The sequence below is a fragment of the Spirillospora sp. NPDC127506 genome (assembly GCF_040302145.1).
GTDB lineage: Bacteria > Actinomycetota > Actinomycetes > Streptosporangiales > Streptosporangiaceae > Spirillospora.
This window is the reverse complement of record NZ_JBEORG010000035.1, coordinates 1-54,423: the sequence shown is the minus strand read 5'-3', so window position 1 is coordinate 54,423 and position 54,423 is coordinate 1. Positions and strand designations below refer to the sequence as shown.

The following is a 54,423-nucleotide window of genomic DNA, read 5'->3' as shown; positions in this document are numbered from 1 at the left end:
GGCCGCCGGGCCCGCCGCGGCCGCTGGCGGACCTGCTGGCGGGCTGGCGGGGGCCGCTGGCCCACATCGAGTGGCATCTGGACCGCCTGTCCGACGAGCCTCCCGAGCCGCCGGGCGGCGACGAGGAGGAGATCTGGGTCGTCGACCGCTGCCCCCTGCAAGCCTGACCGCCCGACGGGGCGGGAGGCGGTGTGCGGCGCGCCCGTGCCGCCGGGTGCGGATCCCCCGCCGCGAGCCCGGCCCCCTGCCGGTTCGCCCCTGCCGGTTCGCCCGGCGGGGGGGGAGGACGTCGCTGGGGGGGCGTCGCTGGGTCAGGGGGCGGGGTCGGGGCGCCGGGGCGTTGGGGTGCGGGTGAGGCGGCGGGTGAACCAGACGGTCTTGCCGGGCGGGTGCGGGCGGGTGCCGGAGTCGGTGGCGAGGGCGGCGACGAGGAGGAGGCCGCGGCCGGCCTCGGCCCAGTCCAGGACGCGGGGCGGGCCGGCGGGTGCGGTGGGCGCGGCGGGGTGGGCGTCGGTCACCTCGGCGGTGAGGAGGGCGCCGTCCAGGCGCAGCGCGAGGCGGACGGGGCCGGTGCCGTGGACGACGGCGTTGGTGACGAGCTCGTCGACCATGAGGACGATGTCGCCGGTGTCGGCGGGGTCGGTGACGTGCCAGCGCCGCAGGGTGCGGGCGGTGAGGTCGCGGGCGCGGGACGCGGCGCGGGCGTGGGCGGGCAGGTCCCACGCGGCGGCGGCGCCGGGCGGGCCGTCGCCTCCGGTCGCGGTGGTGGCGGGTCGTGCGGTTCCGGTGCCGGTGGTCGTCATGGTGTCCCCCGTTTCGTGCCGGCTCGCCCGGCGTGCGTCATAGTCAGGGACGCGTGCGGCGACGGGGCGGTGCACGGGTGCAGGCAACCCTCACTCCGGGGTGAGGCGAATCCCACATGCGGGGCGGCGGTGGACCGGGCACGGGGCGGGAGCCGTTACAGTGGGTGGGTCGGTGTGGCATGTGTCCCCCGGGCTCTACCTGATGCCTTCGGGGAATACCGCCGGTCCCATGCGGTCCGGGCTGGAGCTTCGTTGTGCCTTTCGCCGTGAGGCGACCACCACACCGGCTTGAACGCCGAGGCCCCGGCGAGATCGGATCTCGCCGGGGCCTCGGCGTTCGCGTGTCCGCGGGCGGGGTGGGCGGCGGGGCGGGTTACAGGACGGCCGCCGCGATGGCGGCGCCGATCGCGGCGAGGACGATGATGACGGCGGCGGCGAGGACGACGGTGCGGGTCCGGCGCCCCCGGCGGGTGCCGTGGCGGGCGAGGCGCCGGGCCAGCCGCGGGTCGTCCTCACTCAGGCGGACCTCGATCTGGGTGAGGATCCGCTGCTCCTCCATCGACAGCGCCATGCTTCAAACCTCCGGGGGGTGGTCAGCTGATGGGTTCCTCCCCGCAGATCATGATCATTATCCCTTCGGGGCGGTGACCGTCGCGCCGCGTCCGGGCGGGCTCTCGTTGTGGAGGCGGTCCAGGGCGGTGACGTAGTAGGTGTAGGCGCGGCCGGGTCTGGCGGCGGGGTCGACGATGCCGCCGCCGCGGACGTCGGCGATGAGGCGCTCTGGGGCGACGGGCGCGCAGCCGGGGGCGGTGCCGTCGACGCGGTAGACGGCGTAGGAGGCGGCGCCCCGGGAGGGCCGCCAGGTCACCTTCACGCCCTTGCCGTCGGGGACGGCGGCGGTGCCGTGGACGGGCGGCGGCGCCCCGCCCTTGTCTGCGGCCTTCCCGTCGGCCTTGCCGTCGCCCTTGCCGTCGCCCGTGTCCGCGTCCTTGCGGTGGGCGCGGGCCGGCGGGGGGATGGCGGGGCGGGAGTAGTGGTCGTCGCGCAGGCGGGCGGCGAACCCGCGGCGGTCGGCGGCGATGTCGGAGGCGCTGAAGAACACGTCGCCGCGGACCTGCGGGTACTTGGCGTTGACGGTGAGGTGCCGCGACATCTCGGCGGGGTCCTTCCAGGCGGCGTCGGCGCCGACGCGGTAGGCGCCCTGCCCGATGGTCAGCTGCACGCCGGTGCCCTTGACCTGGCCGGCCCACCAGGCGACGAGCTTGGCGTAGTCGGCGCGGGGGTCGCCGATCGGCCAGTACAGCTGGGGGGTGACGTAGTCGAGCCACCCCTTCTTGATCCATTTGCGGGTGTCGGCGTAGATGTCGTCGTAGCTCTGCAGGGCGCGGGTGGGCGACCCGGCGGGGTCGCTGGTGTCGTTGCGCCAGACGCCGAAGGGGCTGATGCCGAACCGCACCCAGGGCTTGGCGTCGTGGATCTTCCGCGACAGCGACTCGACGAGGGTGTCGACGTTCTTGCGGCGCCAGTCGGCGCGGTTCATGCCCTTGCCGTAGGTCTTGTAGGCGGCCCCGTCGGGGAAGTCGCCGTCCTCGGGGTAGGGGTAGAAGTAGTCGTCGAAGTGGACGGCGTCGATGTCGTACTTGGTGACGACGTCCATGACGGCCTTGGTGGCCAGGTCGCGGACCTGGGGCAGGCCCGGGTCGTACCACAGGCCCTCGCCGTACTTGCGGACCCAGTCGGGGTGCTTGCGGGCGGGGCTCTTGGGCGACAGCTTCTTGATGTCGTCCTGGCGGGAGACGCGGTAGGGGTTGAACCAGGCGTGGAACTCCAGGTTGCGGGCGTGGGCCTCCTTGAGCATGAACGCCAGGACGTCGTAGCCGGGGTCCTTGCCCTGGGTGCCGGTGATCCACTGCGACCACGGCTCGTAGGGGGAGTCGTAGAAGGCGTCGGAGTTGGGGCGGATCTGCACGAACACCGCGTTCATGTTCATCGCCCGGGCGGTGTCCAGGAGCGCGGTGAACTGCTTCTTCTGCTCGGCGGCCGGGTCGCCGGTGTCCTTGGGCCAGTCGATGCCGCCGACGGTGGCGATCCACATGCCGCGCAGCTGCCGCTGCGGCGAGTCGCCGGGCGCGGCGATCTCGGGGCATTCGGCGGGGGCGCCGGGCGGGACGTCCCCGCGCGCGCCGGCGTCCCGCTCGCCGAACGCGGGGATGCCGCACGCGGTGAGCGCGGCCGCCGCCGCTCCCGCGGTGATCGCCGCCGCCACTGCCCGGAACCTGGATCGCGTCGCCATAGCGGCCCATTGTCACCCATCCGCTGCGCTGCTCGGGCCGTAACCGCGATGACCGTGTGATCCCCTTCCGTCCCGTTTCGTCCGGTCTCCGCCTTGCGATCTTCGAACACGCGTTCCATACTGGCCGGACGGCTGATCGTTCACACGTTCGAAAGAGGGGTGGGGTGTGCGCTGGGACCACCTGCGGCTGGACGGCGGCGCGGAACCGCCGGCCGGCGCCGCCGCGCTGATCGAGCGGCGGGCCGTCGCGCGGACGATCGACACCCCCGAGTTCCGCGGCATGACCTTCTACGAGGTCCGCGCCAGGACGGTCATCAACAAGGTCCCCGAGGCCTCCCGCGTCCCGTTCCGCTGGACGATCAACCCCTACCGGGGCTGCTCCCATGGCTGCCCGTACTGCTTCGCCCGCAAGACGCACGAATATCTCGACATGGACGCGGGCGCGGACTTCGACTCCCGCATCGTGGTCAAGGTCAACGCCGCCGAGCGCGTCCGCGCCGAACTGGCCGCGCCGCGGTGGCGGGGCGAGCCCATCGCGATGGGCACCAACGTCGACTGCTACCAGCGCGCCGAGGGCCGCTACCGGCTGATGCCGGGCATCCTGGCGGCGCTGCGGGACGCGGCCAACCCCTTCTCCATCCTCACCAAGGGCACGCTGATCCTGCGCGACCTGCCGCTCCTGCAGGAGGCCGCCGCCCGCACGCGGGTGAGCGCCGCGGTGTCGGTCGGGTCGGTCGACCCGCGGCTGTGGCGCCTGGTCGAGCCGGGCACCCCGCCGCCGCGCCGCCGCCTGGAGGTGTGCGCGGCGCTCAACGACGCCGGCGTCGGCTGCGCCGTGCTGATGGGCCCGGTCATCCCCTACCTGTCGGACTCCCCCGCCCAGCTGGACGCCGCGGTCCGGCAGATCGCCGAAGCGGGCGCCACCTCGGTGTCGGCGATCACGCTGCACCTGCGCCCCGGCGCCCGGGAGTGGTTCCTGGCCTGGCTGCGCGAGCACCGCCCCGACCTGCTCGTCCCCTACGCGCGCCTGTACCGGGGCGGCTCCTACGCCCCCCGCGACTACCAGGAGGGCATCGCGCGGCGGGTGCGCGAGCTGGCGTCCCGCTACGGCATCGGCGGCCGCGCCTCCCACCGGAACGCCCCTCCCCCGCCGCCCGCGGCGCCGCAGCAGCTGTCCTTGCTGTGACCGCCGCCCCGGCACGCGGGCCGGGAGTCCGAGGCGGGAGTGCGAGGCGGGCCGATCAGGCCGGTTCGGGGTCGAGCTCGACCGGTTCGGCGATGACGTCGACCATGGCGCCGTTGCGCAGCACGGTGATGGGGAACGGGCGGCCGATCGCCTCGGCGAACATCAGCTTCTGCAGCGACTGGGCCTGCGAGACCGGCGCGCCGCCGGCGGTCAGCACCAGGTCGCCGCGCCGCAGCCCGGCGCGGTCGGCGGGGCTGCCGGGCACGACCTCGGCGACGCGCAGCGCGTCGTCCTGCCCGGTGCGCTCGCGCAGCTGCGCCGGGACGGGCACCGGCGCGGCGGCCAGGCCGAGGAACGCGCGGCGGACGCGGCCGTCGCGCATCAGCGCGGCGATGATGCGGCGGGTGGTGGCGTTGATCGGCACGGCCAGGCCGAGCCCGATCCCGGCGACGGCGGTGGCGACGCCGACGACGCGGCCGGACGAGTCGGCCAGCGCGCCGCCGGAGTTGCCGGGGTTGAGCGCCGCGTCGGTCTGGATGACGTCCTCGATGAGGCGGACGGCGGTGCCGCCGCGGGTGGGCTGGGAGGTGGGCAGGGACCGGCCCAGCGCCGACACCACCCCGGCGGTGACGGACCCGGCCAGGCCGAGGGGGTTGCCGACGGCCACCACGAGCTGCCCCACGACCAGGCCGTCGGCGTCGCCGAGGGCGACCGGGTCGGGGACGGGCCCGTCCGCGCGCACGACGGCCAGGTCCGACAGCGGGTCGGTGCCGACGACGGTGAAGTCCCCGGCGGCGCCGCCGGAGAACGCGGCCTGCCCGCCGGGAGCGCGGCCGACGACGTGCGCGTTGGTCAGCAGGAACCCGTCGCCGGTGAAGGCCACCGCCGAGCCGGCGCCCTCGCCGCGGCGGTGCCGGACGCGCAGCGCCGCCACGCGCGGAGTCAGTTCCCGCGCCACGGCCGACACCGTGCGGGAGTAGGCGTCCAGGGGGTCGGTCTCGTCCATGGCACCTCCCGATGATTACAGGCTTACACGGTAACCATGGAAGGGGAAGGGGTGTTCCCGGGCAGGTCGCCGCGCAGGACGCTGTACAGCACCTCGTCGTGGTACCGGCCGCCCAGGAAGCTGTAGCCGCGCATCACGCCCTCCCGCGTGAACCCCGCCTTCTCCAGGGCGCGCTGCTCGGCGAGGTTGTCCACGTCGGTCTCGGCCTGGATCCGGTGCGCGGTCGTGCGCGCGAACAGGTACTCCACCAGCAGCCGCTGCGCGCGGGTCCCCGCGCCCCTGCCCCGCGCCGCGGGCATCAGCGCGATCCCGATGCTCCAGCACCACGTCCGCGCCGTGGTGTTCACCCGGCGGTAGGACACCAGCCCCAGCCGGTCGCCGCCGGCGGCGACCAGGAGGTCGCCCTTGTCGGCGCCGAGCATCCCGTCGGCCTCCCACCTGCGCCGGAACCGGTGCGGATCGAACCAGCCCTCCCACAGGAACGGCCCGCACAGCCCGGGATCGGTCCGCAGCCGCTCGACGAACGGCAGGTCGCCCTCGGCGACGGGCCGCAGCCCCACAAGATCGTCCATGGCCGTCCACGGCAGGCGGCGCGCCCCGCGGGCACCACCGGGATTCACCGCAGCGTCGACAGGCCCCCGTCGACGTGCAGGACCTGACCGGTGATGTAGGACGCGCGGTCCGACAGCAGGAACACCGCCGCGTCGGCGACCTCCCACGCGGTTCCCTGCCGGTGCATCGGGATCAGCGCGGCGACCCGGTCGCGGGCGGCGCTGCCGGCCGAGGCGTCCCGCCCCATCACCGTGTCGATCAGCCCCGGCGCCACCACGTTGGCGCGGACCCCGCGCGGCGCGCCCTCGGCGGCGATGTGCCGCACCAGCCCGGTCAGGCCCGCCTTGGACGCGTCGTAGGACGGCGACCGCGATCCCGGTTTCGTCCCGGCGAGGGAGCCGATGAACACCATCGACCCCCCGGCCTCCAGCGCGGGCATCGCGGCCTTGCCGACCAGGAACGGGGCGCGCAGGTTGACGTGCAGGACGCGGTCCCAGTCGGCCAGCGCCGTCCCCGCCAGCCCGTACCCGATCCCGATGCCGGCGTTGAACACCACCCCGTCCAGCCCGCCGAGCCCCTCGCCCGCCAGCGCGACCACGCGGTCGCAGGCGGCCGGGTCGGCGACGTCGGCCACCACCGTGCACGCCCGCCCGCCCTCGGCGGCGATCATCGCGGCGGTCTGCCCCGCGGCGCGCTCGTCGAGGTCCGCGCACGCCACCATCGCGCCCTCCCGCGCGGCGGTCACCGCGATCGCGCGGCCGTTGCCGACCGGGGCGGCGGGGTCGTCGCTGGGCCGCGTCCCCGCGCCGACGACCAGGATCCGGCGCCCGGCCAGCAGCCCGCCGGACGGAGCGGCGCCGGACGGGGCCGTGTCGGACGGGGCGGCGTCGGGTGAGGCGGCGTCGGGCATGACCGGCACCGTAGCTCACGCCGGCCCGCCCCGCCCAGGGTCGGCGGGCAGGGTCGGTGGGCAGGGCCGGCGGGTGGAGGAGGCGGGCAGGGTCGGCGGATAGGGTGCGGGGCATGGGAATCGCCGCGTCCGGGGAGCCGGTGGTGGTCGACCGCGCCGCCGGGGTCGGCGGGGAGCTGGTGCTGCGCCGCGCCGGCGCCGACTACGAGATCATCAGCAACGGCGTGTTCCTCATGGACACCCGCAACGGCGAGTCCGAGCGGCTGCTGGTGCGCGCCGCCGTGCAGAGCCTGGACGGGCGCGGTCCGGCGGGGCGGAGCCCGGGCGGGCCGGTGCGGGTGCTCATCGGCGGGCTCGGCGTCGGGTTCTCCCTGGCCGAGGCGCTCGCCCTGCCGCCGGTGGCGCACGTCACGGTCGTCGAGCGCGAGCCGGCCGTCGTCGGCTGGCACGCCGCCGAGCTGCGGCCCTGGTCGGGCGGCGCGCTGGACGACCCCCGCGTCACCGTCCGCTGCGCCGACCTCCTCGACGTTCTCGCCGACCCCGCGGCCGGCCGCTTCGACGCGCTGTGCCTGGACATCGACAACGGCCCCGACTGGACCGTCACCCCCGGCAACGCCCGCCTCTACGCCCCCGCCGGCCTGGACCTGCTCACCCGGCGGCTGGCCCCGCGCGGCGTCCTGGCGGTGTGGAGCGCCGCCGCCGCGCCGGCGTTCGAGGCGCTGCTGCGCGAGCGGTTCGCGCGGGTGGACGTCCGGCCGGTGCCGGTGCCGCGCGGCGAACCCGATGTGATCTACCTCGCCTCCGGGCCCCGCCCGGCCGGGTGAGCGGCCTGTACAAAGCGGGCGGGGCGGTTTCTGTAGCCCGCGTGATCCACCCCGGACGACCCGTTCGCTAGGTTTCGGCCTGACAAAACGTTTTTGGGAGGATCTGTGGCTACTGCCCACGCAACCCAGCGGCGCCCCGCCGTCCTGGGCGACCTGCTGCCCGGTGCCCTGGCCCGCGACGCCGCCCTCGTCGCAGGCGCCGCCGCCCTCGTCGGCCTCGCCGCGCAGATCGCCGTCCCGCTGCCCGGCACCCCCGTCCCCGTCACCGGGCAGACCTTCGCCGTGCTGCTCGCCGGCGCCGCGCTCGGCGCCGGCCGCGGCGCGCTCGGCATGCTGGTCTACCTGCTCGCCGGCATGGCCGGCGTCCCCTGGTTCACCGACGGCGCCTCCGGCACCGGGTTCCCCACCCTCGGCTACATCATCGGGTTCGTGGCGGCCGCCGCCGTCGTCGGGCGCCTGGCCGAGCGCGGCGGCGACCGGACCCCGCTGCGCACCGTCGGGACCATGCTCGTCGGGACCGCCGTCATCTACGCCGCCGGCGTCCCCTACCTGATGGCCGCCCTGGACGTCGACCTGGGCAAGGCCGTCGACCTGGGCATGACGCCGTTCCTGGCCGGCGACGCCCTGAAGGTCCTGCTGGCCGCCGGGCTCCTGCCCGCCGCCTGGAAGCTCAGCCGCGCCGCCCGCCGCTGACCCGCCGCCCCGGCCCGGCACCGTCCCGTCCCGCCCGCGCCGCCCGCATGGGGACGGGACGGACGGGCATGACGGACGGGCATACGGACGCCGGGAACGCCGCGACCGGCCCGCCCGGATGTGGCGCACGCCTCACCCCGCGCCCCCGCCCCGCCCGTTTGAACAGGTTCAAATCTGGCGTACAGTGGCCCGTGTGAAGCTCGCCGCGACAGCAGCACCGGACCGACTCACCGTGCGCACCGTCCCGGTCCCCGACCCGGGCGACCTCATCGCGCGGCTCCCCCACCCCTCCGCGCTGGCGTGGATCCGCCGCGGCGAAGGCATCGTCGGCTGGGGCGAGGCCGCCCGCCTCACCGTCACCGGCGGCGACGACCGCTTCACCGCCGCCGCCGGCATGCTCCGCGAGCTGTTCGGCGCCGCCGCCGTCGACGACACCGCCGCCGTCCCCGGCTCGGGGCCCGTCGCCTTCGGCTCCTTCGGCTTCGACCCCAAGTCCCCCGACTCCACCCTCATCGTCCCCCGCCGCATCCTCGGCCGCCGCGGCGGACGCGCCTGGCTCACCACCATCGGCGACGACACCGACCCCCTCACCCTCGCCAACCCGCCCCAGCCCCCCACCGGCCTGCGGTGGAGCGGCGGCGCCCTCCCCGAACACGACTGGGCAGCCGCCGTCGCCGCCGCCGTCGACCGCATCCGCGGCGGCCGCCTCGGCAAGGTCGTCCTCGCCCGCGACATCACCGCCCGCGCCGCCGCGCCCATCGACGCCCGCGTCCTGCTGCGCCGCCTGGCCGCCCGCTTCCCCGCCTGCTACACCTTCTCCTGCGCCGGCCTGGTCGGCGCCACCCCCGAACTGCTCATCCGCCGCACCGGCGACACCGTCGAATCCCTCGTCCTGGCCGGCACCACCCCCCGCGGCGGCACGCCCGCCGACGACCGGGACCGCGCCGGCCGCCTGTTCGCCTCCGCCAAGGACCGCGAGGAGCACCGCTACGCCGCCGAGATGGTCCGCGACGCCCTCACCCCCCTGTGCGCCGACCTCACCGTCCCCGACCAGCCCGAACTGCTCACCCTGCCCAACGTCATCCACCTGGCCTCCCCCATCCGCGGCCACCTGGCCTCCGACCGGTCCGTCCTGGACGTCGTCGCCGCCCTGCACCCCACCCCCGCCGTCTGCGGCACCCCCACCGACACCGCCCTGGACCTCATCCGCGAACTCGAGGGCATGGACCGCGGCCGCTACGCCGGCCCCGTCGGCTGGGTCGACGCCCGCGGCGACGGCGAATGGGGCATCGCGCTGCGCTGCGCCGAGATCGACGGCACCCGCGCCCGCCTGTTCGCCGGCTGCGGCATCGTCGCCGACTCCGACCCCGCCGCCGAACTCGCCGAGGCCCGCGCCAAGTTCCGCCCCATGCAGTACGCCCTGCACGGCTGACCAGAACCCGGCCCGAATCCGGCACCCCCGACCCGGCACACTGAGACGATGCGCGCGAGCCGGCTGCTGTCCCTCCTGCTCCTCCTGCAGGCCAGAGAACGCATGACCGCACGCGAACTCGCCGCCGAACTCGAAGTGTCCGTCCGCACCGTCTACCGCGACGTCGAATCCCTCAGCGCCGCCGGCGTCCCCATCTACGCCGACCGCGGCCCCGACGGCGGATACCGGCTCCTCGGCGGCTACCGCACCCGCCTCACCGGCCTCACCGAATCCGAAGCCGCCTCCCTCCCCCTGACCGGCCTGCCCGGACCCGCCACCCAGCTCGGCCTCGGCGACGTCCTGGCCGCCGAACTCAAACTCATGGCCGCCCTCCCGCCCGGCCCGCGCAGCCGCGCCGCCCGCATCCGCGAACGCTTCCACCTCGACGCGCCCGGCTGGTTCCGCACCCCCGACGACGTCCCCCACCTGCACGCCATCGCCGACGCCGTGTGGAACCAGCACCCCATCCAGGTCCGCTACCGCCGCTGGCGGCACCCCCAGCACGTCACCCGCACCCTCGACCCCCTCGGCGTCGTCCTCAAAGCCGGAAGCTGGTACCTCATCGCCCGCCCCGCCGGCACCACCGTCGAACCCCGCACCTACCGCATCTCCCGCGTCCTCGCCCTCACCACCCTCCCCGGACGCTTCGACCGCCCCGACGGATTCGACCTCGCCGCCCACTGGACCGCCTACACCCAGCGCTTCGAAGCCGACTCCTACCCCGAGCACGCCACCGTCCGCCTGTCCCCCGACGGCCTCACCCGCGCCCAGGATCCTCCTGCCGCCCGCCATGGCCCGCGCCGCCCGCGCCGACGCCGGCCCGCCCGGCCCCGACGGATGGGTCCGCGCCGTCCTGCCCATCGAATCCGTCCGCCACGCCCACGTCGAATTCCTCAAACTCGGCGCCGACGTCGAGATCCTCGAACCGCCCGAACTCCGCGCGATGATCACCGCCACAGTCCGCACCCTCGCCGCCCGCTACACCGCCCCATCTGGGACGATGACCCGCTGACCCCGGTACGGTCGACAACGACCCCAGCACCATTGAGACGGAGGACGAAGCACCCGTGGACATCGAACGGACCGCTTTGCCCGGAATCGGCCTGCAGCACGTGATGACCACCGCACGCGGCCGCCAGATCGGCGTCATCTCCCACCGCACCGGCCGCCGCGACCTGGTCATCTACGACAAAGAAGACCCCGACAGCTGCATCGCCACCGTCGCCCTCACCGCCGAGGAGGCCAACGCCATCGCCGAGCTCCTCGGCACCGGCCGCATCGTGGAACACCTCGCCGAACTCCACCGCCAGGTCGAAGGCCTCGTCACCGAGCAGTACCCCATCGCCGCGGGCTCCCCCTACGACGGGCGCCCCCTCGGCGACACCCGCGCCCGCACCCGCACCGGCGCCTCCATCGTCGCCGTCGTCCGCGAAGGACAGGTCCTCGCCAGCCCCCGCCCCGACTTCGTCTTCACCGCCGGCGACATCGTCGTCGTCACCGGAACCGGGGAAGGCACCGCCGCCGTCGCCCACATCCTCGCCCACGGCTGACCGCGCATGCACTCAGCAGTCCAACTCATCGAACTCGGCGCGATCATCCTGGCCCTCGGCCTCCTCGGCGCCGTCTCGGTCCGCTTCTCGATCTCCCCCATCCCCCTCTACCTCATCGCCGGCCTCGCCTTCGGCTCCGGCGGCATCCTCCCCCTGACCACCAGCGAGGAATTCGTCTCCATCGGCGCCGAAGTCGGCGTCATCCTCCTGCTGTTCACCCTCGGCCTGGAATACACCGCCGGTGAACTGGTCGGCACCCTGCGCACCTCCGCCCCCACCGGACTCGCCGACCTCGCCCTCAACGCCGCCCCCGGCGTCGCCGCCGCCCTCATCCTCGGCTGGGGCCCCGTCGCCGCCGTCGCCATGGGCGGCATCACCTACGTCACCTCCTCCGGCATCACCGCCAAAGTCATCGGCGACCTCGGCTGGCTCGGCAACCGCGAGATCCCCGCCCTGCTGTCGGTCCTGGTCTTCGAAGACCTCGCGATGGCCGCCTACCTGCCCATCCTCACCGCCCTGCTCGCCGGCGCCGGACTCCTCGGCGGCGCCGCCGCCCTCGGCATCGCCGCCGCCACCATCACCGTCATCCTCTACATCGCCCTGCGCCACGGGAAACTCGTCGAACGCTTCGTCGCCAGCCCCAGCGAAGAAGTCCTCCTCCTCAAAGTCCTCGGCCTCACCCTCCTCGTCGCAGGCATCGCCCAGCAACTCCAGGTCTCCGCCGCCGTCGGCGCCTTCCTCGTCGGCATCGCCCTGTCCGGCACCCTCGCCCACACCGCCCAGAAACTCCTCGCCCCCCTCCGCGACCTGTTCGCCGCCGTCTTCTTCGTCTTCTTCGGCCTCCACACCGACCCCGCCGCCCTGCCGCCCGTCCTCGCCATCGCCGCGGCCCTCGCCGCCGCCGGCGTCCTCACCAAGATGGGCACCGGCTGGATCGCCGCCCGCCGCGCCGGCGTCGCCACCACCGGACGACTCCGCGCCGGCGCCGCCCTCGTCCCCCGCGGCGAATTCAACATCGTCATCGCCGGCCTGGCCGTCAGCGCCGGAACCAACCCGCGCCTCGGCCCCCTCGCCGCCGCCTACGTCCTCATCCTCGCCGTCGCCGGACCCGTCCTCGCCCGCACCACCGAACCCCTGGCCGCCCGCCTCCGCCACCGCCGCGCCCAGCGCCGCGCACCCCAGACCGACGACGACGTGCCCGTCGTCCCCCGGCCCGTCCACACCGGCGACACCGGCCCCACACCCACCATCTCCTGACCCGCCCCGGCCACCCCGCCACCGGCCGGCGTCACGCGGCGGAGGGCTGGCACCCCGGACACCAGAACAGGTTCCGGGACGCCACCTCCGCCGCCGCCACCGGCGTCCCGCACACCAGGCACGGCAGCCCCGCACGCCGGTACACGTACACCTCGCCACCGTGATCGTCCACGCGCGGCGGCCGCCCCATCGCCTCCGGCGTGTGCTCCGGACGGACCGTGTCGATCCGCCCCGCGCGCACTCCTTCCGCCATCAGCAGCACCAGATCGTCCCAGATCCCCGCCCACTGCTCCGCCGACAGCCGCCGCCCCGGCAGCCGCGGATCGATCCCCTGCCGGAACAGCACCTCCGCCCGGTAGATGTTCCCCGGCCCCGCCACCACCGACTGATCCATCAGCAGCACCGCCACCGGCGTCCGCGACCGGCTGATCCGCCGCCACGCCACCTCCGGATCGGCGTCCGCCCGCAGCGGATCCGGCCCCAGCCGGTCCCGCAGCAGCTTCACCTCGCCCGGCTCCAGCACCTCGCACATGTTCGGCCCCCGCAGATCCGCGAAACACCCCCCGCCCACCAGCCGCAACCGCACCAGCCCCACCGGCTCCGGCGGCGGCGCCGCACCGAACCCGAACCGCCCGTAGATCCCCAGATGCACATGCAGCGTCACATCGTCGTCGAACCCCAAAAGCAGATGCTTGCCGTGCGCGTCCGCCTCCACCAGCACCCGCCCGTCCAGCCGCCGCGCCCCCTCCGCGAACCGGCCCTGCGGGCTCGACGCCGCGACGGCATGGCCGCCGAACATCCGCTGATGCTCGGCGGCCAGTCGATGAATCGTGTGTCCCTCCGGCATGGCCGGAGCATAGCCCCGCCCCTACCGCAGCGGCTCCCCGATCTCCCGCATGTGACCAAGAGCCCGCCGGTACGACTCGATCAGCCCCGTCTCGGCGTAAGGCAGCCCCACCGCCGCGCAGTGCTCCATCACCAGCGGCCGCACCCGCCGCAGGCTGCACCGCGGGACCCCCGGGAACAGGTGATGCTCGATCTGGTAGTTCAGCCCGCCCATCAGCCAGTCGGTGACCGCCCCGCCCCGCACGTTCCGCGACGTCAGCACCTGCCGCCGCAGATGCCCCCACCGCTCACCCGGCCCCGGCATCGCCATCCCCTTGTGGTTCGGCGCGAACACCGCACCCAGATGCACACCGAACAGCGCGTGCTGCACCGCGATCAACGCCACCGCCTGCGCCGGCGGGAGCAGCGCGAACGCCAGCCCCAGATACCAGGCCGCGTGCACCAGCAGCAGCCCGCCCTCCACCAGCCGGTCGCGCCGGGAACGGCCCCGCAGGAACAACAGGCTCCCCACCTTCAAGTTGACGCCCTCCAGCGTCAGCAGCGGGAAGAACAGCACCGCCTGATGCCGCGCCACCCACCGCAGCACACCCCGCTTACGCCCGGCCTGCTCCCGCGTCCACGCCAGCACCCCCTCCCCCACGTCCGGGTCCTTGCCCACATGGTTCGGGTTCGCGTGATGCCGGTTGTGCTTGTCGTTCCACCACCCGTGCCCCATCCCCAGCAGCAGGTTGCCCAGCAGCAGCCCCAGCCACCGGTTCGCCCGCGCGGTCCGCGCGATCTGCCGGTGCCCCGCGTCATGCCCCAGGAACGCCGCCCGCGCCGCCAGCACCGCCAGCGGCACGCCCAGCAGCACCGTCCACCACCCGGCGCCCGCCCACGCCACCGCCCCCCACACCGCCGCCGTCGCGGCCAGGTTCAGCGCGATCGCCCGCGCGTAGTAGCCGCGGCGGCGCTCCAGCAGCCCGCTCTCGCGGACCCGCCGCGCCAGCGGCGCGAAATCACTCCCGGCACGCCGCCCGGAAGCTCCGGACGAAGGGGAAGGAGCGTACAGGGTCGCGGTCATGAAACCTCCAGTTCGAGCACGAAAACGACTGCTCGAACGCTACGGAGCGTGAACCCGGACGGTCGCCACGCCGCGGAGCCAATTCCGCCCTGGCTCGCAGGTCCCGGCTTCCGCCCCCGCCCCTCACCCCAAAGGGCCTGTGATGACCCGAACCCCCGCATACCCTCCGCGACCGGCCCCTCCGCGACCGGCCCCTCCGTGACCGGCCCCTCCGTGACCGGCCGCGCCGCCCCCCGGAACCGGCCGCCACAACGACGGCATGTGGCCGCCACAGCACATCACTGCTTCCCCACCCGCCCCCCGCCCCCGCACACTGGTCGCGATCTTCTCCAGCTACACCACACGGGGGATAACACCCATGTCACTGGTCCCGGCCACCCGCGACCTCGAAGGCAAAGTCGCCCTCATCGTCGGCGGCACCCGCAACCAGGGCGCCGCGTTCGCCGAGAACGCCGCCGCCCGCGGCGCCACCACCGTGATCAGCTACAACGGCGACGAAACCGCCGCCAAGACCACACTCGCCGCACTCCTCGACCACGGCGTCACCGCCGAAGCCGTCCGCTCCGACGCCTGCGACTCCGCCCAGGTCGACGCCCTGTTCGCCCAGACCGCCGAACGGTACGGACACCTCGACATCGTCGTCCACACCCCCGGCGCCGTCATCAAGAAACCCCTCGCCGACCACACCGACGCCGACTTCGACCACCTCATCAACCTCAACACCCGCAGCGCCTTCAACACCCTGCGCGCCGCGGCACGCCACCTCGCCGACAACGGCCGCTACGTCGTCCTGTCCACCACCCTCACCTCCGTCATGACCGGCCCCTACGGCCTGTACTCCGGCTCCAAGGCCGCCGTCGAACGCATGGTCCTCGCCGCCGCCAAGGAACTCGGCGCCCGCGGCATCACCGTCAACGCCGTCGCCCCCGGCCCCATCGACGACGACTTCTACCGCGCCGCCGAAACACCCGAATCCATCGAGGCCGCGACCCACCACAGCCCCCGCGGGCGCCTCGGCTCCCCCGACGACATCGCCCCCCTCGTCGGATGGCTCATCGGCGCCGACGCCGGCTGGGTCTCCGGCCAGACCCTGCGCGCCAACGGCGCCATGTTCTGACCCGGTCACCGTTCTGCCCCCACTACCGCGGCGGATCACCGGGCGGGCGCTCAGTCCCCCGCCCACCCGGTGATCCGCCGCACCTCGGCGACCAGCCGCGACACCAGCGACTCCGGGGCCCGCGCCGTCCACACCACGGCCAGGTACGAGGGCGCCGCGTCCACCACCGGCACCCACCGGACCCTCGGCGCCGGGAAGTATGCGGCCAGCGGCTCGGGCGCCAGCCACACCCCGCGCCCCCGCGCCACCAGGATCAGCCGGTCCTCGATCCGCTGCGCCGCCGGACCGCGCAGCGCCGGCCGGCCGTCCGGACGCGGCTCGGCCAGCCAGTGCCGCAGCACGTCCTGCGACACCACCACCTTCGGCACGATCACCGGCTCGTCCGCCAGGTCCGCCAGCACCACCGGCTCCCGTGACGCCAGCCGGTGCCCTTCCGGCAGCGCCACCATCCTCCGGTCCTCGCGCACCTCGGCGTACCGCAGGCTCCCGTCGCCCGCCGGCGTCCACAGGAACGCCGCGTCCGCCCGGCCGCTCGCCAGCAGCTCCAGTTCCTCCGGCAGCGTCGACACCGTCACCAGCTCGATCACCACGCCCGGGACCGCCGCCTCCATCGCCTCGGCGACCTCGATCGCGAACTCGGCCGTCGCGTGCGGCTTGCACACCAGCCGCAACCGGCCCGCCTGCCCCGCGGCGACGGCCCGCACCCGCTCGACCAGCGCATCGGCGTCCGCGATCACCGCTTTCCCGCCCGCAGCCAGTTCCTCCCCCGCGGGAGTGAGCAGCACACCCCGCGAGGTGCGCACCAGCAGCGTCACCCCGAGCGCCCGCTCCAGCTGCCTGATCTGCGAGGACACCGCCTGCTGCGCCAGATGCAGGCGACTCGCGGCCCGTGTGATGCTGTGCTCCTCACTGACGGTGAGGAAGGAGCGCAATTGGTAGAGGTTGAGAGCGGTCACGGCCCAATTCTCGTCAACGGCGCCACCCGCGCAAATCGCCGGCCACCGCCGCGCTATAAGGTCATAAGTCATGGACGGTGGCACACGGTGGATAGAACTGGACGGTGCGGTCAACGCCCGCGACCTCGGCGGACTCCCCACAGCCGACGGACGGACCACCAGGCGGGGCCGCGTGCTCCGCTCCGACAACCTCCAGGACCTCTCCGTCGCCGACGTCCGCGTCCTCCTCGACGACTACGCCCTCAAGAACGTCATCGACCTGCGCAGTGAAGCCGAGGTGCGGCTCGAAGGCCCCGGACCCCTCACCCGCATACCCTCCGTGACCGTCCACCAGCTGTCGCTGTTCCCCGAAGCCGGCAGCCGCACCGACGTCGTCGCCGGGGCGGACGCCGGCACCGACGCCGACGCGGGCGCCGACGTGGACAGGGCGCTCCCCTGGCGGGACGAGCGCCCGGCCGGCCACTACCTGGGCTACCTCACCGACCGCGGCGACTCCATCGTCGCCGCCCTCCGCGTCATGACCCGCACCGACGGCTCCTCCCTGGTGCACTGCGCGGCCGGGAAGGACCGCACCGGCGTCGTCTGCGCCCTCGCCCTCGACGTCGCCGGCGTCACCCGCGAGGCCATCGTCGCCGACTACGCCCAGACCGGGGAACGCATGGAGGCCGTCCTGCGGCGGCTGCGCGCCAGCGACACCTACGCCGCCGACCTCGACTCCCGCCCGGCCGGGGCCTACGTGCCCCACGCCGCCCTCATGGAAAAGCTCCTCGCGCGCGTCGACGAGGAGTTCGGCGGGACGCTCGGCTGGCTCGCCGGCCACGGCTGGACCCCCGAGGACACCGAGGCCCTCCGCGACCGCTTCCTCGCCCCCTGAACCTCCGCAGGCGGAGCCGCAGGCCCCTGCCTGGGCGAGTTCGTCCGTGGGAGGCAGAGGGCCGTCCGGAAAACCGTTTGAGCCCTCCTCACGCGTTCCCGTAGGTTGCCTTCGGCCCCCGTCGCAGCGAGGACAGAGGACGAACCGCGTGACCCCGCCTGCTCTCCAGACCTGACACCTTCTTCCGCACACCTGTAGCCGACGCGCTCGTCGGTTCCGCCGGGCTGCCCGCGTGCGCCCGGTCATACAGCGTTCGAGGCCGCGCGCAATCGGCCTCGTGTCAGGTCCAGAGAGATCATGTCTTCACAACCTCATACTGTGCTGCGCTGGGTCGTCCGCCGGACCAGGCTGCCGCTGCTGTCCGCACGCTGCACGGACTGCCTTTCGGAGTCGGCCACCGCCGGCGAGGGCAGGTTCCGCGTCAACGCCAACGGCAAGCTGCTGTCGGTCTGGCTGCCGGCCCGCTGCACGGACTGCGATCGCACGACCAAGCTCACCGTCCACGAGCGGGTTCCGGTCAGATCCTTCGATCCGGTCCTGCTCGACGGCTACCGCGCCAACGATCCGGAACTGGTGGCGTCCACGCTGCTCGATCCGCTGTTCGCCCGGCGCAACCGCGTCACGCTCGACTGGACGGGAGCCTGGCGGCTCCACGTACCGCCGGCCCGTCCCGCCGACGAGGCGTGGCCGGTGCGGGTACAGGTCGTCTTCGACGACCCGGTGCCGGTACGCCCGGACCGGCTCATCGCACGCGCGCTCGGCCTCAGCAGGAACGAGGCGCTGCGCCGGATCAAGTGCGACGTCCCGATGCGGCGGCCGACCGCCACCGGATTCACCTTCACCGTGATGCCCGCGGACTAGCGGGAAAGAGGCCGGGCGGGCCACGTGGCCCGCCCGGCCTTCGCATCTGCGACGACCGACGAGGGGCTGCTGCCTTGGTGGATGTTCTTGTGGTGCTGGTGTGGTTGGGATGCACACCGCCCAGCACCTTTACATTGTAAGTTTTTGCTGGGACATGAGTGCCGCCGCGGCGGCGCCGCGGCTCCTCAGGTCAGGGTCGCGCGGACGGCGGCCTGGGCGGCCTTGCGCATGTCGGCGTGCAGGGCCGCGTTCGCCTCCCTGTCGGTGCGGGCCTCGATGATCCGCAGCCCCTCCCCCGCCATCGCCTTCGGCAGGTCCGCGGCCGCCTCCAGCCGCCGGTACGGGACGCCGTGCGCGGCCGCGATCCCCTCCACGTCCACCTGGTGCGGGGTGCCGAAGATCCGCTCGAACGGGCCGCGCAGCGCCGCCTGCGGCAGCAGCGAGAAGATCCCGCCGCCCCGGTTGTTCACCACGATCACCGCCAGGTCGGGGCGCCGGTCGTGCGGGCCGACGACCAGGCCGTTCTGGTCGTGCAGGAACGCCAGGTCGCCGAGCAGCGCATAAGAGCGGCCGCTGTGCGCGAGCGCCGCGCCCATCGCCGTCGAGATCAGCCCGTCGATGCCGCTCGCGCCCCGGTTCGCCATGATCCGGATGCCGCGGCGCGGGCGCATCACCTGGTCCAGGTCCCGGATCGGCATGCTCGACGCGGTGAACAGCAGCGACCCGCCCGGCAGCCCCGCCACCAGGTCGCGGGCCAGCCGCGGCTCGCTCACCTGCGGCACCGCGTCCAGCACCGCGTCCACCGCCGCCGCCGCGGCCAGGTCCGCGGCCCGCCACGACTTCAGCCACGCGTCGTCGCCCGACACCACCGGGATCTCCACCTCCGGCGCCACCTGCGTCGCCGACCGCACCGGGTCGGGCCAGCGCGCCAGGTCCGGGGCGAGGACGATGTGCTCCTCGGCGCGGCGCAGCAGCGACAGCAGCGGCCGCGACAGCCCCGGCTTGCCGAGCGTCACCACCACCTCGGGGCGGTGCCGCTCCACGAACTCCGGGACGCCCAGCAGGAAATGGTGCGACGACAGGGCGTGGTCGCCGTAGCGGGCGTTGCCGTTCGGCTCGGCCAGCACGGGCCACCCGGCCATCGACGCAGCCGCCACGTACCGCTTGACGTTCGACGCCCCGTCCCCCACCACCAGCACGCCGCGGCGCGTCGGCGGGACGTGCAGCACCGAACCCGGCGTCGCCGGCCGCACCTTCGTCCACGCGCCCGTCGCGTCGCCGTCGAGCGGCTCGCACCACGTCTCGTCGCCGTCGGGGATCAGCGGCTCGCGGAACGCCGCGTTCAGGTGCACCGGCCCCGGCGACGGCGCCTGCGCCACACCCCACGCGCGGCTGGCCAGCGACCGCCAGTACGCCACCATGCCGGGGCGGTTCTCCGGCACGCCGACCTCGGTGCTCCACCGCACCGCCGTCCCGTACAGCTTCACCTGGTCGATCGTCTGGTTCGCGCCGGTGTCGCGCAGCTCCGGCGGCCGGTCCGCGGTGATCACGATCAGCGGGACGCCCGACTCGTGCGCCTCGATCACCGCCGGGTGGAAGTTCGCCGCCGCCGTCCCCGACGTGCACACCAGCGCCACCGGGCGGCCCGAGCGCTTGGCCAGGCCCAGTCCGAGGAACGACGCCGACCGCTCGTCGATCCGCACGTGCAGCCGCAGCCGCCCGGACTCCTCGGCGGCCTGCAGCGCCAGCGCCAGCGGAGCCGACCGCGACCCCGGCGCCAGCACCGCGTCGGTCATCCCGCTCCGCAGCAGCTCGTCGACCAGCACGGTCGCCAGCGCGGTCGCCGGGTTCACGGCGCCGCCCCGATCAGCTCCGGCCCGCCCAGGTGCCGCTGCGCGGCCAGGGCCCGCTCGCGCCACCCCCCGGCGGGAGCCTCCCAGCGGCGCAGCGCCTCCTCGTCCACCTCGGGGCGCCGCACCTCGATCTCGCCGGCCACCGGGCGCAGCGGCTCGCGCACGACGTCGCCCTCAAGAAGCGACAGCGTGCCCAGCCCGCACGCGTAGCGCAGCTCCGGCAGCGCCGCGGCCAGCGCCACCCCCGCCGCCAGGCCCACCGACGTCTCCACCGCGCTCGACACCACCACCGGCAGCCCGCACGCCTCCGCGACCCGCAGCGCCGCCGCGACCCCGCCGAGCGGCTGCACCTTCAGCACCGCCACGTCGGCGGCCTCCGCCGCCCGCACCCGCAGCGGGTCCTCGGCGCGGCGGATCGACTCGTCCGCCGCGATCGGCACGTCCACCCGCCGCCGCACCGCCGCCAGCTCCTCCAGCGTCGCGCAGGGCTGCTCGGCGTACTCCAGCCCCCACCGGTCCAGCGCCCGGATCATCCGGGCGGCGTGCCCGACGTCCCAGCCGCCGTTCACGTCGATGCGCACCCGGCCGTCCGGGCCGAGCGCGTCGCGGACGGCCTCCACCCGCGCCATGTCGTCGGCGTCGGTCTGCCCGCGCTCGGCGACCTTCACCTTCGCGGTGCGGCAGCCCGACTCCTTGGCCAGCGCGTGCGCCCGCTCCGGGCCCACCGCCGGGATCGTCGCGTTCACCGGGATCCGGTCGCGGACCGGCGCCGGCCAGCCGTCGCGGGCGGCCTCCCGCGCGGCGGCCAGCCAGCGGGCGCACTCGGCCGGGCCGTACTCGGCGAACGGCGAGAACTCCCCCCAGCCGGCGGGGCCCCGCACCAGGACGCCCTCCCGCCGCGTCACACCGCGGAACCGCGTCCGCATCGGGATGGAGAAGACCCGCACCCGCCGAACCCCCTGAGCTGCCGATTGCCTGCCCGCCGAATGACGGTATTCCGGATCACACCGTGCGTATGGACACTTAGTAGTACCACGGGAAACGCGACCAATCGGGGTCGCGCTTCTCCAGGAACGAGTCGCGGCCCTCGGCCGCCTCGTCGGTGCCGTAGGCCAGCCGCGTCGCCTCCCCGGCGAACACCTGCTGCCCGACCAGCCCGTCGTCGACCAGGTTGAACGCGAACTTCAGCATCCGCTGCGCCGTCGGGCTCTTGCCGTTGACCTTCCGCGCCCACTCCAGCGCCGTGGCCTCCAGCTCGGCGTGCGGGACGACGGCGTTGACCATGCCCATCCGGTGCGCGGCCTCGGCGTCGTAGGTGTCGCCGAGGAAGAAGATCTCGCGGGCGAACTTCTGCCCGACCTGCCGCGCCAGGTACGCCGACCCGAACCCGCCGTCGAAGCTCGCCACGTCCGCGTCGGTCTGCTTGAACCGGGCGTGCTCGCGGCTCGCGAGCGTCAGGTCGCACACCACGTGCAGGCTGTGCCCGCCGCCCGCGGCCCAGCCCGGGACCACGCAGATGACGACCTTGCCCATCATCCGGATCAGCCGCTGCACCTCCAGGATGTGCAGCCGCCCCGCCCGCGCCGGGTCGATCGTGTCGGACGTCTCGCCCTCGGCGTACTTGTAGCCGTCCTTGCCGCGGATGCGCTGGTCGCCGCCCGAGCAGAACGCCCAGCCGCCGTCCTTCGGCGACGGCCCGTTGCCCGTCAGCAGCACGCAGCCGATGTCGCTGGACATCCGCGCGTGGTCCAGCGCCCGGTACAGTTCGTCCACCGTGTGGGGGCGGAACGCGTTGCGCACCTCCGGGCGGTCGAACGCCACCCGCACCGTGCCGTGGTCGACGGCCCGGTGGTAGGTGATGTCGGTGAAGCCGAACCCCTCGACCTCTTTCCACGCGTCCGCGTCGAACAGCTCCGAGACCATGTGTTCCTCTCCCTGGTGCCCCGCGCCGGCCGGGGTCGCGGGCGGTCGCGACCCATTCAACCGCCCCGCCGTTTGAACGCGTTCAGCGGGGTCGTCTACGCTGAGGAGATCATGGACCGCCCGCTGCACGCCGTCGTCCTGCCGCCCGGCCCCCGCCTGCTGGACGCCCTGGCGGACGCGCTCGGCGGCGGCCCCGCGATCTGCCCGCTCTCCCCCGATCTTCCCGCACCGGCGCTGCGCGGTCTGCTGGACGCGCTGGCGCCCGACGCGGTCGAGACCCCGGACGGGCTCCTCCCCCGCCCCGGCGCGCACCCGCCCGTGGACGCCGGCACCGCCGTGCTGATCGCCACGTCCGGCTCCACCGGCGCCCCCAAGTTCGTCGAGCTGTCCGGGGACGCGCTGCGGCACTCCGCCGCCGGGACCCTCGCCCGGATCGGGGCCCGGCCGGGCGACCGGTGGCTGTGCTGCCTGCCCACCAGCCACATCTCCGGCGTCCAGGTCCTCGTCCGCTCCCTCGTCGCCGGCACCGACCCGGTCATCGCGCCGCGCTTCGACGCCGCGGCCGCCGCGCGCGCCGACGGCCTCCACGTCTCCCTCGTCCCCACCCAGCTGCGCCGCCTGCTGGACACCGGCGCCGACCTGTCGCGGCTCGGCGCGATCGTCCTCGGCGGCGCCGCCGCCGCGCCCGGCCTGCTCGCCGAGGCCCGCGAGCGCGGCGCCCGCGTGTTCACCACCTACGGCATGAGCGAGACCTGCGGGGGCTGCGTCTACGACGGGACGCCCCTGGACGGCATGCGCGTCGCGCTCGGCGACGGCGGCCGCATCCGGCTGGCCGGCCCGTCCCTGTTCACCGGGTACCGGCTGCGCCCCGAGCTGACCGCCGAGGCCAGGGACGGCGACTGGTTCGTCACCCAGGACCTCGGCGCGATCGAGGACGGCCGGCTGCGCGTCCGCGGCCGCGTCGACGACGTGATCAACACCGGCGGGGAGAAGGTCGTCGCCGGGGAGGTGGCCGCCGCGCTGTCGCGCCACCCGGGCGTCCGGGACGTCGTCGTGGTCGGGCGGCCCGACCCCGAATGGGGCGAGCGCGTCACCGCCGTCGTCGTGCCCGCCGCGTCCGCCGCGCCGCGGCTGGCCGAGCTGCGCGCCCTCGTCCGCGAGACGATGCCCGCCTGGGCCGCGCCCCGCGAGCTGGAGCTGGTGGAGGCGATCCCGCTGCTGGCGTCGGGGAAGCCCGACCGCGCCCGCCTCCGCGCCCCCGCGCCCTGACCGCCCGGCGCGCCCGCGCATGACACGGTGACGGGGCGGGGAGAGGACGACCATGGCCGGACAGCGCAGCGGGCAGGCGAACGGCGGGGGCAAGGAGAACGAAAGCCGCCTCACCGTCCTGCTCGCCTTCGGCGCCAACCTCGGCATCGCCGTCGCCAAGGGGTTCGCCGCGCTGGCCACCGGGTCGGCGTCCATGGCCGCCGAGACCGCGCACTCGGTCGCCGACACCTTCAACGAGCTGCTGCTTCTCGTCGGGCTGCGCCGCAGCGGCCGCCCCGCCGACCGCCGCCACCCCCTCGGCTACGGCAAGGAGCGCTACATCTGGACGCTGCTCGTCGCCGTCGCGATCTTCGGGATGGGCGCGCTGTTCTCCTTCTACCAGGGCGTCCAGACCTTCACCGGGCATCGGCCGGACGAGGAGTCCGGCACCCTCGTCGCCTTCGCCGTGCTCGGCGTCGCGTTCGCGCTGGAGGCGGTCTCCTGGCAGCAGGCCCTCCGGCAGGTCCGGGCCGCCGCCCGCGCGGAGGACCTGCCCGTGATCGCCCACATCCGCCGCACCGACGAGCCGACCTCGGTCAGCGTCCTGCTGGAGGACTCCGCGGCCCTGATCGGCGTCCTGATCGCCGCCGCCGCGCTCGGCCTGCACCGGCTGACCGGCTCGGCGGCCTGGGACGGCGCCGGATCCCTGCTCATCGGGGTGCTGCTCACCGCCGTCGCGCTGATCCTCGGCCGCATCAACCTCAACCTGCTGACCGGCTCCCAGGCCGACCCGCGGATCGTCGCCGACGTCCGCGCCCGCCTCGGCGGGGCCCCCGAGGTCGAGTGGGTCGTCGACATCATCACCGTCACGTTCGGCACCGACCGCGTCCTCGCCTGCGCCCGGCTGGACTTCCGCGACGACCTCACCGCCGCCGACATCGAGCGGGCCTGCGTCCGCATGGCGCACGAGCTGCGGGACGCGCACGAGGAGATCGACGAGGTCTTCCTCGAACCCGTCCCCCGAGACGACCCTGACCTGCGCGAACGGGTCATCGCGCGTTATGGTCGGACTCTGCGGCAGAAGGACTCCGGCGGGTAGTGGCCTTCGTCACGCCGTCACCGCCCGGCGCCTTTACGCAGTAAGGTCGGATCGATTCAGGTCAGACCGCATGAAGCGGCCCATCGCGGGCACCAGCAGCTTCTGGATCGTTCCTCCGCGATCCCCCGGCGGGCCGCCGGTCCCGCGGCCGCGGGAACAATGCCCCGGCCGTGCGACGTTCCGTTAAGTGCGTGCGCCACCAGCGAACACACAATCCGCGCCGCACTCACACACCGAAGGGAGGGGGGTGTCCCCATGCCGCGTAGCGCCGTCGAGACCCCGCTCACGGAGTCGGCGGGCCCCGCGCTCAACGAGCTCCTCAAGCGTGGCCGTGCCCAAGGGCGCCTCTCGCTCGACGAGGTGCGGGGGGCCTTCGAGAGCGCCGGGCTCAGCCCGGCCCAGGGCCGTTCCATCCTGCGCGAGCTGTCCGAGGCCGGCATCAGCCTGGCGGGCGAGTCCGACACCGTCCGCAAGACGGCCGCGGCCGCCGACCACGACGGCGGGGAGACCGCCCAGGCTACGGCCGCCCCCGCGAAGAGGCGCGCGCCCCGCAGGGCTTCGGGCAAGACCCCCGGCAACGCGGGCGAGGACGCGGACAAGGACGCCGGCAAGGACGGCAAGGCGGGCGGCAAGGGCGCCGGCCGGGCCGCGAAGCGCGGCGGCGACGCCGCGGACGCGGCCGACGAGGAGTTCGAGGTCACCGAGGTCGAGGCCGCCGACACGCCCACCGACCTGGACGACCAGTCCACCGCCATGGGCGACTCCGTCCACACCTACCTCAAGGCCATCGGCCGCCGCCAGCTGCTCACCGCCGAGCAGGAGGTCGAGCTCGCCAAGCGCATCGAGGCCGGCCTGTACGCCGAGCACAAGCTGGAGAACGAGGACCTCTCCCCCGACCTGCGCGCCGACCTGGAGTGGATCGCCGCCGACGGCCGCCGCGCCAAGGCCCACATGCTGGAGGCCAACCTCCGCCTGGTGGTGTCGGTCGCCAAGAAGTACTCCGACCGCGGCCTGTCGCTGCTGGACGTCGTCCAGGAGGGCAACCTCGGCCTGATCCGCGCCGTGGAGAAGTTCGACTACTCCAAGGGCTACAAGTTCTCCACCTACGCCATGTGGTGGATCCGGCAGGCCATCCAGCGCGGCTTCGCCGACTCCGCCCGCACCATCCGGCTGCCGGTGCACGTGCTGGAGATGCTCAGCAAGCTGAGCCGCGTCGAGCGCGACATGCACCAGCGGCTCGGCCGCGAGCCCACCCCGGAGGAGCTGGCCGCCGAGCTGGACAAGAGCCCCGAGCAGGTCCGCGAGCTGCTGCGCACCAGCCGGCAGCCGATCAGCCTGGACTCCACCATCGGCGAGGACGGCGAGACCCGCATCGGCGACCTCATCGAGGACACCGACAGCCCCGAGGCCTCCGAGCTGGTCGACCGCCAGCTCATGGCCGACCAGCTGCGCCGCACCCTCGACATCCTGTCCCCGCGCGAAGCCAAGATCATGGCGATGCGGTTCGGGCTGTACGACGGGACGCCGCGCACCCTGGACGAGATCGGCAAGGCGCTCGGCCTGACCCGCGAGCGGATCCGCCAGCTGGAGAAGGAGTCGCTGTCCAAGCTGCGGCACCCCAGCAACGCCCGCCCGCTGCTGGACTTCGCCGTCTGACCTCTCCCGCGCCGCGGGGAAGGCCCGCCCGGCCGCTCGGCCGGGCGGGCCTTCCCCGTCTCCGTCCGGCCTCGCGGTCAGCCGGCGCGGCGGTCAGCCGGCGCGGCGGTCAGCCGGCGCGGCGGAACTCCACGATGGCCACCAGCATCAGCCCGAGGCCCATGCCGAGGACGATCAGGATCTCCAGCCAGATCGGCACCGTCCAGCCGCCCCACGTGACGCCCGGGTCGAAGGTGCGCAGCAGCCGCTGCGAGACGTCCAGGTGCGCGAACACCACGTGCCGCATCGGGTCGACCGCGTAGGTCAGCGGGTTGAACCGGGTCAGCACGCTCAGCCACGTCGGCAGCCCGTTCAGCGGGTACAGCGCGCCCGACAGGAACATCATCGGCATCATCGCCATCTGCATGAGGCCGAAGAACGCCTGCATCTGGGTGATCCGCGCGGCCATCATCACCCCGAACCCGGTCAGCGCGAACGCCCCGATGAACATCAGGCCGATCAGCTGCAGCATCAGCGCCGGGTCGTAGGGGACGCCGGCCAGTGGCGCGAGCATCACGATCACCACGCCCTGCAGGGTCGCCACGAGCGCGCCGCCGACGCACTTGCCGATCACGATGGCGCTGCGGCTGACCGGCGCCACGAGCATCTCGCGCAGGAACCCGAACTCCCGGTCCCAGACGATCGACCCGGCGGAGAACATCGCGGTGAACATCACCGACATCGCGCACACGCCGGGGTAGATGAAGGTCTTCAGATCGACGTTTCCGGCCGGGCCGCCGCCGCTCGTCACCAGGTTCGACAGGCCGGTGCCCATGACCAGCAGCCACAGCACCGGCTGGACCAGGCCGGACACCATCCGCAGCTTGTCCCGCCAGAACCGGATCAGCTCCCGGTGCAGGACGATCTTCACGGCGCGCAGGTCCTGCCGCAGGCCGCGGTCGGGCACCCGGACCCGGACGACCTCCGGAGCCGCCGCCTTCTCCGCGGTGCCCGCCATCGCCGCCTCCTCGTCCGCCGCCGTCGGCCCCGTCATCGCCCGTCCCCGCATCGCCCGCCCCCGCATCGTCCTCGTCCGGCCCGTCATCGCCGCGCCGCGCGCATCGCCATCCGCATCCGGTCGTTCCCGGTCGCCTCGGCGTCCCGGATCGTGCTGCCGGTGAACGACATGAACACGTCGTCCAGCGACGGCCGCGCCACGTTCACCGACCGGATCGGGACGCCCAGCTCGGCGAACAGCCGCGGCACGAACGCCTCGCCGGAGACCACCGAGAACGCCACCGCGCCCTCCGACACGACCGCCTCCAGGTCGAAGCGCTCCTTGATCGCGGCGATCGCCGCCTCGTCGTCGGCGGTCTGGATGCGGACCCGGTCCCTGCCCACGCCCGCCTTCAGCGCCTCCGGGGTGTCCAGCGCCACGATCCGCCCCGAGTCCATGATCGCGATGCGCTCGCAGAACTCGGCCTCGTCCATGTAGTGCGTGGTCATGAAGATCGTGATCTCCTCGGCGGCCTGAAGCTGCCGGATGTACTCCCAGATCGACGCGCGGGTCTGCGGGTCGAGGCCGACGGTCGGCTCGTCCAGGAACAGCACCCGCGGCGAGTGCAGCAGGCCGCGCGCGATCTCCAGCCGACGCTTCATCCCGCCGGAGAAGGTCTGCACCAGGTCCTCGCGGCGGTCCCACAGCCCGACCATCTCCAGGACCTGCCGGATGCGGGCGCGGGTCACCGACCGCGGCACCCCGTACAGCTCGGCGTGGAAGCGCAGGTTCTGCTCCGCCGACAGGTAGCCGTCCAGCGTGGGGTCCTGGAACACCAGCCCGATGTTGCGGCGGACGCTGTCGCGCTCGGCGACCACGTCGTGCCCGGCCACCAGGGCGCGGCCGCCGGTCGGCCGCAGCAGCGTGCAGAGCATGTTGATCGTCGTGGACTTGCCCGCGCCGTTCGGGCCGAGGAAACCGAAGATCTCCCCCGGCCGCACGGTGAACTCGATCCCCCGCACGGCCTCCACGTCGCCGAACCTCTTGATCAGGCCGTCGACCTCGACGGCGGGTCCCCCGTCCGGCATGGGGCCTCCCCTCCGCATGGAGTGCACACCCATATTTTGGGCCCTCCAACGGTAGGAGTACCCTATCTCTCACGTCAAGAGAAATAGGCAGGGCCAAGCAACCCCCGAGGAGCGGGCGTGACGGATCAGCCGGACCCCATGTACGACTCGCCCACCTACCTGATGTTCGAGGCGGTGCGGCTCGTGCGGCGCACCGGGGCGCGGATGTTCCCCGGCCAGCCGCGGCTGCCCCACCTGCTCGTCCTGTGGTGCGTCGCGCGGTCCGGGCCGCTGTCGCAGCGCGAGGTCGCCGAGCGGCTCCGCATGGACGCCGGCGACCTGGTCGGCATCGTGGACGCCCTGGAGAAGGCCGGGCACGTCGAGCGCCGCCGCGACCCCGAGGACCGGCGCCGCTACGCGCTGGACGCCACCGAGGACGGCCGGCTGTTCCTCGGGGAGAGCCTGGCCGCCCGCGCCCGCCTCAACGAGGTCCTGTTCGCGCCGCTGTCACCGGACGAGCGGCGCCAGTTCCGGGAGCTGCTGCTGCGCCTCCTGGCCCACCACGACGACCGGTTCGCGGCCCCCGAACGGGACGGGGCGCGGCGGCGGGGGGCGGCGCAGGGCGGCGGCGCCGTCCCCCCGCCGGGCCGGGAAGAGGCCGGTCAGCGCACCGACACCGGCTCGTTCATGCGCGACAGCGCCTCGTCGTAGCGGCGCAGCACCAGCCGCGCCGCGGCGTCGTGCGCCCCGATCGGCGCGGCCACCGCGTCGGCGCCGCACGCCCGCACCCGGTCCAGGAACCGGCCCGGCGCCAGCAGGTACGTCGCCACGGCCACGCGCGCCGCCCCCCGCCGCCGCAGCCGCGCGACGGCCTCGTCCAGCGCCGGCCCGCCCGCGGCGACGAACCCGCAGGTGACGGGCCGCCGCAGCCGCCGCGCCAGCAGCTGGGCGGCGGCCCGCACGTCGACGGCCCCGGCCGGATCGGCGGACCCCGCCGCGCCCCGGACGCCGGCGTCGGGGCGGCGCGGCGGGGTCCGGGTCCGCGCGCACTCCGCGAGCCGGCCGGCGAGGGCGGCGGCCAGCAGCGGGTCCGGTCCGAGCGGCCGGGCCGCCACCGCGCCCGGCAGCAGCCGGGCCGCCCGCTCCGGGATGTCGATCAGCGCGTGGTAGCCGCGCGCCAGCATCAGCGGCACCACGACCACCGGGCCGCCGCCCGGCGCGAGGACGGACGCGGCCTCCTCCAGCGACGGCTCCGCCAGCTCCCCGTACGCCTCGGCGACCCGCAGGCCCGGCCGCATCGCGCGCACCCGGCCGAGCAGCTCCCGGACCACCGCGGGGCCGGCCGGGTCGCGCGTCCCGTGCGCGACGGCCAGCAGCGCCGGGCCCCGGTCAGCCACCGGCGCCCGCCGTGATCCGGTCGGCGAGGCGCGGGTCGCACGCCAGCCGGTAGCCGCGCTTGACGACCGTCTCCACGATCCCCGGCCGGCCCAGCCCGCGCCGCAGCCGCGCCACCGCCATCTCCACCGCGTGCTCGTCGGCCTGCGGCCGCGCGTCCCTCCCGCGCGGCGCGCCGACCCCGGCCGACCGGCTCGGCAGCGCGCCGCACAGCTCCGCCCGCGACACCACGTGCCCGGGACGCCGCGCGAGCGCCCGCAGGATCGCCATCGGCGCGGGCGCGATCGGCCGCAGCTGCCCGTCCAGCACGACGGCGTGCCCGCGCAGCTCCAGCGACGCCCCGCGCACCGACAGCCGCCGCGACCGCCGCCCCGGCAGCCCGGTGACCAGCGCGCGGACGAGCGCGCCGAGCCGGGCGCGCTCCGGCTGGACGGTCGGGACGCCGCGGCCGGTGAGCGCCTCCGCGGTGACCGGCCCGACGCACGCCGCCACGACGTGGGTGCGCATGGCCTCCACCAGGGCCTCCTCCAGCCCGTCGTCCGCCGCCACGGCCAGCGTCGCGTCGACCGCGGGCGCCGAGGTGAACGTGATCGCGTCGACCGTGCCGGCGACCGCCTGGCCGACGAGCCGGCGCAGCGGCGTCGGGTCGTCGGCGCGCGACCACCGGTACACCGGGATCTCGATCACCTCGGCGCCCGCGGCGCGCAGCGCCCCGGTCAGCTCCGGCTGCCGCTCCCCGTACAGCTGCACGGCGATCCGGGCGCCCGCCAGGTCCTTGCCCAGCAGGTGCCGGGTGACCTCGGCGCACCCCTCCGAGTCCGGCGACCACGCCTCCCGCAGCCCGGCGGACCGGACCGCGCCGCGCGCCTTCGGGCCGCGGGCCACGATGTCCGCGGCGGCGAGCCGGGACACCAGGGCGTCCCGCAGCCCGTGCCCGTCCGCCGTCTCCAGCCACGCCCGGAACCCGATCCCGGTCGTGACGACGACGTGGTCCAGCGGCCCGGCCGCGCACGCCCGCGTCGCCTCCAGCAGCTCGGCGTCGTCGGCGAGCGGGACGAGGCGGATGGCGGGGGCGAGCACGACCCGCGCGCCGCGCCGCTCCAGCAGCGTGGCGAGCTCCTCGTGCCGCCTCGCCGCGGTCACGCCGACCGCGAACCCCGCGAGCGGCTCGGCGAACCCGGCCGGCGGCTCACTGCCGGTGCTCATCGGTGAGCGCCACCTCCACCCGGTCCCCGGCGCGGCGGACCGGGAACACCGGCAGCGCCACCCGCGGATCGTCCAGGCACACCCCGGTCCGCAGGTCGAACACCTGCTTGTACATGGGGGACGCGATGGTCGGCGTCCCGTTCCGGGTGCCGAGGATCCCGCGCGACAGCACGTAGGCGCCGCTGAACGGGTCGAGGTTCGACAGCGCGTGCAGGCCGCCGTCGAAGACCCGGAAGACCGCAACCTGCGTGCCGTCCACCATCGCGCAGACCCCCCGCTCGGGGATCAGGTCGGCGTAGGAGCAGATGTGGAACCAGCGGACCGCCGGGTCCTCGGTGATCGTGGCTTCGGGTGTCGTGGTCATGGTCAGATCCTCCGCAGGAGCGGTTTCGCCGCTGGGTCTCCTTTGTCACCGCCGTGTTAAAAGGGACTCACTCCCACCCGGACGGCGCACACCTTGAACTCCGGCATCCGCGACACCGGATCCAGCGCTGGGTTGGTGAGCAGGTTCGCCCGCCCCTCCCCCGGCCAGTGGAACGGGACGAACACGGTGTCGTCGCGGACCGCGTCGGTCAGCCGCGCCCGCAGAGTCACCGCGGCCCGGCGGCTCTCCACCCGCACCTCGGCGCCGTCCTCGATGCCGAGGCGCTCGGCGAGGTCGGGGTGCAGCTCCACGAACGGCCCCGGCGCGGCCTCGGCCAGCGCCGGCACGCGGCGGGTCTGCGCGCCCGACTGGTACTGCGCGAGGACCCGGCCGGTGGTCAGGTACACGGGGTGGGCGGCGTCCACGTCCTCGGCGGGGCCGCGGTGCTCGACCGGCACGAACCGGGCGCGCCCGTCCGGCGTTTCGAAACGGTCCAGGTAGGGGCGCGGGGTGCCCGGGTGGTCCGGGTCCGGGCAGGGCCAGAACACGCCGCCCTCGGCGTCGATCCGCGCCGCGTCGATGCCGGAGTAGTCGGCGGCGCCGCCGGCGCTCGCGCGGCGCAGCTCGGCGAACACCGCCCCGGGGTCGGCGGTCCACTCCCCCGGCGCCTTCAGCCGCTCCGCCAGCGCCGCGATGACCTCCAGGTCGGTGCGGACGCCGGCCGGCGGACGGACGGCCCGGCGGCGGCGCAGCACCCGGCCCTCCAGGTTCGTCATCGTCCCCGACTCCTCCGCCCACTGCGCGACCGGCAGCACGACGTCGGCGCGCCGGGCGGTCTCCGACGGGACGAAGTCGGCGACCACCAGCAGGTCCAGGGCGTCCAGCCGCTCCTCCACGTGGGCGGCGCGCGGCGCGGAGACCACCGGGTTCGACCCGAACAGCAGCAGCGCCCGCGGGCCGCCGGCGGTGCCGAGCGCCGACAGCAGCTCGTAGGCCGACCGCCCCGGTCCCGGCAGGTCCGCCGGGTCGACGCCCCACACCGCCGCGACGTGCGCGCGGGCCGCCGGGTCGCCGATCCCGCGGTAGCCGGGGAGCTGGTCGGCCTTCTGCCCGTGCTCGCGGCCGCCCTGCCCGTTGCCCTGCCCGGTCAGGCACCCGTACCCCGAGCCGGCGCGGCCGGGCAGCCCGAGCGCGAGCGCCAGGTTGATGAAGGCGCTCACGGTGTCGGTGCCGCGCGCGTGCTGCTCGCCGCCCCGCCCGGTCAGCACGTGGGCGCGGGCGGCGCGGGCCAGCAGCCGGACGGCCTCGCGCATCGCCGGGACGGGGACGCCGGTGATCCGCTCGACGCGGTCCGGCCAGTACGCGTTCACCACCGTGCGGACCGCGTCGAACCCGGCGGTGCGGGCGGCGATGTAGTCCTCGTCGGCGAGGCCCTCGGCCAGCGCCAGGTGCAGCAGCCCGTTGGCGAGCGCGAGGTCGGTCCCGGGCACCGGCTGCAGGTGCAGGTCGGCCTGGCGGGCGGTGGCGGTGCGGCGCGGGTCCACCACGATGAGGGCGCCGCCGCCGTCGCGCATCTCCGCCAGGTGCCGCATGAACGGCGGCATCGTCTCGGCAGGGTTCGTCCCGACGAGCAGCACCGCGCCGGACGCCGCCAGGTCGGTGACCGGCCCCGGCAGGCCGCGGTCCATGCCGAACGCGCGGCCGGACGCCGCCGCGGCCGACGACATGCAGAACCGGCCGTTGTAGTCGATCTGGGACGTGCCGAGCGCGACCCGCGCGAACTTGCCGAGCAGGTACGCCTTCTCGTTGGTCAGCCCGCCGCCGCCGAACACCGCGACGGCGTCCGGGCCGTGCAGCGCCCGCAGCCGGGCGGCCTCCGCGGCGACCCGGTCGAGGGCCTCGTCCCACGTGCAGGGCTCCAGCGGCGCGGCCCGGTCGCGCCGCATCAGCGGCGCGGTCAGCCGGTCGGGGACGGTGAGCAGCTCCGCGGCCGTCCAGCCCTTCTGGCACAGCCCGCCGCGGTTCGCGGGGACGTCGCCGCGCGGCTCGACCCGCACGGTGCCCTCGCCGGTGTCGTGCAGGGTCATGCCGCATTGCAGGGCGCAGTACGGGCAGTGCGTGGGAGTCCCGGTCATGCGCCCAGGTTCGGCGGGGGCCGTTTCGCCCGCGCTTCCCCCGTGTGACCCGGGCGTTAAGAGCCGTTCACGCTGCGGCGTCCGCCGAAGTCAGCCCGGCGCCGCGGCGGCCGCCGCGGCTCGTTTCCTGACGCGCGCGTGTCAAGCGTTGTCGATCCTTGTCATGGCCCATTCGTCGTTTTTCACCTGTTTCCCGAACGGATTCGCGGCGGCCCGGTGATCTCGCGGACGGATGCGGCCCCCGCGCCCGCCCGGCCCCGGCCGCACCGCGGTGATCACGCCTAACCTCGGTACATGCCCGACCTTGCTTACTACGCCTCCCTGCCGCGCTCCCGCGGCGCCGCGGCGGCCCTGCTCCTGGACGACCTCGGGCGGGTCCTGCTGGTCAAGCCCACCTACAGCGAGGGCTGGTATCTCCCCGGCGGGGTCATCGAAGCCGACGAGTCCCCGCTGTCGGCGTGCGTGCGCGAGTGCGAGGAGGAGCTCGGCCTCGTCCCCCGGCTGGACGGCCTGGCCTGCGTCGACTGGGGCTCGCCGCGCGACGACGGCGTGGACGCCGTCAACGTGTTCGTGTTCGGCGGCACGATCACCGGGGAGCAGATCGCGGCGATCCGGCTGCCGCCCGAGGAGCTGTCCGACCACGTCCTGGTCGCGCCGGAGAAGATCCCCGAGCTGGCGCCGCCGCACGTCTCCCGCCGGATGGACCCCAGCCTGCGGGCCATGGCCGACGGCCGCGCCGTCTACCTGGAGGACGGCCGCGAGCAGCCGTTCGGCGCCGGGCTGCCGGCGCGCGCCGGCCGCCCGGCCGGCCGTGGCCGCGCCGGAGGCTAGGCCGGGACGGCGTCCCGCACCTGCCGCCCGCGCTCGGGATCGACCGCGCGGGCGCAGTGCGCGCAGCAGTACCAGTGCCCGTCCACGTCCACGCCGTGCCCCATGATCCGGCACTGGCAGTGCTCGCACACCGGCGCCATCTTCGTGACCGCGCACTCGAACGAGTCGAACGTGTGCACCTGCCCCTGCGCGTGCACCTCGAACGTCATGTCGTAGTCGTTGCCGCAGACCTCGCAGGTCGCCATCGGTCCTGCCTCCGTTTCCCCCGCCGCCCGCGATCCCCTGCCTACCCGGCGCGGCCCGGATCTACCGCGCGGCTCACCTGCGGCGGTCACGCGCGGTGCGGCGGAGTTAGCACGGGCGTACGCCCGGTCACACGCGCCCGAAACGCCGCCTTCCTACGGTCGGCCCGTCCGAACCGACCAGGGAGAGCGCCCATGACCGTCACGACACAGGCCGCGCGCGGGGACCGCGCCCGCCCGCCCCGGGGCCGCTGGATCGAGGACTGGCGGCCCGAGGACCCCGCCTTCTGGACGGCCCGCGGCGCCCGGATCGCCCGCCGCAACCTGATCTACTCCATCCTCACCGAGCACATCGGGTTCTCGGTGTGGTCGCTGTGGTCGGTGCTGGTGCTGTTCCTCGGCCCCGCCTACGGCGTCGACGCGGCCGGCAAGTTCACCCTCACCGCCGTCCCCGCCCTCGTCGGCGCGGCGCTGCGCATCCCCTACACGTTCGCCGTCGCCCGGTTCGGCGGCCGCAACTGGACCGTCTTCAGCGCCGCGCTGCTGCTCGTCCCGGCGGTGCTCGCCGCGTTCCTGGTCGAGCCCGGCGTCCCGTTCGGCACCCTGCTCGCCCTCGCGGCCGTCGCCGGCGTCGGCGGCGGCAACTTCGCGTCCTCGATGGCCAACATCAACGCCTTCTACCCGCAGCGGCTCAAGGGCTGGGCCCTCGGCGTCAACGCCGGCGGCGGCAACCTCGGCGTCGCCGTCGTCCAGCTCGCCGGGCTGCTGGTCCTCGCCACCGCCGGCAAGGACCACCCCGGCCTCGTCGCCGGGATCTACATCCCGCTGATCGTCCTCTCCGCGCTGCTGGCCTGGCTGCGCATGGACAACCTCGCGCACGCCCGCAACGACCGCCGGGCCATGCGGGACGTCTCCAGGGACGCCCACGCCTGGATCATGTCGGTGCTCTACATCGGCACGTTCGGCTCGTTCATCGGGTTCGGGTTCGCCTTCGGGCAGGTGCTGCAGGTCCAGTTCGCCGGCGACTTCGGCAGCCCGGTCAAGGCCGCCTGCCTGACGTTCCTCGGCCCCCTGCTCGGGTCGCTGATCCGCCCCGCAGGCGGCCGGCTCGCCGACCGGCTCGGCGGCGCCGCCGTCACCTTCTGGACGTTCGTCGCGATGGCCGCGTCCGCCGGGCTGGTGCTGGCCGCGTCGCAGCGCGGGTCGCTGCCGCTGTTCATCGCCGGCTTCGTGCTGCTGTTCGCGTGCAGCGGCGCCGGCAACGGCTCCACCTACAAGATGATCCCCGCGATCTTCCGCGCCAGGGCGCCCGAGCACGAGGCGCGCCGCCTGGCCGGCGCGCTGATGGGCATCGCCGGCGCCGTCGGCGCGTTCGGCGGCGTCCTGGTCAACCTCGCCTTCCGGCAGTCGTTCCAGACCTACGGGACCGGCGACGGCGCCTACCTCGCGTTCATCGCCTTCTACGCCGTGTGCTGCGCCCTCACCTGGGCGGTCTACCTGCGGCCCCGGCCCGGCAGGCCGGACGGCGTCTGACGGCCGGCCCGCCGCCTCCCCCGCGCGGGCCGCTCGCCCGGCCGGTCGTCGCGCTCCGGCCAGCGCGGCGACCGGCCCGACGAGCGCAGCACCGCCTCCCACGCGTCCCCCGCCGCGAGCGGCAGGTGCGGGACGCCCCAGTGCCACGCCGACACCAGCAGGTCGGGGTCGCGGGGCCGGTAGTCCTCCCCCACCGCGCGGGCCATGTCCCAGGCGTGCAGGTGCCACTCCACGCACGCCGCGCCCGCGTGGTCGCCGACCGTGTACTTGGTGCCCCGGTAGACCAGGTGCGTCCGGTCCCACATGTCCGGCAGCAGGTCGGCGTACGCGCCCGCCGACACCCCGAACGCCGTGATCCGGTCGGGACCGGGCTCGGGCGGCAGCACCGCCAGCTCGGTCGCGTTCTGCCGCGCCTGCTGCCGGATCAGCACCGCCGTCGCCGCGTCCTGCGCGAACAGCGTCGCGAGCCGGCTGTCGGGCGCGTCCTGCAGGTACTCCAGGAAGTTCTCCGCGACGCACCGCAGATGCCCGGCGAGATCGATCAGCCGCCAGTCGGCGCACGGCGTCGGCACGTCCCAGTCGCCGGCGCGCGCCGCCAGCGCGCGGATCGCCGCCACCCCGTCCCGGTAGGACTCGAGTACGCGGCACCGGTCCGGCGGCGTGCGCTCCACGTGACATCCCCCAACGTCCAGAGCGGCGTGTGCCCTCTCCGCCGGGACGCGTCCGCGCGCACGCGGCGGCCCTGCGGCCGCGCGGCGGGGCGCCCCCGGCGCTCCCCGAGAGGGCAGACTCTCAAAGTTCGGTGGCCGGTGCCACCCGGTGACGCTGTGTCGCCGCACCCGCGGGCGGCTCAGCCGAGCGCGGACGGCACCGTCTTGAAGCTGAGGCGGTGCGCCTCGCGGGCCGTGCGCAGCCGGTCGACCTCGTCGGTCCACGGGCGCACCGCCGGGCGCGCCTTGGCCTTGCGGTAGGCGATCTCGGCGGCGCGGCGGGCCTCGGCGTCCTGCCCGGGCGTCGTGTAGACCTTCGGGCCCATCGCGACCCGCTCGGCCGCCTCGGCGGCGGCGAGCACCGCCGTCAGCGCCTTGTCGAACGCGGCCGCCAGCTCCCGCAGCTCGTCGAAGGGGGCGTCCGCGGCCTGCGCCTCGCGCAGCGCCCGCTCCGCCTCGCCGGCCGCCGCGAGCCGGTCGTCGTACTCGGCGGCCAGTCGCCGGTCGGCCTCGTACGGCTCCGCGACGTCCTTGCTCACCCGGCGGCCCAGCGGCATGGTGGTACTCCCTCGACGGTCTGCACTGTCCGGTCGAGGGTAAGCGTACGCGGGGTTCCGGCGTGTCGTGGCGGCGGACACCCGGCTTCGGCCCTTTACACAGTAAGGTCGGTTCTCATGGTCCGGCAGCCCAGCATCAACGCCCAGCACCGCGCGCCGCTGTCCACCGAGCGGATCATCGAGGCGGCCCTGCGGATCGTGGACGGCCAGGGACTCGGCCGCCTCACGATGCGCCGCCTCGGCGACGCCCTGGAGGTCGAGGCGATGGCCATCTACCACCACCTCCCCCGCGGCAAGGAGCAGCTCCTGGACGGCCTCGTCGCGCACGTCGCCGCCGCCCCCGCCGGCGAGCCGCCGCCCGGCCGCTGGCAGGACGCCCTGCGCGGATGGGCGCGCGACTACCGGGAGCGGCTGATGGCGCACGCCGGGGTCCTCCCCCTGATCGTCACCCGCCGCAACCCCGCCGCGCTCACCGCCACGGTCGCGTCCCTGCGCGAGGTCATGCGGCGCGGCGGCGTCGCCGAGGACACCGCCGCCGTCGCCGCGCACACCCTGCTCGGCTACGTGATCGGCCACACCGCGCTGGAGGTGCGCGGCACCGCCGAGGACGGCGCCGACCGCGTCGTCGACTGGGACGCCCGCTTCACCGCCGGCCTGGACCTCGTCATCGCCGGCGTCCGCTAGCCCCCGGCCGCCGGCCCGGCCCGCAGGCGCTCGCCCGCTAGTCGTCGACGACCAGGATCTCCAGCTGGTGCGGGCCATGGACGCCCTCGACCCGCCGCAGCTCGATGCCGTGGGTGGCGGACGGGCCGCTGATCCAGGTGAGGGGCCGCGCCGGGTCCAGCCGGGTGACCGCCTCCGGGACCGTCCCGACGATCTGGTCGGCGCGCACGACGCACAGGTGGAAGCCGGGCACGAGCGTCAGCGCCCGCCTCCCCTGCGCCCGGCCGCCGTCCAGGACGACCGTGCCGGTCTGCGCGACCGCCAGGGCGCAGCCGGTCACCGCGCCGTCCACGGCGGCGAGCGCGTCGATGTCGAGCGCCGGGGTGTCGGCGAGCGCGCGGACGCCGTCCAGCTCGGCGAGCCACCCGAACGGCAGGTCGGCCGGGACGACGATCTGCTTGGCCTCCCGCGCCCACAGCGCGGCCGCCACCGCGGTGCCCGCCTCGTCCGCGCCGACGTGCCGCACCGCCGCCCGGTTGTCGGCGACCCGCTCGGTGAACAGGGCGATGACGTCCGCCCGCGTCTCGGCCTCCGCCCCGGTCAGCCGCCGCGCGTAGCCGCGCGGCACCGGCGGATGGGCGCCGCGCGTCCCGCCGAGCGCGTCGCGCACCCGGCGCAGCACCTCCTCGCGCGCGCTCACGCCCGCGTCCCGTTCCACCAGGCGCGGAAGCTCTCCGCGGGCGGCGCCGGCAGGTCGCGCGCCTCGGTCCACCTGCCGAGCAGGCCGGGCAGGCGGCGGATCCGCCCGCCGCGCGACAGCAGCCGCGCCCACCGGGTGCCGCGCCGCAGCGCCGCCTCGTGCCGGCGGGGATCGCCCATCGTCCAGGCCAGGCCGCGCATCAGCACCATCTCGGGCGTCGGGACGGGCCGCCGGCGGCGCGACTCGACGACCGTGCCGCGCAGGTGGACCAGCACCTCCGGGATGTCGATCTTCACCGGGCAGACGTCGGCGCAGGCGCCGCACAGCGTGGACGCGTACGGCAGCGACGCGGCGGCCGCGCTCTCCACGCCGAGCAGCTGCGGGGTCAGGATCGCGCCGATCGGCCCCGGGTGGACCGGGCCGTAGGGGCGCCCGCCCGTGCGCTCGTAGACGGGGCAGACGTTCAGGCAGGCCGAGCAGCGGATGCAGCGCAGCGCGGCGCGCCCCACTTCGTCCGCGAGCGCGCGGGTGCGGCCGTTGTCGAGCAGGACGAGGTGGAACGCGCTCGGCCCGTCGCCCCGCGTCACCCCCGTCCAGGTCGACACGTACGGGGTCATCCGGTCGCCGGTCGACGCGCGCGGGAGCAGCTGGAGGAACACCTCCATGTCGTCCCACGCCGGGACGACCTTGTCGATGCCGGCGACGCAGATCAGCGTCTGCGGCAGGGTCAGGCACATCCGCGCGTTGCCCTCGGACTCCACCACGACGGCCGTGCCGCTCTCGGCGACCAGGAAGTTCGCGCCGGTGATCGCGACGCGGGCGCGCAGGAACGGCTCGCGCAGGTGGGCGCGGGCCGCGGCGGCGAGCGCCTCCGGGTCGCCGGGCAGGTCCGGCCCGGCGGCGGGCATCGCGCGCCGGAACAGCTCGTGGATCTGCGCGCGGTCGCGGTGCGCGGCCGCCGACAGCGGATGGGACGCCTCGTCCCCGCCGAGCCGGGCGGCCAGGTCCGCGACGGCCGTCTCGCGGACCGTCACCCCCATCGCGGCCAGCGCGCCCGCGGCGCCGATCTCCCGGAGGGCGAGCGACGACGCCGCCACGACCTCCGTGGCGCCGGCCTCCCGCACCAGGCCGGCGACGACGCGGCGGGCCTCGGCCGCGTCGGCCGCCCAGTGTACGGTGCCGCCCGCCTCGGTGACGGCCCGTTCCAGCTCCTCCAGGTGGACGTCGAGGTTGCGGAGCGCGTCGTCGCCGATGGCGCGGCCCGCCTCGCGCAGCTCCTCCCAGTCGGCGGGCTCGGCGGACGCCGCGGCCGCCCGCTCGCGCAGCGCCGCGGTGGCGCGGCGCAGGTTGCGGCGCAGTCCGGTGTCGGCCAGCGCGGGACGGGCCGCGGCGGCGAACTTCGGCATCGGCGGCGGGACCGGCCCGCCCGGCGGCACGGCGGTCACGACGGCCCCGTCGCGGCGAGGATCTCGGCCAGGTGCGCGGTCCGGACGCCGGCGCGCAGCCTGGACAGCGCCCCGCCGATGTGGGCGAGGCAGGAGTCGTCGACGGCGCACACCACGTCCGCGCCCGTGCCGCGGATGCGCCCGACCTTGTCGGCGACCATCGCGACCGACACGTCGGCGTTCTTCAGCGCGAACGCGCCGCCGAACCCGCAGCACTCCTCCGCGCCCGGCAGCTCCACCAGGTCGAGGCCCTTCACCGCGCGCAGCAGCCGCAGCGGCCGGTCGCCGAGCCTCAGCGCCCGCAGGGACTGGCAGGACGGATGGTAGGCGACCCGGTGCGGGAAGTACGCGCCGACGTCGGTGACCCCGAGGACGTCCACGAGGAACTCGGTCAGCTCGTAGACGGCGAGGCCCGCGGCGGCGCGGGCCAGGCCGGGGTCGCGGGCCGCGCGCGCGATCCGCGGGTAGGCGTCCCGGACGGCGGCGGCGCAGGACGCCGACGGCGCCACCACGACGCCGGCGCCCTCGAACGCCGCGGTGTACGCGCGGGCCAGATCGGCGGCCTCGCGGTGGTAGCCCGCCGACCAGTGGATCTGCCCGCAGCACGTCTGCCCCGAGGGGAATACCACGTCATGGCCGAGACGTTCCAAAAGGACGGTAACGGCCCTCCCCGTATCGGGGAACAGAGCGTCATCGAAGCACGCAACGGACAAAGCGACCCGCATCGGCCTCACTCCCCCTACGCCGTAAGGCGTTTCCCCCGTGCGCCATCGTAGGGGTTTCCGACCCGTCGGCGTGTCGTTCTTCATCCGTTATCTCGAGGGAGGGACCCTATGCCTGGCACCACGGAGTGAGGGTGGTCACATCCGACCGGTACTCCGGTACCAACGGACAACCGTCCCAACGGGCTATAGCCGATGGGTGCGAACCACTCCACACTGGGGTGCGTCAATTAAGGAAAGCACCACGACCGACCAGTAGTTGAGACCGGAGGCACGCCATGTGCCCGCACCAGCCGCCCTGTCCCTCGCACGACGCACCCGACCGCGACGCCGCCCGGACGCTGGCCTCGCACCCCGAGCAGGGGTGGAGCCTGCTGTGCAACGGCGTCGTGCTCTTCGAGGACACCGGTGAGCTGCTGCCCGACGGGGGAGTCATCGCGCCGCACCGGCCGACGGACCTGCAGGCGCCGTCCGCCGCTTGAGCGGTCTCCACGGGGGACTAGTTCAAACGGGTGATCATCCTCGGGGGCAACGCCCACCACCGTCCGACCTCCGGGCCCGCACCGGGCCCGGAGCCACCGGCCTCCCGGCCCGCCGGCCCGTCCGCGGACGGGCCGTTCGCATGTCCGGCGGACGTCAGCGCGCCGCCCACTTGCGCAGCCACGGCTCCACCGCACGGCCGACCGCGGCGGGGTCCCGGCTCAGGTCGTGCCGCTCCCCCGCCAGCACCGCCACGTGCGCGGCGTCCGCCTCGTCCGGCACGCCGAACGGGTCGCGGTCGCCGTTGACGACCAGGACCTCCGCCCCCGCCGAACGCAGCTCCCCCACCCGCGTCTTCTCCGGCCTGCCCGGCGGGTGCAGCGGGAACGCCAGCGCCACCACGCCCGCCGCTCCGGCCGGCGCCGCCGTGCGGCACGCCACCCGTGCGCCGTTGCTGCGGCCGCCCTGCACGAGCGGGACGCCCGCGAACCTCTCCCGCAGCGGCGCGACGATCTCCAGCCAGGCCGCGTCCTGCTTGGCCGGCGGGCCGGGCGCCCTGCGGCCCGCGAACCGGAACGGCTGGGTCACCCGCGCGACCGCGCCGCCGAGCCCGAGCGCCGCGTCCCGCACGGCGAGCAGGTCGGGCGCCTCCACGCCCCCGTTGGACCCGTGCGTCAGGACCAGCAGGAACGCCGGGCCGTCCACCTCGTCCAGCACCACCTCGGCGGGCCCGTGCGCCGTCGCGACCTCCATACCGGCCACCGTAGCGGGCGCCCCCGGCAACCTTTTCGGAAGACTGGCGGCATGGAGAAGATGACCGACAGCGAGTGGCGCGCGTTCGTCATGGAGGGCACCCGCACCGGCAAGGCGGCCGTCACCCGCAGGGACGGCTCCCCGCACGTCACGCCGATCTGGTTCGTCCTCGACGGCGACGACGTGCTGTTCAACACCGGCCGCGGCTCCGTCAAGGGGCGCGTCCTCGCCCGCGACCCGCGCCTGTCGATCTGCGTGGACGACCAGACCCCGCCGTTCTCGTACGTGCAGCTCCAGGCGGAGGCGACGCTCATCGAGGACCTGGCGGAGATGCGCCGCTGGGCCACCGCCATCGGCGGCCGCTACATGGGCGCCGGCCGGGCCGAGGAGTTCGGCGCGCGCAACGCCGTCCCCACCGAGTACCTCGTCCGCGCCCGCATCACGAAGGTGATCGCCGAGCGCGCCATCGCCGGCTAGGCGTCCGGCCCGCCCATCGCCAGGCGGAGCCGCTCGGCGAAGCTCTCGTGCAGCAGCGGCCCCCACGGGTAGCCGTCCGGGACGCGGACCGCGCCGCCGAGGAGCTCGTGGGTCTCGTCCCCCCGCCCCTCGGCGTACCGGACGGCGAGCAGCGAGTACATGTGGTCGAGCGCGCCGAACGCCTCCCCGGCGAGCGCGGGAAGCGTCCCGTCCGACACGGCCTGCTCCACGACCGGCTCCCACCACAGGCCGTCGTCGCCGTCGTCCTCGGCGAAGTCGCGGCGGAGCCTCGCCCGCACCTGCGGGGCGATGCCGGGGTCGCCCAGCCCGCGCCGCCACACCTCGCCCGCCTCGGCGCCCCGCCCGCGCAGCGGCAGCGTCCGCGCCAGCAGCTCGGTGGCCAGCGGGCCGGCCTCCGGGTCGGACGGCTCCGCCGCCAGCGCCGCGCCGAACGCGCCGATCGCCTGGTCGAGGTAGGAGATGCCGAGCGCGACGGCGAGCCGCGCGTACGCGTACGGGGCGGCGTCCCGGTCGATCAGCCGCAGCCCCGCCGCCAGGATCCGCTGCGCCCGCGCCGGGTCGCCGCGCTCCAGCAGCCGCTGCGCCAGGTCGTGCGCGGCGAGCGGCCCGTACTCGGCGTCGCCCGTCCCGATCGCCGACTCCCAGTGGTCCCGCGCCGCGTCGAAGTCGCCGGCGTCGTCGGCGATGCGGGCCAGGGCCAGGTGGGCGGGCGGCAGGTAGGCGGGGTTGCCGAAGTCGACCACCGCGCCCCACGCGGGCGCCGCCGCCTCCGGCTCGCCCGCCCGCTCATAGGTCAGCGCCAGATGGTAGGCGGCGCGCGGCCCGTACTCCGGGTCGGCGGTGGCGATCGCGGCCCGGTCGGCCTCCCTGGCCCGCTCCACCTCCCCCGCGTCGTCGAGGACGACGGCGAGCCCGAGCGCCGCCTGCGCCCGGCACGGCGTCTCGCCCATGCCCAGCACCTTCTCGAACAGCAGCGCCGCCCGCCCCGCCTCGCCGTTCTCGGCGAGGCTCCGGGCCTCCTCGCACATCCGCGCCGGGTCGGACGTCTCGTCCGGCAACTCGCTCATCGGCCTCTGCCCTCTGCGGCTCCTGGAAGTCCGCACCGAGACTAGCGACCCGGCCCCGCCGCGTCCCGCGACGACACCCCGAAACCCCCATCAAGATCATGAATTCGCCCAGGGGCGGGCCGGTCAGTCCTCGAACGCCTCGGGCGGCGGGCATGAGCAGACCAGGTTGCGGTCGCCGTAGGCCTGGTCTATCCGGCGGACGGGAGGCCAGTACTTGCCCTCGCGCAGGGACGGGACGGGGTAGGCGGCCTCCTCGCGGGTGTAGGGGTGCTTCCAGTCGTCGGAGAGCAGGCAGGCGGCGGTGTGCGGGGCGTTCTTGAGCGGGTTGTCCTCGCGGTCGTAGGAGCCGTCGGCGACCCGCTGGATCTCCCGGCGGATCGCGATCATGGCGTCGCAGAAGCGGTCGAGCTCGGCGAGGTCCTCGGACTCGGTGGGCTCGATCATCAGCGTGCCGGCCACCGGGAAGGAGAGCGTCGGGGCGTGGAAGCCGTAGTCGATGAGGCGCTTGGCGACGTCCTCGGCGGTGATCCCCGTCTCCTTGGTGATCTTGCGGAGGTCGGCGATGCACTCGTGCGCGACCAGGCCGTTCCGGCCGGTGTAGAGGATCGGGTAGTGCGGGGCGAGCCGCGCGGCGAGGTAGTTCGCGGCGATGATCGCGCCCTCGGTGGCGGCGCGCAGGCCGTCCGGGCCCATCATGGCGATGTAGGCCCAGGAGATCGGCAGGATGCCCGCCGACCCCCACGGGGCCGCGGAGACCGGGCCGACGCCCGTCTCCGGGCCCGCCTCCGCGCGGAGCGGGTGGTTCGGCAGGAACGGGACGAGGTGCTCGCGGACGCCGATCGGGCCGACGCCGGGCCCGCCGCCGCCGTGCGGGATGCAGAACGTCTTGTGCAGGTTGAGGTGCGAGACGTCCGAGCCGAACTCGCCGGGGCGGGCGAGGCCGACGAGCGCGTTCAGGTTGGCGCCGTCGACGTAGACCTGGCCGCCCGCCTCGTGGACGGCGCCGCACACCTCGGTGATCGTCTCCTCGAAGACGCCGTGCGTGGACGGGTAGGTCACCATGATCGCGGCGAGCCGGCCGCGGTGCTGGTCGATCTTGGCGTGCAGATCGTCCAGCGCCACGTTGCCGCCCTCGTCGCACTTCACGACGACGACGCGCATCCCGGCCATGGCGGCGCTGGCGGCGTTGGTGCCGTGCGCCGAGGAGGGGATCAGGCAGACGTCGCGGTGCTCCTCGCCGCGGGACGCGTGGTAGCCGCGGATCGCGAGGAGCCCGGCCAGCTCGCCCTGCGAGCCCGCGTTCGGCTGGACGGACACCTTCGCGTACCCGGTGATCTCGGCGAGGGCGTCCTCCAGCTCGCCGATCAGCTCGAGGTAGCCGGCGGCCTGGTCGACGGGCGCGAACGGGTGGATGTCCGCGAACTGCGGCCAGGTGATCGGCTCCATCTCGGCGGTCGCGTTCAGCTTCATCGTGCAGGAGCCGAGCGGGATCATGGACCGGTCGAGCGCGACGTCCTTGTCCTGGAGGCGGCGCAGGTAGCGCAGCATCGCGGTCTCGGAGCGGTGCGCGTGGAAGACCGGGTGGGTGAGGTAGGGGCTCTCGCGGCGCAGCGCGTCCGGGATCGCCTCGGCGGCGTCGCCGGCGGGGGCGGCGCCGAACGCGTCGAGGACGGCGGCGACGTGCTCGGGCAGCGTGGTCTCGTCGCAGGCGACGCCGACGCGGTCGGGGCCGTCCTGGCGCAGGTTGATCCCGCGCTCGCGGGCCGCGGCGACGACCTCGGCGGCCCGTCCGGGCACGCGGGCGAGGACGGTGTCGAAGAACGCGCCGTGCACGACCTCGACGCCGGCGGCGCGCAGCCCGGCGGCGATCTCGGCGGCGCGGCGGTGCGCGCGCTGCGCTATCGCGGCCAGCCCCTCGGGGCCGTGGTAGACGGCGTACATGCCCGCCATCACGGCGAGGAGGACCTGGGCGGTGCAGATGTTGCTGGTGGCCTTCTCGCGGCGGATGTGCTGCTCGCGGGTCTGCAGCGCCAGCCGGTAGGCGGTCGCGCCGTCGGCGTCGACGGACACGCCGACGAGGCGTCCGGGCAGCTGCCGCTGGATGCCCTCGCCGACCGCCATGTAGCCGGCGTGCGGGCCGCCGAAGCCGTAGGGGACGCCGAACCGCTGCGCGGAGCCCACGGCGATGTCGGCGCCGGACTCGCCCGGCGGGCGCAGCAGCGTCAGCGCCAGCAGGTCGGCGGCCACGACCGCCTTCGCGCCGCGCTCGTGCGCCTGCGCGATGACCGGCGCCAGGTCGCGGACGGCCCCGGACGCGCCCGGGTACTGCAGCAGGACGCCGAAGAAGTCGCCGTCCGGCAGCCCCTCGGACAGGTCTGCGGTCACCACCTCGATGCCCAGCGGGACCGCCCGGGTCCGGATGACCTCGGCGGTCTGCGGGAGCGCGTCGGCGTCGACGAGGAACGTCCCGGGCTCCTTGCGCTTGGACACGCGGTGCGCGAGGGCCATCGCCTCGGCGGCGGCGGTGCCCTCGTCCAGCAGGGAGGCGTTCGCGACGGGCAGCCCGGTCAGGTCGGCGACCACGGTCTGGAAGTTCAGCAGCGCCTCGAGCCGGCCCTGCGAGATCTCCGGCTGGTAGGGCGTGTAGGCGGTGTACCAGCCGGGGTTCTCCAGGACGTTCCGCATGATCACGCCGGGGGTGGTCGTCCCGTGGTAGCCGAGGCCGATCATGGACGTCAGCACGGTGTTGCGGGACGCCAGCTCGCGGAGCCGGTCCAGCGCGGCGGACTCGCTGAGCGCGGGCGGCAGGTCCAGCGGGCGGCCGGTGCGGATCGCGGCGGGGACCGCGGCGTCGATCAGCGCCTCGGCGCCGGAGTAGCCGATGGCGGCCAGCATCCGGGCGTGGTCGTCCGGGCCGGGGCCGATGTGCCGGTCGGCGAACACGGCGCGCGGCCGCTGCGGCGCGGCCACGGGGGCGAAGAACTGGGCGGTCATGGAGAGCCTCCTGGCTGCTGCGGTCGCTCAGGTCCGCCGCCGGCGCGGGCCGGCGGCAGGTCTCCCCCTCTGTCATCGGCACCTGAGAGCTTCACCCGCGCGGCGGGATTTCCCCTTCGGTGAGCCGCCTTCCCCGCCCGCGGGGATCGACGCCTGCTTTCCAGAGGTGCCTCGCCCGAGCGGTCCTTTTGCCTGAGAGGTTCCGGGGAGGTTGCCCCTTCGGCGCCCCGCGCTGGCTGCACGGGGTCTCTCCCGCCCAGGGTCGACGGCATGTCCTCACGAAACCCTACCCAAAGCCGGGTCCTTGCGGTCGTCCCGGGCCCCGGCGGGTGGGGGCGTCCCCCGCGCGGACACGGGTGCCGTCCCCACCGCCCCGGGTGGTACCGGCCGGTACGATGTGCTCACTCACCTGGGACAAGACGGACCTCGGGCCACGGGGACGGAGATGGGGCTGCGAGGTGCACGCGCGACCGGCCGGGGGCCGGGACGGCACTCGACGCCGCGCCCCGGATTCTGGGACGCTGATCACGATGGCGGACGGTCAGGGCGGCGGTACGGCGTGACACAGACCCACGACGGCACGGTGCGCCCGCGGCACGGCGCGACCGCCGGCGTGCCCGTCGACGAGCCCGCCCAGCCCGACCGGATCCGCCGGCCGTCCGACGCGATCAGGTTCGCGGCGTCGGTGGTGGGGCTGGCGGCGGTGATGCTGCTGGTGTCGATCGCGCAGCAGACCACGCACGGCCTGCAGACCGACATCGCGGAGGGCACCGCGCACGCGCCGCGGCTGCTGCTGACGCTGGCGACGCTGGTGTCGAGCTTCGGGGTGCTGGCGGTGCCGATCGCGTTCGCCGTCGAGCGGCTGTTCCGCAAGGACGGGACGCGCGTCGCGATCGCGCTGCTCGCCGCCGTGATCGCGTTCGGGATCACGGTGGGCCTGGACGACCTGGTGGTGCGGGCGGCGCCGGGCGGCGTGCTCGACTCGCTGATCTGGGGCGGCACCGAGACCGCGCCCGTGCACACCGACATCGCGCCCGTGATCGCGTTCGTGAGCGCGGTCGGGATGGCGGGCCGCGCCCGTTGGCAGGCCGCGACCTGGACCATGATCGGGCTGGCGGCGCTGACCGGGCTCACCGCGTCCTACGCCTCCGTCGCCGCGCTCGCCGCCACCTACTGCCTCGGCCGCGCCATCGGGCACGGCACGCTGTACGCGGTCGGCACGCCGAACCCGCGGCCGGCGGGCCGGGCGGTGGTGGCGTCGCTGGAGCGGCTCGGGCTGCGGCCGAAGCGGGGCGCGCGGCTCGACGAGCCCTCCGACGACACCGAGGACGGGCGCCGCTACGGCGTCGTCCTCGCGCCCGGCGGCGGCGGGTACGGCGCCCGCCCGCCCGCCTGCCGGGGCGTCCACGGCGACTGGGACCTGGAGGTCCGGGTCCTGGACCGCGACCAGCAGACCGCCGGGCTGCTGTACCGGATCTGGCGGCTGCTGCGGCTGCGCGGCGCCACGAGCGGGCGGACGCTGCGGTCGCTGCGCCGGTCGCTGGAGCAGGAGTCGCTGATGGCGTACGCGGTGGACGCGGCGGGCGCCCGCACCCCGCGGCTGGCCGGCACCTGCGAGGTCGGCACGGAGGCGGCGCTGCTGGCCTACGAGCACGTGCCGGGGCGGCGGCTCGGCGACGTCCCCGACGAGGAGGTCACCGACGAGCTGCTCACCGACATATGGCGGCAGTTCCGGGCGATGCAGGGGGGCCGGCTCGCGCACCGGCGGCTGCAGGACGGGGCGCTGCTGATCGGCGAGGACGGCCTCGCCTACGTGACCGACCTGCGCGCCGGGGAGACGGCGGCGGGCGATCTGGCGCTGCGGCTCGATCTGGCGCAGCTGCTCACCACGCTGGCGCTGCGGGCCGGGCCGGAGCGGGCGGTGCGGACCGCCGCGTCGGTGCTCGGCGAGGAGGCGCTCGGCGGGGCGGTGCCGCTGCTGCAGCGGGTGGCGCTGTCCCGGACGACGCGGCAGGCGCTGCGGCGCGACCGGGAGTTGCTGACCCGGATCCGGGAGCAGATCGTCCGGCTGAAGCCGGAGGTCGAGGCGGCGCCGGCGCGGCTGGAGCGGTTCCGGCCCCGCACGATCGTCAGCGTGGTGGCCCTGTCGTTCGCCGCGTACATCGTCATCCCGCAGGTGACCAGCCTGGACGTCGGCTACCTGGCGGCCACGGCGAGCTGGCACTGGGTCGCCGCGGCCCTCGGCGCGGCGGTGCTCAGCTATGTCGCGGCGGCGTTCATGCTGATGGGCTTCGTCCCGGAGCGCCTGCCGCTGGGCCGGACGGTCCTGGTGCAGGTCGCCGCGTCGTTCGTGAAGCTCGTCGCGCCCGCCGCGGTGGGCGGCGTGGCGGTCAACACCCGCTTCCTGCAGCGCTCGGGGGTGCGGCCGGCGCTCGCCGTGGCGAGCGTGGGGGCATCGCAGCTGGTCGGGATGGTCACGCACATCCTGCTGCTCGTCCTGTTCGGCTTCCTCACCGGCTCGACCGCGAAGGCGACGCAGGACTTGGCGCCGTCCCGGACGATCGTGATCGCGGTGCTGGCGCTGGGGCTTCTGGCCGGCCTGACGCTGACGGTGCCCCGCGTCCGCCGCGTGGTCACGTCGCGGCTGAAGAGCATGTTCTCGGGCGTGGTCCCCCGGCTGGTGGACGTGCTCCAGTCCCCGACGAAGCTGTTCACCGGCATCGGCGGCACGGTGCTGCTCACGCTCGCGTTCGTCCTGTGCCTGGACTCCTCGATCCGCTCGTTCGGCGGTTCGCTGCCGTGGACGACGGTGGTGCTGGTGTTCCTCACCGCGAACGCCGTGGGTTCGGCGGCGCCGACGCCGGGCGGCCTGGGCGCCGTGGAGGGCGCTCTCACCCTCGCGTTGACGATCTCGGGGCTCTCCGCGGAGACGGCGACGTCCGCGGTCCTTCTGTACCGGCTCTTCACTCTCTGGCTGCCGGTGCTGCCGGGCTGGGGGGCGTTCGCCTACCTGCAGCGCAAGGAGGCGCTCTGAGCGTCAGCCGGTGCGGCGCGCCCGCCGGCGGTTGGCGAGCTCATCGTGGGGGTGGTGGGGAGGGTCCGCGGCGGCCCGTTCCCCGGGGAGTTCGGCGAGGCTGCCCTCGACCTCCTGCCAGACGCGTCCGAGCGCTATGCCGAACACGCCCTGGCCGCCTTGGAGGAGGTCGACGACCTCGTCCGCCGACGTGCATTCGTAGACGCTGACGCCGTCGCTCATCAGGGTGATCTGCGCGAGGTCCCGCACGCCGCGATCCCGCAGGTGCGTGACGGCCGTCCGGATCTGCTGGAGCGACACGCCGGTGTCGAGCAGCCGCTTCACGACCTTGAGCACCAGGATGTCGCGGAAGCTGTACAGCCGCTGGCTGCCCGAGCCCTGCGCGGCGCGCACGCTCGGCTCCACCAGTTTCGTCCGCGCCCAGTAGTCGAGCTGCCGGTAGGTGATCCCCGCCGCGGCGCACGCCGTCGGGCCGCGGTAGCCGACATCCTCCGGCGGCACGGACACCTGCGTGTCGAAGAGCAGGCCCTGCTCTCCGGCACGGCGGGACGCCATGTGCCTGTCGGGGGTCGCCTTGCCCTCGCCGCTGCTCACCGCCACGCGGACCTCCGGCTTCTATCATCCCGTGGCGGTTCGTCAAGGGGGTTTGACGAATTACACCACGGGTGTTCCACCAGCACGGTAGGTGCCGGTCAGGGTGTGGTCAACGTTCACCGTCGGCGCGTCGCATGCCCGGATGAACCGGCTTCACGTGGGCAAACTGCGCACCTCCGCCACCTGTGCACTCCTACCCCGATGGGCCGCCGTCAAAAACCACCAGCTCCAGGACGATGTGGCATTTATGACAAACCTCCCCCAAGCCGCCACCAACCGCCCTTGCGCGGGCGGCTTCGGCTCCACGCCGCGGCGGCGAGCCCTGAACGAGGCGCACAGGAGCCCCACTGCGACCGTGCGGGTTCTGCCTTGGGCTGAGCCGGGAGAAGGGAGGGGCGGGGATCAGGGGTTCCCTGGCGCCGTCACCCCGGGCGGGCGGGAAACCGGGGCCGGCGAGCTGCGATCAGAGGGCTGGGGCGGCGGGCTATCCGGCGCGGCCGAAGTCCTCCGGGGAGATCGTGTCGAGGAACTCGCGGAACTTCTCCACTTCGTCCTCCTGCTCGTCGGGGATGGCGACGCCGGCCTCTTCGAGGACGTCCTCGCTGGCGAAGATGGTGGCGCCGGTGCGCAGGGCCAGGGCGATGGAGTCGGACGGGCGGGCGCTCACCTCGACGCCATTGGAGAAGATCAGGTCGGCGAAGAAGATCCCCTCGCGCAGGGCCGTGATGTTCACGGTGCGGAGCTGGACGCTGAGGGCGTCCAGGACGTCGCGGAACAGGTCGTGGGTGAGCGGCCGGGCGGGCAGCACCCCCTGCTGCGCGAAGGCGATCGCGGTCGCCTCGACCGCCCCGATCCAGATGGGCAGGTAGCGATCGCCCTCCGTCTCCTTCAACAGGACGATCGGCTGATTGGAGGGCATCTCGACCCGGACGCCGACGACCTCCATCTGCTTCACAGCGGCTCCCTGCTGGTTCTCGCGTTCTCGATCACCACTCGCAGCGGATCGATTCCTGACCGAACCATGTAGCCAACGTACACCCAGGGCCGGACAGCTCGTCGCGCCGCCGGGGCGGGAAAATCCTCCGCGGCGGGCATGATCAGTGGTCGAGGCTTTCGCTGAGCCCGGCGCTGACCAGGGCGGCGTGGAGCTTGACCGACAGCGCGGCGATCTCGCGGGCGGTTTCGGCGGCCTCCTCGTGGGCGCCGCGGCCGCGGCGGCGCAGCTGCGGGGCGACCATCTGCTCGATCAGGGCGACCTGGCGGTCGGCGGCGGCCTTGACGGCCCGCAGGTGCCGGACCTCGAAGCCGAACTCGCCGAGCGCGGCGGCGATCCGGCAGATGCCGAGGGCGTCGCCCTCGTAGTGGGCGCCGGTGCGGTGGACGAGGCCGTACTCCTCCAGGCGGGTGAGGAGCGCCTCGTCGATGCCGGCGCCGTCCAGGAGCTGGCGGCGGGTCAGCCGGACGGCGGGGTCGGGGGCGGTGGTGTCGGCGGCCACGAGGGTGCGGGGGCGGCGCCGGGACGGTTCGCGCGCGCCGAGCGGTGGGACGCTCTCGCCGCGGTCGCGGGCCTCCAGATACCGGCGGATCACGCGCAGCGGCAGGTAGTGGTCGCGCTGCGCGGTGAGGACGAACCGGAGGCGCTCCACGTCGGCGTCGCAGAACTTGCGGTAGCCGGAGGGGCTGCGGCGCGGTTCGACGAGCCCCTCGGACTCCAGGAACCTGATCTTGGAGATGGTGATGTCGGGGAACTCGGGCCGCAGCAGCCCGAGGACGTCCCCGATCGTCATCGGGGACCGGGCAGGCTCCGCGTTCAACGCCCCTCCCGTTCCGTCAGCCGTGCGCCGGGTTCGTCAGGAACACCAGCCGGAACTTGCCGATCTGCACCTCGTCGCCGCCGGACAGGCCGGCCTGGTCGATCCGCTGCCGGTTGACGTAAGTGCCGTTGAGGCTGCCGACGTCGCGGACGGAGAAGGTGCCGCCCTGGCGGGTGAACTCGGCGTGCCGCCGGGACACGGTGACGTCGTCCAGGAAGATGTCGCTCTCGGGGTGGCGCCCGGCGGACGTGCGGTCCTTGTCGAGCAGGAACCGGCTGCCGGCGTTCGGGCCGCGCTTGACGACGAGCAGGGCGGTGCCGGGGGGCAGCGCCTCCATCGCCATCTGGTCGGGGCCGGCCTGCTCCTCGGCGCCCGTGTCGGTGTCCAGCGCCTCGAACCCGCCGATGGAGATCGTGGACGTGGACTCGCCGGGCGACTCGCGGTACGGCGGCGGAGCGGCCGGACTCCGGGTCAGCGGAGTGCCGCAGTTCGAGCAGAAGCGGGCATCATCCGGGTTGGCGTGACCGCACTGCGTGCAGTAGACGCTCGGCATCGATCGGCTCGGCCTCCTACCATCGGCGTGCCGCATGCGGACGCCCCGCCGCAGCGGGAGCCGCCTGCGCCACGCGCATCCTTCACCCAACCCACGCCGGGGACCCGCCCCCGGCCACGGTCCTGCTCACCGCCCGCGCACGGCGACGGTCGCCGCAACTTAAGCGGGTATTGCCCGAGGGGTCAACTGGAACGGTGAACCGGCTGGACCAAACTACATTCGTCGATGATCGCAGGTCTACGCCGCCGCGCGGACCCGCCCCGATCACGACGCATGGGCCGGCCGTCCGGTTTGCCGTTCCCCCCGTTCCCTCTAGGGAGACCGTACCGCGCCGACGGCCACTTTCGCGCGCGGGGTGATCAGGACGGTCGCCCCCGCTCCGCGCAGCGTCCTGACGAGGCCGCCGGGGATGTTGAGCGCGGTGGTCATCGTGTGGGGGTCGCCGATGGCGAGGAAGCGGTACGGGAGGGAGAGCAGCCGCCCGTCGATCCGGACGCCGTTCCGGTCGTCCATGAAGTAGGTGTCGACGCCGACGCGGACATCGTTCACCTGGACGACCTCGGCGCCGGCGTCCCGCAGCTCCTGGAGCGCGTCCAGCAGGTCGATCGCCTTGACGCGGTCCCCGGGGTCGCTGATCAGCAGTTCGATGCCGGGGCCCTCGGCAGGGAGCGTCCCGGCGAGGAGGCCGTAGGTGGTCGCCCGCTCGCGGGCCTCCTCCAGGGCGCTGCCGCCCGCGGCGTCCCGCTCCAGCCCGGCCTTGGTCGCCTCCAGGTCGCGCAGATCGGCCCGCAGCCGCTCGGACCGCTGACCCAGATCGGCCAGGATCCCCACGAGCTCGTCCTGCCGCGCGGTGGCGAACGTGGAGTCCCGCTGCGTCGACCGGACCTGCGCGGTGACCGCGAACCCGAGGACGAGGCACAGCAGGCCGCCCGCGATCTGCCCGGCGGTGACCCGCGGGCGCAACAGCGCGAGGAGCCCCCGCAGCCCCTCCGGGCGCGCTTCCCGCTCCCTCCCGGTCATGCGCCGAACAGCTTCCGCCGGATCCCGGCCACGTTGGAGAAGATCCGGATGCCGAGCACGACCACGACGCCGGTGGACAGCTGCGAGCCGACGCCGACCTGGTCGCCGAAGAACACGATCAGCGCGGCGATGACGGTGTTGCCGACGAACGAGACCACGAAGACCTTCTCGTCGAAGATCCCCTCCAGCCGCGCCCGGACGCCGCCGAACATGGCGTCGAGCGCCGCCACGATCGCGATGGGCAGGTAGGGCTGCAGCCACAGCGGCACGTCCGGCTGCAGCATCAGCCCCAGCACCACCCCGATCACGAGGCCGATCAACGCGATCACGCCGGGCTCACCCCTCCCCCGCTCCCCTGGCGGCTGCCGGCCGGCCGGGAGCGGACCGGCCGTCCGTGCACCGCGCGCACCCGTCGCGCGGTCGGTGGTTCGCTGGTCATTGGCCGTCCTGCGGGGCGGGGGCGGCGTAGCGCAGGCGGAGCGTCCCCGCCCCGGGCAGCCGCGCTCCGGACGTGCGGTGCACCTCGTACCGGATGCCGTACCGGTCGCGCAGCGCGGCGAGGCGCCGGTCGGCGGGCGAGCCTTCGAGGGCGTCCCGCAGGCCGTCCGGGTCGCCGAGGGCCGTCACCGCGTAGGGGCCGGTGAGCGGCCGGTAGTCGACCAGGATCGCCTCGCCGGCCGCGCGGATCGCGGTGGTGGACGTGAGCCGCCGCCCGTTCACGCCGATGGCCTCGGCGCCCGCCGCCCAGAGCCCGTTGACCAGCACCTGGAGGTCCTGATCATAGACCCGGCCGCTCTCGGCGGCGGGGTGCCGCGCGGCGGGCGGGGCGTCGGCGAGGGTGACCACGATTCCGGCGCCCTCGGCGGGCAGCGCCGCCGCGGCGGCGCCGGCGCCCGCCAGCCGGCCGCGCACCCGGCGGCCCTCGTCGCTGCGGGCCAGCGCGGCGGCGCGGCTGCGCTCGGTCCGGGTAGGACGCGTGGCTCTCGCGCGCGTCGAAACGCCGTGCGGCGGAATGGCTCAAGGCCCATC

55 protein-coding genes, 1 pseudogene and 2 riboswitches (1 of these 58 only partly in view) are annotated in these 54,423 nt (G+C 74.9%); of the genes and pseudogenes, 22 read left to right on the top strand and 34 right to left on the bottom strand.

Annotation, left to right across the window (positions count from 1 at the left end):
• Positions 1-167, top strand: the 3' portion of a protein-coding gene (locus tag ABTW95_RS27680) for a helix-turn-helix transcriptional regulator (RefSeq protein WP_500227809.1). 973 nt of this gene lie to the left of the window's left edge; 167 of the gene's 1,140 nt are visible here — the last part of the coding sequence; the start codon falls outside the window, past its left edge; it ends in the stop codon at positions 165-167.
• A gap of 144 nt (positions 168-311) precedes the next feature.
• On the opposite strand, the gene ABTW95_RS27675 is transcribed toward ABTW95_RS27680, so the two are convergent.
• The 3 genes from ABTW95_RS27675 to ABTW95_RS27665 form a co-directional block, all read right to left on the bottom strand.
• Entirely contained in the window at positions 312-803 is a 492-nt protein-coding gene (locus ABTW95_RS27675) for an ATP-binding protein (protein ID WP_500227808.1), read from the bottom strand.
• A 373-nt stretch (positions 804-1,176) separates the two neighbouring features.
• Positions 1,177-1,374 (bottom strand): DUF3040 domain-containing protein, encoded by a 198-nt coding sequence (locus ABTW95_RS27670; RefSeq protein ID WP_396449884.1) that lies wholly within the window; start codon positions 1,372-1,374, stop codon positions 1,177-1,179.
• A 57-nt stretch (positions 1,375-1,431) separates the two neighbouring features.
• Complete coding sequence (locus ABTW95_RS27665) at positions 1,432-3,096, bottom strand: glycoside hydrolase family 10-like protein (protein ID WP_500227807.1); 1,665 nt, start codon at positions 3,094-3,096, stop codon at positions 1,432-1,434.
• A gap of 166 nt (positions 3,097-3,262) precedes the next feature.
• Here ABTW95_RS27665 and ABTW95_RS27660 point away from each other — a divergent pair, with 166 nt between their 5' ends.
• Entirely contained in the window at positions 3,263-4,282 is a 1,020-nt protein-coding gene (locus ABTW95_RS27660; RefSeq protein ID WP_396449886.1) for an Rv2578c family radical SAM protein, read from the top strand.
• 55 nt (positions 4,283-4,337) lie between these two features.
• On the opposite strand, the gene ABTW95_RS27655 is transcribed toward ABTW95_RS27660, so the two are convergent.
• Genes ABTW95_RS27655 through ABTW95_RS27645 form a run of 3 tightly spaced genes read right to left on the bottom strand, consistent with a single transcriptional unit; the run spans position 4,338 to position 6,750 of the window.
• A complete protein-coding gene (locus tag ABTW95_RS27655) occupies positions 4,338-5,288 on the bottom strand; it encodes a S1C family serine protease (protein ID WP_396449887.1) in 951 nt (316 codons plus the stop codon).
• Positions 5,289-5,311: 23 nt separating this feature from the next.
• Complete coding sequence (locus tag ABTW95_RS27650) at positions 5,312-5,860, bottom strand: GNAT family N-acetyltransferase (RefSeq protein WP_500227806.1); 549 nt, start codon at positions 5,858-5,860, stop codon at positions 5,312-5,314.
• 44 nt (positions 5,861-5,904) lie between these two features.
• Complete coding sequence (locus tag ABTW95_RS27645; protein ID WP_500227805.1) at positions 5,905-6,750, bottom strand: SDR family NAD(P)-dependent oxidoreductase; 846 nt, start codon at positions 6,748-6,750, stop codon at positions 5,905-5,907.
• Positions 6,751-6,863: 113 nt separating this feature from the next.
• Between ABTW95_RS27645 and ABTW95_RS27640 the strand changes: the two genes are divergently transcribed.
• The 7 genes and pseudogenes from ABTW95_RS27640 to ABTW95_RS27610 all read left to right on the top strand — a co-directional run bounded on the left by ABTW95_RS27640 (position 6,864) and on the right by ABTW95_RS27610 (position 12,545).
• Positions 6,864-7,574 carry a spermidine synthase gene (locus ABTW95_RS27640; protein ID WP_500227804.1) on the top strand — a complete coding sequence of 237 codons (711 nt, stop codon included), beginning with the start codon at positions 6,864-6,866 and terminating at the stop codon, positions 7,572-7,574.
• 105 nt (positions 7,575-7,679) lie between these two features.
• The gene (locus tag ABTW95_RS27635) at positions 7,680-8,267 is read left to right on the top strand and encodes a biotin transporter BioY (RefSeq protein WP_500227803.1); all 588 of its coding nucleotides are present in this window, start codon (positions 7,680-7,682) and stop codon (positions 8,265-8,267) included.
• A gap of 193 nt (positions 8,268-8,460) precedes the next feature.
• On the top strand, positions 8,461-9,699 hold the full coding sequence (locus ABTW95_RS27630; RefSeq protein WP_500227802.1) for an isochorismate synthase: 1,239 nt from the start codon (positions 8,461-8,463) through the stop codon (positions 9,697-9,699).
• A 48-nt stretch (positions 9,700-9,747) separates the two neighbouring features.
• Positions 9,748-10,308, top strand: a pseudogene (locus tag ABTW95_RS27625) (helix-turn-helix transcriptional regulator); the annotation flags it as partial.
• Between the two features lie 220 nt (positions 10,309-10,528).
• A complete protein-coding gene (locus tag ABTW95_RS27620) occupies positions 10,529-10,750 on the top strand; it encodes a WCX domain-containing protein (protein ID WP_500227824.1) in 222 nt (73 codons plus the stop codon).
• A 103-nt stretch (positions 10,751-10,853) separates the two neighbouring features.
• Complete coding sequence (locus tag ABTW95_RS27615) at positions 10,854-11,288, top strand: cation:proton antiporter regulatory subunit (protein ID WP_500227801.1); 435 nt, start codon at positions 10,854-10,856, stop codon at positions 11,286-11,288.
• A 6-nt stretch (positions 11,289-11,294) separates the two neighbouring features.
• Positions 11,295-12,545 (top strand): cation:proton antiporter, encoded by a 1,251-nt coding sequence (locus ABTW95_RS27610; protein ID WP_396449895.1) that lies wholly within the window; start codon positions 11,295-11,297, stop codon positions 12,543-12,545.
• Between the two features lie 31 nt (positions 12,546-12,576).
• Here ABTW95_RS27610 and ABTW95_RS27605 read toward each other — a convergent pair whose 3' ends face one another.
• Both ABTW95_RS27605 and ABTW95_RS27600 read right to left on the bottom strand, forming a co-directional pair.
• The gene (locus tag ABTW95_RS27605; RefSeq protein ID WP_500227800.1) at positions 12,577-13,392 is read right to left on the bottom strand and encodes an Fpg/Nei family DNA glycosylase; all 816 of its coding nucleotides are present in this window, start codon (positions 13,390-13,392) and stop codon (positions 12,577-12,579) included.
• A gap of 21 nt (positions 13,393-13,413) precedes the next feature.
• Positions 13,414-14,454 (bottom strand): fatty acid desaturase family protein, encoded by a 1,041-nt coding sequence (locus ABTW95_RS27600; RefSeq protein WP_396449897.1) that lies wholly within the window; start codon positions 14,452-14,454, stop codon positions 13,414-13,416.
• Between the two features lie 358 nt (positions 14,455-14,812).
• Between ABTW95_RS27600 and ABTW95_RS27595 the strand changes: the two genes are divergently transcribed.
• Positions 14,813-15,571 carry an SDR family oxidoreductase gene (locus tag ABTW95_RS27595; protein ID WP_396449898.1) on the top strand — a complete coding sequence of 253 codons (759 nt, stop codon included), beginning with the start codon at positions 14,813-14,815 and terminating at the stop codon, positions 15,569-15,571.
• A gap of 50 nt (positions 15,572-15,621) precedes the next feature.
• Here the strand turns inward: ABTW95_RS27595 and ABTW95_RS27590 are convergent, their stop codons facing one another.
• On the bottom strand, positions 15,622-16,527 hold the full coding sequence (locus tag ABTW95_RS27590) for a LysR family transcriptional regulator (protein ID WP_500227799.1): 906 nt from the start codon (positions 16,525-16,527) through the stop codon (positions 15,622-15,624).
• Between the two features lie 70 nt (positions 16,528-16,597).
• Here ABTW95_RS27590 and ABTW95_RS27585 point away from each other — a divergent pair, with 70 nt between their 5' ends.
• Positions 16,598-17,401, top strand: a complete 804-nt coding sequence (locus tag ABTW95_RS27585) for a tyrosine-protein phosphatase (protein ID WP_500227798.1) — start codon at positions 16,598-16,600, stop codon at positions 17,399-17,401.
• Between the two features lie 318 nt (positions 17,402-17,719).
• The gene (locus ABTW95_RS27580) at positions 17,720-18,262 is read left to right on the top strand and encodes a DUF1062 domain-containing protein (protein ID WP_396449901.1); all 543 of its coding nucleotides are present in this window, start codon (positions 17,720-17,722) and stop codon (positions 18,260-18,262) included.
• Positions 18,263-18,447: 185 nt separating this feature from the next.
• Here the strand turns inward: ABTW95_RS27580 and menD are convergent, their stop codons facing one another.
• From menD to ABTW95_RS27565, 3 genes are all read right to left on the bottom strand, one after another.
• Positions 18,448-20,115, bottom strand: coding sequence for a 2-succinyl-5-enolpyruvyl-6-hydroxy-3-cyclohexene-1-carboxylic-acid synthase (gene menD, locus ABTW95_RS27575; RefSeq protein ID WP_396449902.1), 1,668 nt, complete (start codon positions 20,113-20,115; stop codon positions 18,448-18,450).
• Positions 20,112-21,041 (bottom strand): o-succinylbenzoate synthase, encoded by a 930-nt coding sequence (locus ABTW95_RS27570; RefSeq protein ID WP_500227823.1) that lies wholly within the window; start codon positions 21,039-21,041, stop codon positions 20,112-20,114. The genes menD and ABTW95_RS27570 overlap by 4 nt, the downstream gene beginning before the upstream one ends.
• Positions 21,042-21,138: 97 nt before the next feature.
• Entirely contained in the window at positions 21,139-22,038 is a 900-nt protein-coding gene (locus ABTW95_RS27565) for a 1,4-dihydroxy-2-naphthoyl-CoA synthase (protein WP_396449903.1), read from the bottom strand.
• A gap of 111 nt (positions 22,039-22,149) precedes the next feature.
• Between ABTW95_RS27565 and ABTW95_RS27560 the strand changes: the two genes are divergently transcribed.
• The 3 genes from ABTW95_RS27560 (at position 22,150) to ABTW95_RS27550 (ending at position 26,041) form a co-directional block, all read left to right on the top strand.
• On the top strand, positions 22,150-23,307 hold the full coding sequence (locus tag ABTW95_RS27560) for an AMP-binding protein (RefSeq protein WP_500227797.1): 1,158 nt from the start codon (positions 22,150-22,152) through the stop codon (positions 23,305-23,307).
• Between the two features lie 52 nt (positions 23,308-23,359).
• On the top strand, positions 23,360-24,385 hold the full coding sequence (locus ABTW95_RS27555; protein WP_500227796.1) for a cation diffusion facilitator family transporter: 1,026 nt from the start codon (positions 23,360-23,362) through the stop codon (positions 24,383-24,385).
• 255 nt (positions 24,386-24,640) lie between these two features.
• Positions 24,641-26,041, top strand: a complete 1,401-nt coding sequence (locus ABTW95_RS27550; RefSeq protein WP_396449906.1) for an RNA polymerase sigma factor — start codon at positions 24,641-24,643, stop codon at positions 26,039-26,041.
• 109 nt (positions 26,042-26,150) lie between these two features.
• Here the strand turns inward: ABTW95_RS27550 and ABTW95_RS27545 are convergent, their stop codons facing one another.
• On the bottom strand, positions 26,151-27,074 hold the full coding sequence (locus tag ABTW95_RS27545; RefSeq protein ID WP_500227795.1) for an ABC transporter permease: 924 nt from the start codon (positions 27,072-27,074) through the stop codon (positions 26,151-26,153).
• Between the two features lie 47 nt (positions 27,075-27,121).
• Entirely contained in the window at positions 27,122-28,105 is a 984-nt protein-coding gene (locus ABTW95_RS27540; RefSeq protein ID WP_396449908.1) for an ATP-binding cassette domain-containing protein, read from the bottom strand.
• 117 nt (positions 28,106-28,222) lie between these two features.
• On the opposite strand from ABTW95_RS27540, the gene ABTW95_RS27535 reads away from it, so the two are divergent.
• The gene (locus ABTW95_RS27535) at positions 28,223-28,795 is read left to right on the top strand and encodes a MarR family winged helix-turn-helix transcriptional regulator (RefSeq protein ID WP_500227794.1); all 573 of its coding nucleotides are present in this window, start codon (positions 28,223-28,225) and stop codon (positions 28,793-28,795) included.
• On the opposite strand, the gene ABTW95_RS27530 is transcribed toward ABTW95_RS27535, so the two are convergent.
• Genes ABTW95_RS27530 through ABTW95_RS27515 form a run of 4 tightly spaced genes read right to left on the bottom strand, consistent with a single transcriptional unit; the run spans position 28,747 to position 33,184 of the window.
• Positions 28,747-29,481: a sirohydrochlorin chelatase gene (locus tag ABTW95_RS27530; RefSeq protein WP_500227793.1), complete on the bottom strand. Its 735-nt coding sequence runs from the start codon at positions 29,479-29,481 to the stop codon at positions 28,747-28,749. The two genes, ABTW95_RS27535 and ABTW95_RS27530, sit on opposite strands and share 49 nt — an antisense overlap.
• Positions 29,474-30,685 (bottom strand): uroporphyrinogen-III synthase, encoded by a 1,212-nt coding sequence (locus ABTW95_RS27525; RefSeq protein WP_500227792.1) that lies wholly within the window; start codon positions 30,683-30,685, stop codon positions 29,474-29,476. The genes ABTW95_RS27530 and ABTW95_RS27525 overlap by 8 nt, the downstream gene beginning before the upstream one ends.
• Positions 30,669-31,049 (bottom strand): nitrite reductase small subunit NirD, encoded by a 381-nt coding sequence (gene nirD, locus ABTW95_RS27520; RefSeq protein WP_500227791.1) that lies wholly within the window; start codon positions 31,047-31,049, stop codon positions 30,669-30,671. Before nirD ends, ABTW95_RS27525 begins: the two co-directional genes overlap by 17 nt.
• Before the next feature lie 56 nt (positions 31,050-31,105).
• The gene (locus ABTW95_RS27515) at positions 31,106-33,184 is read right to left on the bottom strand and encodes a molybdopterin oxidoreductase family protein (RefSeq protein ID WP_500227790.1); all 2,079 of its coding nucleotides are present in this window, start codon (positions 33,182-33,184) and stop codon (positions 31,106-31,108) included.
• Positions 33,185-33,478: 294 nt separating this feature from the next.
• Between ABTW95_RS27515 and ABTW95_RS27510 the strand changes: the two genes are divergently transcribed.
• Positions 33,479-34,015, top strand: a complete 537-nt coding sequence (locus ABTW95_RS27510) for an NUDIX domain-containing protein (protein ID WP_500227789.1) — start codon at positions 33,479-33,481, stop codon at positions 34,013-34,015.
• Here the strand turns inward: ABTW95_RS27510 and ABTW95_RS27505 are convergent.
• Complete coding sequence (locus ABTW95_RS27505; RefSeq protein ID WP_396448506.1) at positions 34,012-34,260, bottom strand: metallothionein; 249 nt, start codon at positions 34,258-34,260, stop codon at positions 34,012-34,014. The genes ABTW95_RS27510 and ABTW95_RS27505 overlap by 4 nt on opposite strands.
• 192 nt (positions 34,261-34,452) lie before the next feature.
• Here ABTW95_RS27505 and ABTW95_RS27500 point away from each other — a divergent pair, with 192 nt between their 5' ends.
• Positions 34,453-35,790 carry a nitrate/nitrite transporter gene (locus ABTW95_RS27500; RefSeq protein WP_500227788.1) on the top strand — a complete coding sequence of 446 codons (1,338 nt, stop codon included), beginning with the start codon at positions 34,453-34,455 and terminating at the stop codon, positions 35,788-35,790.
• Here the strand turns inward: ABTW95_RS27500 and ABTW95_RS27495 are convergent.
• Positions 35,751-36,461, bottom strand: a complete 711-nt coding sequence (locus ABTW95_RS27495; protein WP_500227787.1) for a maleylpyruvate isomerase N-terminal domain-containing protein — start codon at positions 36,459-36,461, stop codon at positions 35,751-35,753. The two genes, ABTW95_RS27500 and ABTW95_RS27495, sit on opposite strands and share 40 nt — an antisense overlap.
• Positions 36,462-36,640: 179 nt before the next feature.
• Entirely contained in the window at positions 36,641-37,057 is a 417-nt protein-coding gene (locus ABTW95_RS27490) for a plectin (RefSeq protein ID WP_396448509.1), read from the bottom strand.
• Positions 37,058-37,174: 117 nt separating this feature from the next.
• On the opposite strand from ABTW95_RS27490, the gene ABTW95_RS27485 reads away from it, so the two are divergent.
• Entirely contained in the window at positions 37,175-37,741 is a 567-nt protein-coding gene (locus ABTW95_RS27485) for a TetR/AcrR family transcriptional regulator C-terminal domain-containing protein (RefSeq protein ID WP_396448510.1), read from the top strand.
• 37 nt (positions 37,742-37,778) lie between these two features.
• On the opposite strand, the gene ABTW95_RS27480 is transcribed toward ABTW95_RS27485, so the two are convergent.
• From ABTW95_RS27480 to ABTW95_RS27470, 3 genes are read right to left on the bottom strand one after another with little or no spacing between them, the layout of a single operon-like run.
• A complete protein-coding gene (locus tag ABTW95_RS27480; protein ID WP_500227786.1) occupies positions 37,779-38,420 on the bottom strand; it encodes a LutC/YkgG family protein in 642 nt (213 codons plus the stop codon).
• Entirely contained in the window at positions 38,417-39,865 is a 1,449-nt protein-coding gene (locus tag ABTW95_RS27475) for a lactate utilization protein B (protein WP_500227785.1), read from the bottom strand. The genes ABTW95_RS27480 and ABTW95_RS27475 overlap by 4 nt, the downstream gene beginning before the upstream one ends.
• Complete coding sequence (locus tag ABTW95_RS27470) at positions 39,862-40,590, bottom strand: (Fe-S)-binding protein (protein WP_396448513.1); 729 nt, start codon at positions 40,588-40,590, stop codon at positions 39,862-39,864. Before ABTW95_RS27470 ends, ABTW95_RS27475 begins: the two co-directional genes overlap by 4 nt.
• 275 nt (positions 40,591-40,865) lie before the next feature.
• Here ABTW95_RS27470 and ABTW95_RS27465 point away from each other — a divergent pair, with 275 nt between their 5' ends.
• Positions 40,866-41,069 carry a DUF5999 family protein gene (locus ABTW95_RS27465; RefSeq protein ID WP_396448514.1) on the top strand — a complete coding sequence of 68 codons (204 nt, stop codon included), beginning with the start codon at positions 40,866-40,868 and terminating at the stop codon, positions 41,067-41,069.
• A gap of 154 nt (positions 41,070-41,223) precedes the next feature.
• On the opposite strand, the gene ABTW95_RS27460 is transcribed toward ABTW95_RS27465, so the two are convergent.
• Positions 41,224-41,820, bottom strand: a complete 597-nt coding sequence (locus ABTW95_RS27460; protein WP_500227784.1) for an alpha/beta hydrolase family protein — start codon at positions 41,818-41,820, stop codon at positions 41,224-41,226.
• Positions 41,821-41,871: 51 nt separating this feature from the next.
• On the opposite strand from ABTW95_RS27460, the gene ABTW95_RS27455 reads away from it, so the two are divergent.
• Positions 41,872-42,297, top strand: coding sequence for a PPOX class F420-dependent oxidoreductase (locus tag ABTW95_RS27455; protein ID WP_396448516.1), 426 nt, complete (start codon positions 41,872-41,874; stop codon positions 42,295-42,297).
• On the opposite strand, the gene ABTW95_RS27450 is transcribed toward ABTW95_RS27455, so the two are convergent.
• Together ABTW95_RS27450 and gcvP are read right to left on the bottom strand one after the other, a co-directional pair.
• Complete coding sequence (locus tag ABTW95_RS27450) at positions 42,294-43,385, bottom strand: tetratricopeptide repeat protein (protein ID WP_500227783.1); 1,092 nt, start codon at positions 43,383-43,385, stop codon at positions 42,294-42,296. The genes ABTW95_RS27455 and ABTW95_RS27450 overlap by 4 nt on opposite strands.
• A gap of 123 nt (positions 43,386-43,508) precedes the next feature.
• Positions 43,509-46,379 carry an aminomethyl-transferring glycine dehydrogenase gene (gene gcvP, locus ABTW95_RS27445; protein ID WP_500227782.1) on the bottom strand — a complete coding sequence of 957 codons (2,871 nt, stop codon included), beginning with the start codon at positions 46,377-46,379 and terminating at the stop codon, positions 43,509-43,511.
• 59 nt (positions 46,380-46,438) lie between these two features.
• Positions 46,439-46,549, bottom strand: a riboswitch (glycine riboswitch).
• A riboswitch (glycine riboswitch) is annotated at positions 46,550-46,644 on the bottom strand. It abuts the riboswitch before it with no gap.
• 294 nt (positions 46,645-46,938) lie between these two features.
• Here gcvP and ABTW95_RS27440 point away from each other — a divergent pair.
• Positions 46,939-49,413 carry a lysylphosphatidylglycerol synthase transmembrane domain-containing protein gene (locus ABTW95_RS27440; protein ID WP_396448519.1) on the top strand — a complete coding sequence of 825 codons (2,475 nt, stop codon included), beginning with the start codon at positions 46,939-46,941 and terminating at the stop codon, positions 49,411-49,413.
• Between the two features lie 3 nt (positions 49,414-49,416).
• Here the strand turns inward: ABTW95_RS27440 and ABTW95_RS27435 are convergent, their stop codons facing one another.
• The 7 genes from ABTW95_RS27435 to ABTW95_RS27405 form a co-directional block, all read right to left on the bottom strand.
• Positions 49,417-50,013, bottom strand: a complete 597-nt coding sequence (locus tag ABTW95_RS27435; protein ID WP_396448520.1) for a MerR family transcriptional regulator — start codon at positions 50,011-50,013, stop codon at positions 49,417-49,419.
• 478 nt (positions 50,014-50,491) lie between these two features.
• A complete protein-coding gene (locus ABTW95_RS27430; RefSeq protein WP_067468341.1) occupies positions 50,492-50,962 on the bottom strand; it encodes a bifunctional nuclease family protein in 471 nt (156 codons plus the stop codon).
• A 142-nt stretch (positions 50,963-51,104) separates the two neighbouring features.
• Complete coding sequence (gene ftsR / locus ABTW95_RS27425) at positions 51,105-51,794, bottom strand: transcriptional regulator FtsR (protein ID WP_500227781.1); 690 nt, start codon at positions 51,792-51,794, stop codon at positions 51,105-51,107.
• A gap of 43 nt (positions 51,795-51,837) precedes the next feature.
• Entirely contained in the window at positions 51,838-52,374 is a 537-nt protein-coding gene (odhI, locus tag ABTW95_RS27420; RefSeq protein WP_396448522.1) for an oxoglutarate dehydrogenase inhibitor Odhl, read from the bottom strand.
• A 312-nt stretch (positions 52,375-52,686) separates the two neighbouring features.
• On the bottom strand, positions 52,687-53,394 hold the full coding sequence (locus ABTW95_RS27415; RefSeq protein WP_396448523.1) for a DUF881 domain-containing protein: 708 nt from the start codon (positions 53,392-53,394) through the stop codon (positions 52,687-52,689).
• Positions 53,391-53,723, bottom strand: a complete 333-nt coding sequence (locus ABTW95_RS27410) for a small basic family protein (RefSeq protein ID WP_396448524.1) — start codon at positions 53,721-53,723, stop codon at positions 53,391-53,393. Before ABTW95_RS27410 ends, ABTW95_RS27415 begins: the two co-directional genes overlap by 4 nt.
• 106 nt (positions 53,724-53,829) lie before the next feature.
• Positions 53,830-54,306 (bottom strand): DUF881 domain-containing protein, encoded by a 477-nt coding sequence (locus ABTW95_RS27405; RefSeq protein ID WP_500227780.1) that lies wholly within the window; start codon positions 54,304-54,306, stop codon positions 53,830-53,832.
• Positions 54,307-54,423 lie beyond the last annotated feature (117 nt).

Excerpts from the sequence above, each read along its gene's own strand:
- ABTW95_RS27675 (WP_500227808.1), bottom strand. The coding sequence starts at position 803 with ATGACGACCACCGGCACCGGAACCGCACGACCCGCCACCACCGCGACC.
- ABTW95_RS27670 (WP_396449884.1), bottom strand. The coding sequence starts at position 1,374 with ATGGCGCTGTCGATGGAGGAGCAGCGGATCCTCACCCAGATCGAGGTC.
- ABTW95_RS27665 (WP_500227807.1), bottom strand. The coding sequence starts at position 3,096 with ATGGCGACGCGATCCAGGTTCCGGGCAGTGGCGGCGGCGATCACCGCG.
- ABTW95_RS27655 (WP_396449887.1), bottom strand. The coding sequence starts at position 5,288 with ATGGACGAGACCGACCCCCTGGACGCCTACTCCCGCACGGTGTCGGCC.
- ABTW95_RS27650 (WP_500227806.1), bottom strand. The coding sequence starts at position 5,860 with ATGGACGATCTTGTGGGGCTGCGGCCCGTCGCCGAGGGCGACCTGCCG.
- ABTW95_RS27645 (WP_500227805.1), bottom strand. The coding sequence starts at position 6,750 with ATGCCCGACGCCGCCTCACCCGACGCCGCCCCGTCCGACACGGCCCCG.
- ABTW95_RS27640 (WP_500227804.1), top strand. The coding sequence starts at position 6,864 with ATGGGAATCGCCGCGTCCGGGGAGCCGGTGGTGGTCGACCGCGCCGCC.
- ABTW95_RS27620 (WP_500227824.1), top strand. The coding sequence starts at position 10,529 with ATGGCCCGCGCCGCCCGCGCCGACGCCGGCCCGCCCGGCCCCGACGGA.
- ABTW95_RS27615 (WP_500227801.1), top strand. The coding sequence starts at position 10,854 with ATGACCACCGCACGCGGCCGCCAGATCGGCGTCATCTCCCACCGCACC.
- ABTW95_RS27610 (WP_396449895.1), top strand. The coding sequence starts at position 11,295 with ATGCACTCAGCAGTCCAACTCATCGAACTCGGCGCGATCATCCTGGCC.
- ABTW95_RS27605 (WP_500227800.1), bottom strand. The coding sequence starts at position 13,392 with ATGCCGGAGGGACACACGATTCATCGACTGGCCGCCGAGCATCAGCGG.
- ABTW95_RS27600 (WP_396449897.1), bottom strand. The coding sequence starts at position 14,454 with ATGACCGCGACCCTGTACGCTCCTTCCCCTTCGTCCGGAGCTTCCGGG.
- ABTW95_RS27595 (WP_396449898.1), top strand. The coding sequence starts at position 14,813 with ATGTCACTGGTCCCGGCCACCCGCGACCTCGAAGGCAAAGTCGCCCTC.
- ABTW95_RS27585 (WP_500227798.1), top strand. The coding sequence starts at position 16,598 with ATGGACGGTGGCACACGGTGGATAGAACTGGACGGTGCGGTCAACGCC.
- ABTW95_RS27570 (WP_500227823.1), bottom strand. The coding sequence starts at position 21,041 with ATGCGGACGCGGTTCCGCGGTGTGACGCGGCGGGAGGGCGTCCTGGTG.
- ABTW95_RS27565 (WP_396449903.1), bottom strand. The coding sequence starts at position 22,038 with ATGGTCTCGGAGCTGTTCGACGCGGACGCGTGGAAAGAGGTCGAGGGG.
- ABTW95_RS27560 (WP_500227797.1), top strand. The coding sequence starts at position 22,150 with ATGGACCGCCCGCTGCACGCCGTCGTCCTGCCGCCCGGCCCCCGCCTG.
- ABTW95_RS27555 (WP_500227796.1), top strand. The coding sequence starts at position 23,360 with ATGGCCGGACAGCGCAGCGGGCAGGCGAACGGCGGGGGCAAGGAGAAC.
- ABTW95_RS27550 (WP_396449906.1), top strand. The coding sequence starts at position 24,641 with ATGCCGCGTAGCGCCGTCGAGACCCCGCTCACGGAGTCGGCGGGCCCC.
- ABTW95_RS27545 (WP_500227795.1), bottom strand. The coding sequence starts at position 27,074 with ATGACGGGGCCGACGGCGGCGGACGAGGAGGCGGCGATGGCGGGCACC.
- ABTW95_RS27540 (WP_396449908.1), bottom strand. The coding sequence starts at position 28,105 with ATGCCGGACGGGGGACCCGCCGTCGAGGTCGACGGCCTGATCAAGAGG.
- ABTW95_RS27525 (WP_500227792.1), bottom strand. The coding sequence starts at position 30,685 with ATGAGCACCGGCAGTGAGCCGCCGGCCGGGTTCGCCGAGCCGCTCGCG.
- nirD (WP_500227791.1), bottom strand. The coding sequence starts at position 31,049 with ATGACCACGACACCCGAAGCCACGATCACCGAGGACCCGGCGGTCCGC.
- ABTW95_RS27515 (WP_500227790.1), bottom strand. The coding sequence starts at position 33,184 with ATGACCGGGACTCCCACGCACTGCCCGTACTGCGCCCTGCAATGCGGC.
- ABTW95_RS27510 (WP_500227789.1), top strand. The coding sequence starts at position 33,479 with ATGCCCGACCTTGCTTACTACGCCTCCCTGCCGCGCTCCCGCGGCGCC.
- ABTW95_RS27505 (WP_396448506.1), bottom strand. The coding sequence starts at position 34,260 with ATGGCGACCTGCGAGGTCTGCGGCAACGACTACGACATGACGTTCGAG.
- ABTW95_RS27500 (WP_500227788.1), top strand. The coding sequence starts at position 34,453 with ATGACCGTCACGACACAGGCCGCGCGCGGGGACCGCGCCCGCCCGCCC.
- ABTW95_RS27490 (WP_396448509.1), bottom strand. The coding sequence starts at position 37,057 with ATGCCGCTGGGCCGCCGGGTGAGCAAGGACGTCGCGGAGCCGTACGAG.
- ABTW95_RS27485 (WP_396448510.1), top strand. The coding sequence starts at position 37,175 with ATGGTCCGGCAGCCCAGCATCAACGCCCAGCACCGCGCGCCGCTGTCC.
- ABTW95_RS27470 (WP_396448513.1), bottom strand. The coding sequence starts at position 40,590 with ATGCGGGTCGCTTTGTCCGTTGCGTGCTTCGATGACGCTCTGTTCCCC.
- ABTW95_RS27465 (WP_396448514.1), top strand. The coding sequence starts at position 40,866 with ATGTGCCCGCACCAGCCGCCCTGTCCCTCGCACGACGCACCCGACCGC.
- ABTW95_RS27460 (WP_500227784.1), bottom strand. The coding sequence starts at position 41,820 with ATGGAGGTCGCGACGGCGCACGGGCCCGCCGAGGTGGTGCTGGACGAG.
- ABTW95_RS27455 (WP_396448516.1), top strand. The coding sequence starts at position 41,872 with ATGGAGAAGATGACCGACAGCGAGTGGCGCGCGTTCGTCATGGAGGGC.
- ABTW95_RS27450 (WP_500227783.1), bottom strand. The coding sequence starts at position 43,385 with ATGAGCGAGTTGCCGGACGAGACGTCCGACCCGGCGCGGATGTGCGAG.
- gcvP (WP_500227782.1), bottom strand. The coding sequence starts at position 46,379 with ATGACCGCCCAGTTCTTCGCCCCCGTGGCCGCGCCGCAGCGGCCGCGC.
- ftsR (WP_500227781.1), bottom strand. The coding sequence starts at position 51,794 with ATGACGATCGGGGACGTCCTCGGGCTGCTGCGGCCCGAGTTCCCCGAC.
- odhI (WP_396448522.1), bottom strand. The coding sequence starts at position 52,374 with ATGCCGAGCGTCTACTGCACGCAGTGCGGTCACGCCAACCCGGATGAT.
- ABTW95_RS27415 (WP_396448523.1), bottom strand. The coding sequence starts at position 53,394 with ATGACCGGGAGGGAGCGGGAAGCGCGCCCGGAGGGGCTGCGGGGGCTC.